This is a genomic window from Enterococcus malodoratus ATCC 43197 (assembly GCF_000407185.1).
Classification (GTDB): Bacteria; Bacillota; Bacilli; order Lactobacillales; family Enterococcaceae; genus Enterococcus_A; species Enterococcus_A malodoratus.
The window spans coordinates 980,414-1,038,084 of the sequence record NZ_KE136482.1 but is presented as its reverse complement, the minus strand read 5'-3'; the positions used below and the strand labels follow the sequence as shown (position 1 = coordinate 1,038,084).

Below are 57,671 nucleotides of genomic sequence, written 5' to 3'. Positions count from 1 at the left end.
GTGACCGCTCATGATGAAGAAGATGGTGATTTAACGTCAAAAATTAATATTAAATCGAACAATGTAAATACCAATATTCCTGGTAAATATTTTATCACTTATTCAGTAGAAGACAGCCACAAAGGAATCACTACGAAGGATATCGAAGTTGAAGTCAAAGAGAGCGTTAATGGAATCGTACCTAGCGACTATACAGTCGGACAAGGTCTGATTACCGGTACGTACGAAGGAAAAGTTTCTTACCTTGAATTTTACGTTGACGGACATTTAGTATCTAGCGGCGGAACTCTGAAGGACGGCAAATTCACGTATGAAGTAAGCACTGGACTAATTAAGAAAAACTCTAAAGTAGTACTAGTTGCTTATGATAAAGACAAGAATAAATTAGACGAGAAAACTGTCAAAGTTATTTCAAATTACAGTGGAACGATGTCTGCTTATGACTACACAGTCGGTGATGAATACATCCGCGGAACATACACCGGCGATGTGAAGAAGGCCAAAGTTATTGTTAACGGCAAAGTTCTTGCACTTGGCGGAACCTTCAAAGATGGCGAATTCAGCTACTGGGTTGGCAAAAACGCTATTAAAAAAGGTGACAGTGTTTTAATCAATGGTTACGACGTAGATGGTGATGTGTTAAGCCAAAATAATAAAGTCAATATCGTTGCCGCACCAGAGGAAAAAGGAACGATCACACCGAATAAATTCACTGTTGGAAATGTCGAAATTACTGGAACCTATACGGGTGATGTGAAGAAAGCTAAGTTGTATGTTAATAACAACTTGATTTCACAAGGCGGAACCTTTAAAAATGGCACATTCACTTACTACGTGGGGCAAAATGTGATTGCAAAAGGCTCTAATGTTCGTTTAGTTGCTTTTGGTTCAGAAGACAATGAGTTGGACAGCAAAACGGTTCAAGTAGAATCAACTACCTCTGGAAGTATGTTAGCAGACAGCTACACTGTAGGTGATGAATACATTACTGGAACGTACACGGGCGATGTGAAAAAAGCCAAAGTTATCGTTAACGGAACTGTTTTATCTCTAGGCGGAACCTTTAGCGGCGGACGCTTCACTTACTGGGTAGGACCATCAAGAATCAAAGCTGGCGACAGCGTATTTATCAACGGTTATGACCAAAATAATGCATTAGTTTCTCAAAACAATGCTGTTACTATCAAGCAAGCTCCTGCACAAAAAGGAACAATCACACCAAGCCAGTACACAGTCGGCAACGGAGAAATCACAGGAACCTATACCGGTGATGTGAAGAAAGCGCGCCTATCTGTAAACGGCAATGTTATTTCTTGGGGCGGAACCTTTAAAAACGGCCAATTCACTTACTATGTTGGCAGCAGTATCAAAGAAGGCGACGTTGTTATCATGAATGCTTATGGAACAGATGATGTGTTGCTGCAAGAAAATGTGAAGGTTGCTTTCACAAGCTCTTCTTACAAAGGGACCATTTCACCAAATACTTACACTGTTGGTGCTATTGAGGTTACTGGTATTTATGTAGGCGATGTGAAACAAGCGCGTCTTTATGTAAATAATGGGTTAGTTTCAGTAGGTGGAACCTTCAAGAATGGGACTTTCAGCTACTATGTTGGAAATGCTATTAAAAAAGGCGACAATGCTTATCTAGTGGCCTATGGACCAGATGGAATTGAATTAGATAGAAAAACAGTTCAAGTGAACTAGCGAACGGAGATTTTGAATGAAAAAATTATTATTGAGTATCATTGCAGTTTGTTTTATCTTAACTGGATGCAGTTCAGCTGGCGACAAGGAAACGAAGGACAGCGGAGCAACATCGGTCTCGGTTGCCAAGGTCGCAGTAAAAGATGGCTTAAACACACCTTTCACAGCGGATGGGATTGAAATGAAAATCACTGAAGTATCTAGCAGTGAATCTGTCAACGAAGCTAAAAAACCAAAGCAGCTGATTACCTTTACCGTGGAGTATAAAAATATTGGTACCGAAGATAGAGGTATCGGGGCGATTGATTTTCGCTTAGTGACAGATAAAAAGGATAAAACATACAACGTAACTGAGGAAATGGAAGCTTTCGGCGGTGTAGTAGAGCCGGAAAAAGCTTCTAAGGGCAAATTGTATTATTTGATTGAGCCAGGAGAAAAACCAACAAAATTGGAATATGCTCCAGCAGACAAAGCTCTTAAAACATGGGACCTAAAATAATAGCTTTTTTCATTGACCGTTATTACGCAAAACACAATCGATCTTTTATTATTTAGATCCTCAATTCGCTTGATTGATGTACCAAATTTGAAGATCTTGAAGAAGAGTGTTCAAACTCTTCTTCAAGATTCTTTGTTGTAACGGACAAATTCTTGGATAAAAGGGAGATACATATGCCAATAAAAGTACTGTCGATTTTTGGTACGAGACCAGAAGCAATCAAGATGGCACCAATAATCAAGACCTTAGAAAATGACCCGCGTTTTCAATCAAAGGTCGTTGTGTCTGGGCAGCATCGAGATATGCTGGCTCCGGTACTGAATTTTTTTGAGATAACACCAGACGATGACTTGAAGATCATGAAGGAAAATCAGAGCTTAAGTGATGTGACGGTGTGGATCATTGATAGACTGACACCGATCCTGCAAGCAGATGTTCCAGATATTGTGTTGGTTCATGGCGATACCACTACCACTTTGGCGGCCGCTTTAGCCGCTTATTATCAACAAATCACCATCGGACACGTTGAAGCCGGTCTGCGTACTTGGAAGAAATACTCCCCCTTTCCAGAAGAGATGAACCGTCAATTGGTAGATGCCTTGTCAGATCTTTGTTTTGCGCCCACAGAAGAAAGTGCGGTAAATTTGCTGAAGGAAAATCATCAAGAAGATCAGATTTTCATCACGGGGAATACTGCGATCGATGCGATGAAATATACGATAGATACAGATTATTCACATCCCTGTTTACCTAATAATGGCAAGTTTCGCATTCTGGTAACGATGCATCGTCGAGAAAACCTTGGCGAACCAATGACCGAAGTTTTTCAAGCCTTGGCGCAGTTAGCAAAAGAGAAAAAAGAAGTCGAGATCATTTTTCCGATGCACAAAAACCCGCAAGTTCGAAATCTGGCGAAAAAGGAACTCGGCAATTTAGCGAACGTTCAACTGATCGAGCCGTTGGATATTTTCGATTTTCATAATTTTGCTCAACGCTGTGAATTGATTCTGACTGATTCTGGTGGTGTTCAGGAAGAAGCGCCATCACTTGGAATTCCGGTGTTGGTATTGCGAGATACAACCGAACGCCCCGAAGGAATCCGAGCGGGTACGTTAAAGCTTATTGGTACAAAAAAAGCGACGGTCTATCGGGAAACGTTAGCATTGCTGGAAGATCCGGCTGCTTACAAAAAAATGGCTCAAGCAGCGAATCCATACGGCGATGGACATGCAAGTGAGCGGATTGCCGATATACTGGCACAGGCTTTTCAATGAGGTGCAGATACTGGATAACTATGGAGAGAATGAATGGGAAAAAAGCAAAACAGAAAAGGTCCTAATCAAAAACAGCGACTGAGAAAGATTCTGCTCATGTTGGTTAGTATGCTGCTGGTAGTGGTTCTATTGATCACAGCGATTGGCGCGAAGGTGCTTTATGATGTGAAGGAAACAACCGATGAAGCCTATGAGCCAGTCAAGCGAGCACAAAACCTTACGCAGGTTGATCTAAAGCAAAAGGAACCTTTCAGTATTTTACTTTTAGGAGTAGATACGGGCGCTTTAGATCGGACGGATCAGGGGCGCTCCGATACGATTATGGTGGCGACAGTTAACCCGGCAACAGAAAAAACGGTGCTGGTTAGTTTGCCACGAGATACCTATGTTGAAATCGTCGGCCATCAATCAATGGATAAGATCAATCACGCCTATGCCTTCGGAGGAACCGCTATGACGATCGCGACGGTAGAAAAATTATTAGACATACCGATCCATTACTATGTATCGATCAATATGGCGGGAATTGAGGCGCTGGTTGATGCAGTGGGAGACATCAATGTTTCTAATCCTTTTGCGTTCTCCTATGAAGGAACTGATTTTCCGAAAGGGCCGCAGCGACTTGACGGAAGCAGAGCTTTAAAATATGTCCGCATGCGGTACGATGATCCAGAAGGCGATTATGGTCGGCAAGCCCGCCAACGACAAGTGATTACGGGGATCATGAGGCAGACGGTCAGTATCAAAGGACTAGGCAGCTATCAAGAGATATTGGCAAGTCTGGGCAGCAATGTTAAGACCGATGTCAGCTTCAAGGATGCCGAACTATTAGCAAGAAAATATCGCCCGGCCTTCAGTAAAGTAGAATCTGAACAAGCCAAAGGCGAAGGCTTCATGCAGGATGACGTTTCCTATCAACGCCTTTCACCAGAAGAATTGACCAGAATCCAAACACTGTTGAAGGAACAGTTGGCGACCAAATAGATGAACGAATAAAAAACCTGTGGGCAATCCCCACAGGTCTATTTGTTATTATCTGTGTCTAACTTAAACATTCCTTTGCTGCAACCAACCGATGTATAAGGACCACTGTGTCCAATCGGGGTAAAAGCCAAGACAATATTTCCAGTACCATTCAAATAAGCATAGATTTTTGTATCATTTCCGTTGAAGTTGGTGAAGAACTCACTGCTTGGTTTACTAACATCATTAACTGAAAGTTTGAGTTCAGTGGTTACTTTTACATCTGTGACAGACCCATCCGCACTCACTTGAATCGTTGTTGGAGGACTAGTAATTGAAATAAAAGATGCTACTTCGTTTATGTGTGCATCCGATGGATAAAAGCCTTAAGGACTATGTATTCACAGGAGAAAACCGGTCCTGTTGCTTTTAGTTTGGAATAGAGATATTGACAAGCCTATTTCTGCAACATACAATTTCATTGATATACAGTGAATTCGTTTTCACTAATAGGTTTTGGAAAGGGGTATAAAATGAATTTGAAGGACAAAGTAGTCTACCGGAAACCTGTCTTGGAAGACGCGGAGGAGATCGTCGCTTTTTATAATCGTGTCGGCGGTGAGACGACCTATTTGAGTTTTACGGAGGATGAGTATCCGTTAGATGTGGAAGCGCAAAAAGCGAACATCATAAGTACCGAACAGCAGCCAAATTCGGTCATGCTTTTAGCGGTGGCAGATGATCAGATTATCGGTATCGGAACGATTACTTCTGGAAACAAAATCAAGGCAAGACATTGTGGAGAGCTTGGTATTGTGGTTACTGAAAACTATCAAGGTCAAGGTATCGGCAGTGAATTGATCCGCCAGCTGTTAGAGTGGTCTAAATCGAACGGCGTGACGACCAAAGTTCAGCTGGATACTCGAACAGATAATCAAATGGCAGTCGAACTGTATAAGAAATTTGGTTTTCAAATTGAAGGAGAATTGAAGAATACTACGCTGATTGATGGTGAATACTATCATTTATATGTGATGGGTTTGATGCTGTAGGATTTTCAAAATAAATACAGGAAAGCTCCATTTCATCGTGAACGAGGGGAGGCTTTCCTGTTTGTTTTGGCTAAATTGCTGTAGATTCACCTTCGCCTAAATCTTCGTCCTTTGGTACAAGATCATCCGGGATAGAATCTAAGATATCTTGTACACTGGGAATCTCGTAGCCTTCGGGTTTTTCTTCCGACCAAGTTTTTCCTCCATCGGTAGAGTAAAGGGTTTTTCCGTCATCGGATTGCTTGGTGATCACGGATTGTATTTTATCATTAAAGCCTTCAGGAGCCTCTTCGCTCCAGGTTTTTCCTCCGTCAGTCGAATACTGGATTTTTCCATCTTTGATTTTCATCGAAACACCGTCTTCAACGGGAACAGTAAAACCGTTCTCGAGCCAATCTTCTATCTCTTTTAACGGATCTGACCAAGTCTTTCCGCCATCCTCTGAATATTTCCACTGATTTTCTTTTGGATCAAATTCAGAAACTTTTTTTCCATCCGTACTTTTCCAAGTTAATTTCCCATTTTTATCGATTTCCACACCTTCAGGCTTTTCTTCTGACCAAGTTTTTCCGCCGTCAGAAGAGAATTTCCATTTATCTTCTTCTCGTTTCATGATCATGCTATTTCCCTTTTTGTCACTGAACGGGAATTTGAAAGTATCTTCACTAGAGGTATTATTGATCCTTTCTGATTTTGAGTTTTTGTAGCGTAAGCGACCATCGGCGTCTTCGTAAATACCATCAGGTGGTGTCGTTGACCACGAGATTCCTTCATCAGAAGAAAATTCCCAACGATCATTGTTCCGCCGGATTTTTACATCGTCTACTGTTGTTTTTTTGGTTCGCTTGCTTGGAAAGGTTACTTCTGTTTGACTAGTAGCTTTTGCTTCAGTTACTGCCTTGCCGATATTGTAGGATACAACGGAAAGCCCAATCACTATTGTGAGCACGATGACTCTAATTGTGAACGGAATATCTCTTAGAACAGTGGACCAAGGGGAGTGTGATTTGTAGGAGCTGCTGGTTGGTTTTCTGTTTTTCATACGAACGACCTCATTTCAATTTTATGCGCTCACTATAATAGGTGAACCTATAATGAAGCTGTAGTTTGGGGAGATAAATGGTATTCGCTGTAAATGAACACAAGTTTTCTATCAGATAGTTAAAAAAATATTTTATTATGCGGGTTATTTTTGTAATTCAAGATTCATTAGAGGTTCATTCGTTATAATTAAAAAGAGTCTCAGTTTTAAGGAGGACGATGGATGAAACTTTTACTAGTTGAGGATGAGGCGATGCTGGCCGAAGCAACGGCTCAAATTTTAAAAAAACAAGGATACTTAGTTGATATAGCAGAAGATGGCGAGTATGGATTCGATTGCTTACTTTCAGGAGTTTATGATTTGGCAATCTTAGATATTATGCTCCCGAAAAAGGATGGTTTGACGATTTTAACAGAAGCGCGGGAAGCTGGGATCGAAATTCCGATCCTTATGTTGACCGCAAAGGGAGAACTGGATGATCGCGTGGACGGTTTAAACAGTGGCGCAGACGATTATCTCTGCAAACCGTTCCAATATCAAGAGCTGCTGGCTCGGCTGAAGGCTTTGAGCAGACGAAAAGGCGAATTCAAAATCGATGGGATTCTTTCCTTTGGTGATTTTGAACTGAATCCCTACAATCTGAGCTTAAAAACTCAAACTGGCGAACTAGCCTTAACTAGAAAAGAGGCGAATATTTTAGAAATCTTAGTTGCTAATTATCCGCAGCTATCTTCTAAGGATCGAATCCTAGAGAAGGTTTGGGGTTATGATTCGGATGCTGAATACAATCATGTGGAGATGCAAGTCTCTCTTTTAAGAAAGAAATTGAAGCAAGTCGAGAGTATGACTCAGATCAAAGTGGTGCGGAATCTAGGTTATCGTTTGGATTTTTCTAAGGGTGACGCCGATGATTAATCAGTTTAGGAAACGATTGATCGCGATGACGACAGGGCTTGTGGCGATTATTTTGATTGCGGCTTTCACAGCTATTTTTGTCACGACCTATCTGAATCAAAAGTCGGATAACTACGAAAAATTGAATCAGGCGGAGCAGCTGCGGATCACTGGCGGCAAGGTGACCTTCGATGAAAAGAGCGAGGATGCCATGGAAATCAACCGCATCGTGACGGGGGCCGGGGTTTATTTCAATATGCTGGTGAACAAATCCGGCAAGCCAATCATGATCGATTCTGCCCTGAAGCTGACAAAGGATCAATACAACAAGGCAGCAAAATATGCTTGGAAGAATCAGGACGGCGGCGTTATAAAAATGAACGGACGGGAATGGCAATACGTTGTCGCTCCAGCTATTGCAAATTTTGATTATGGCAGTAGTGATCAGACTAACGGCGAGAATGATGAGACGTATCTTATGCGTTTTTTAGATATCACGGACTCGAAAAAGAATTTGTCTTCTCTGGCGATGACTCTAATTATCGTAGGGATCGGATTACTGCTTTTCTTCTTTTTAGTCATTATTTTCTTTACGAATCGTGCGCTTCATCCAGTCGAAGAGGCTTGGAAAAAGCAAAAGCAGTTTATAACGGATGCTTCTCATGAGTTAAAGACACCGCTAAGCATCATTTCAACGAATGTCGATGTGCTTTATTCTAGTCAAGAAGAGACGATCAGTGAGCAGATAAAATGGCTGAACAATATTTCCAGCGGAACCAAACGAATGAATGGACTGGTGAACAAATTGCTTACAGTCGCCAAAGCCGATAACAGCTTTGATCAATTGACTATTACCAATGTACAAATCGATCAGCTGCTTACGAACGCCTTGTCCAATTATGAAACGAAATTCGCAGAAAAAAAGATTTTAATTAATAAAAACATGGCAAAAGTAATAGTAAAAACTGATGAGGTCTTATTGCAGCAGCTTTTCGATATTTTCATTGATAATGCCAGCAAATACACGAATGAAAATGGGGCGTTCGATGTTTCAGTTGAAGCAAAAGGACGTGAGGGGATAATCACTTTTCGAAATACCGGTGATGGGATTACCGATGAGGATCTGCCGAAGATTTTTGATCGATTTTACCGTACGAATGAGGTTCGGCAAAAATATGAAGGCAGCTATGGCTTAGGATTATCCATTGCGCAAGGTATCGCTGATCAACTAGGTGGAAAAATTGACGTCGAAAGTACAGTGAATGAGACAACGGTATTTACAATTCGTTTGCCGCTAAAGAAGCAGTTTTCAAAAAAATAAAAATTATTCGCTAGAACGCTCGCCATTTTGATTGGCGGGTGTTTTTTATTTTGGAGAAGTTCGCTAACTATAAATTGTCTCTTGAATTATAGGTTCATTATAGTTAGCCGAGGTATAGTGACAGTCATATCAAGGGCAATATCGAAAAGGAGGTGAAAGAGATGTTTATACGATCCATCGTACTGTCATTGATTCTCACCATCATCATTAACGTGATTTTTTCAGAAGGACGCAACGGTACTAAATAAGTGATTGGAGGCGGTCAGAATATATTAGGCGTAAATAAGGCTATCTTTCCTCTAAAAAAAGAGAAAACGGACTATAAAAATTTAAAAAATCTATTCGTTGAAACAAATGAATAGATTTTTTTGCGTCAAAATAAAATGACGATTCAAGGTTCATTATAGGTTGAATCGCTATAGTAAGACCACCACATTTCAAAGGTGTGCAAACAGAAGGGGAGTCATCAAATGAGGGAACCGATTTTAAAAACGAACAATTTAATAAAAAAATATTCCGGAGGCGCAGGTGTAAAAAATATAAATATGACGTTGAATCAGGGAGATATTTACGGATTTATCGGACAAAATGGAGCCGGCAAAACCACCCTCTTACGTTTGATCACTTCACTGATCCACCCAACAAGCGGAAATCTGGAACTTTTTGGAAGCAGTGACGAGCGGGAGTTAATTTTAGCAAGGAAAAGAATTGGCGCAATGATCGAAACGCCTGCTTTCTTTCCTAAAATGACGGCACGGGAAAATCTGGAATATTACCGCATCCAACGAGAGATCACAGCCGAAAATGAAATCGAGCGTGTTCTAAAATTAGTCAATCTGGATGCGACTGGAAGTAAAAAGTTCAACCAGTTTTCTCTTGGAATGAAGCAGCGTTTGGGTCTTGCGTTAGCAATCATGGGCGAGCCTGAATTATTGATCCTAGATGAGCCGATCAATGGATTAGATCCGACGGGAATGATCGAATTTCGTGAAATTATCAGTAAGCTAAATCGCGAGAAAAAAATCACCATTCTCATCTCCAGCCATATTCTTTCAGAGCTTACTCAAATAGCCACGAGATACGGCATTATTCATCACGGTGAGCTGTTGAAGGAATTTACCAAAGAAGAGCTAGAGAAAAATACGCAGGGCTATATCACTATGAAGGTGAGCAGCGCCGTGAAGGCTGAAGAAATCATTCACTCGGCGATGAATACGAAAAAAATCGAGGTTCATTCTACAGAGGAAATCCGGCTTTTTGACTTCCATAAGGACACGTCAAAAGTGATCGAACTTTTGAGTTCGAACGGCATAAAGATCTATTCATCAAACGAAACAAAAATAAATTTGGAAGACTATTTCATCAGCGTAATAGATGAAATAGCATGAGGGAGAATAACCAATGACCAACATCATTCAATCAGATATTTTTCGCATAAAAAAAGGGGCCGCAGTTCGCAATGTCTTTCTGGCGGGAATGATCATCATCGTGATTACAGGCGTCAACATGCTCGGCTCCAGCAGCGGTTTTGGAGGTGTGGGTGTTCAATCTACTGCCAGTGCTGCAAGATCATTATCTGGAAATGGCGCGGAGTTTGTTCAGCAGATGCGGGATGATGGCCTATTCCCATTCTTTATTCTGGCCTTTGCTGTAGCCGTGCTGGGTGCAGAATATTCTACCGGGACCATTCGCAACAGCTTGTCCTATTTTGTTGATCGCAAGAAGGTATATTTCGCAAAATGTATTACTGGACTTCTATGTTGCCTAACTTATACGCTGTTATGTTTAGTAGTAAGTTTCGTCGCAGGAACGATTTTATTTGGATTTGGCGGTTTCAATCTAACTCAAGTCATGAGAATTTTAGTTCAGATAATCTTATCTGTTCCGTTGTATATCGGGATGATTGCTATCGCCAATGGGCTGATTGTTTTTACCAAGAAAACAAGTATCACCATTGCGATTTATTTAATCGGCTTGATCGCCTTTCCATCCTTCACTTATCAAATTTATCAGCTATTTCCGAAAGCTGAGTGGCTGACACTTTGTGACCCGCTGTCCGCATTTTCTATGCTGTCTAGATTTTGGGAGTTTCCTCTAATGTATGTGGGTATGGTTCTCCTATTTTGGATTAGCTTGGATGCACTTCTGCTGTTTATTGGATCACGACTGTATTCAAACGCAGACGTCACATAAAAAAGAAATGAAAATCGTGGGCTTTTAACAAATAAAAATTTCAACTTTCGAAAGGAGACTTTTATGAAAACTACCAAAAAATCAGTGATCGCATATCTGATTATCTGCTTTGCATTAAGCTCAATCTTCTATGTCCTTATTATCAACTATCAACTAATGAATATGGCAAATCTATTAATGTGGTGTCCAGGAGTAGCTGCGATAATCGTTAAGCGGCTTTATTATCGCGAGGATAAGATTTTTAACCTGAAAGCTTTTAAACTGAACTACGTGTTATTAGGCATAGGGATTCCACTTTTATATAGTCTTTTGTCTTATGGAATCTATCTGATTATGCGGGGAAGTGATGTCATTACAGGCAATACACTCGGGACTCTTTTAAGTCAGCCATTGATCCTGATCCTGTATGTATCGATCTTTTTTATTACGGCTTTAGGCGAAGAAATCGGCTGGCGCGGTTTCTTGAATCGTGAAATGTTCAAACTTTTTGGTTATCACAAAGGAGCATTTCTCACGGGCTGTATTTGGGCTATCTGGCATCTGCCGCTGATAATTACAGGCTATGTGTCTAGTATTCCGATTTGGTATCAAGTCCCAATCTATGTTATCCAATGTATCGCCATGTCTTATCCGATGTCCTATTTAAGTCTCAAATCAAAAAGCGTCTGGCCAGCAGCATTTTTCCATTTTACACATAATTTCGTCATTCAAGTTTTACTGGACCAATCTATTAGCGGTCAAAACAAACCGTATCTAGTAGGCGAGACAGGAATACTAACGATCTCAATTCTTTTGATTGTCTGTTACTTCTATGCAAAGAAATCTCTTGGTTTGCTGGAAGAAAACCGGACGTTTGAAAATAGCGAAATATAAGCTTTAAAAAATGGCTGTGCAGGGTTATTGATAAACTGTGTCAAGGGCCATAATAAAATGTTGGTTTTGGGCCATTGAAATTGTAGGTAGTTTTCTCTTTATCGTTTCGTTTCTTTTCCTTTCGTTTCACTATAACTTTTCATTCGATAGGAAGGTCCTGTAATTTGAATAATTTTAGAATGATGGACCAATCGGTCCAATAAAGCATTAGTCAATTTCTTATTACCAAAAATTTCGGACCATTGAGACAGAGGAATATTCGTTGTAATAATCGTTGATTTTCTTTCGTATCGCATATTAATTAGTTGAAACAGTAAGTTAGATCCTTCTTTTGAGAAGGGGAGATACCCGACTTCATCAATAATTAATACAGAATAGCTCGCATATTTTTTGAGCATGGTATCACTTGTCCCACGTTTATGTGCCCGGATAAGTCGATTAACCAGTTCTGTACTAGTGATAAATAAACAGCTCTGCCCTCTATCAATACACTCTAAACCAATTGAAACGGCTAAATGAGTTTTTCCAACACCGCTATTTCCAATGAATAAAAGGTTGTCATACGTGTCTAAAAAGCGTAATGTCACTAAATCTTGAATTTCACTTTTTTTGATTTTGGGTTGAAAATCAAAGTTAAAATCATGAAGGCGTTTATGATAGGGAAACATTGCCCGTTTTAAAATTTTTCTTTGGGTCTCCTTTCTACGATAGCTAATTTCTTGATGTGTTAATTCAAATAAAGAATCAACTAGAGATTGTTCATTTTTAGCTACTTCATCTAAATGGGCAGGTAAAATTTCTTTGATACAGGTAAGATTTAAATCTGATAATTGATTTAATAACTGATGGTAATTTGACATATGAGCCTCCTTATAATTCATCGTAAGCATCTAAATTTTCTTCTACAAAGCGCTCCAACTCTTCGTCTTCTAAGTATTTGAAGACATCAGATCGAAGAATCTCAAGAGAGTCATCACGTTGATAATTTAAGGTTTTTTTGCTTAATGGGTGCGAGCGAATACATTGATGGCCATACCAAATGAATAGACTGTCCTTACGGACATCTAAAGTTACCTCTTTACCAATATATTTCACGGGAACAGAATACTTTGAGTTTTGATATTGGACCATGGATTCAATGGAAACTTTTCTAATTACGTGTTGGGTTCTAGAAACATATCTGACTAATTCTAAACGATTGAAAGGACGCAACACCGATTGTTCATCTATAAGAAGCTTAGAGGGATGATTATTCACTGCTTGAGAACGTTCATTATTTAAGTCATTCATAAACTCATAGACGATTCGTTTTAGCTCCTGCTCATTTTCAAACTCGTAGTTAAAGACCATTAAGCGGTTAACAGTACGAGCTAAAGCTTCAACTTTGCCTTTGGTTTGTGGACGAAAAGGGCGACAAGCAATCGGATTGAATCCAGCATCTTTAGCAAATTGACGAAATTTTTCGTTAAAAACGGTTTGACCAAATTGGCTTTTACTTCTATCAACAACTGTTTTCATATTGTCAAACCAAATTTCTTGAGGAACACCATTCCCGCAGTACTCAAACGCATTGACCAAACAATTGAAGACATTCGCTTGGGTTCGATCAAAGGTTACCTCTAAGTATTTCATGCGAGAATAGCCTAGAATATATAGAAAAAGATTGAAGTAAAAGACTTCACCATGTTTACTCACCATCTTAATATTTTCTTTCCAATCGACTTGAGCAGAAAGACCTGGCGTCGTTTCAATTCGAATGGTTGCCTTTTTTACACGCTTTTCTCGATAGTTCCGACAATATCGTTTGACGGTGGTATAGCCACCTTGATATCCTTTTTTCTTAATAAAATAATAAATTGAAGAAGCGGAACAGCTTAACTCCATTTTATCTTTAATAATTTCTTCAAAACCGCTTAATAAAAGAGGAGCAGAAGATTGTCTCTTTTTGATCTGTTCTACTTCCCCTTTAGTTCCAGCTTCATAGTAACGCTTGACTGTTCGGTAATCACAATTATATTGCTTGGCCATGGCTGCATAGTTAGGTTGAATATCGTTCATAATGTGTCGTAAGACTCCTTCTAAGACATCTTTTCGCATGAGTCACTCTCCTTGAATGGTTTCATGAAAAAGAATATCAGATTTTAAATCTAACCTACATTTTCGATGGCCCTTTTCCTACATTTTATCGTGGCCCTTTACAAAAAGCGGCTTATGTCGTTTTAGGAGTAACGATTGAAGGCTACAAGGATGTTCTAGGTATATGGATTGGTGAAAACGAGTCGTCAAAATTCTGGCTGCTTGTGTTAAATGAATTGAAAAATCGCGGAGTACAGGACATTTTGATTGCCTGTACGGATAATCTAGTAGGGTTTAGTGACGCGATTCAAGCAACTTTTCCGAAAACAGAAGTTCAAAAATGTATCGTGCATCAAATCCGCAACAGTATTCGATTTGTCGGCTATAAGGACTTGAAAGCGGTAACGACTGATTTAAAGCCTATCTATAAAGCTTCCACAGAAGAATTAGCGTTGGAGGCGCTCAGTACATTTGATGAAAAATGGGGTAAAAAATATCCAATTATCACAAAAAGCTGGATGGACAATTGGACGGAATTAGCGACCTTTTTCAAGTATCCTGCAGAATTACGCCGCATCATTTACACAACGAATGTGATTGAAGGATTTCACCGGCAGCTTCGCAAGCCAACAAAGTCAAAAAGTGTCTTTCCATCGGATGAGTCACTGCTAAAAATGCTGTATCTCATTACGATGGATGTTACAAAAAAATGGACCATGAAGGTCCAAAATTGGGGTCAGATTTTGTCACAATTTGTCATCTTTTTTGAAAATCGCGTGACTGATTATATTTAAAGGAAAAAGAACTTACACAAAACTCTTTACAGACCCTCGTAAACACCTCTGACAAAAACATTCTTTTTTCCTAGCCCCTTACTTGAATGAATAGTCATAAGACAAACAGCATTGAGTCGACCACTATCATATTCATCTAAACGTTTTTTTATGTTGTCATTTTGCGTCACAGTTTGTTGATGGTAATTTGAAAGACCTTTCCAATTCTCTTTATCGTATAGTTCGTTCTTCAACCATAATAATTCCTCTTCGTCCAAGTCAGCTTTGAATTTTCGCGTATTTATGAGTGAATCAGCAATTTTTTTCAAATCTAAATCATTATGATTTAGCAGGGATTCTACTTGTTCAAAGAAAATCATAGAAGAAAACTTTTCTTTACTTGATAATCGTCTCTCTTTACCAAGAAAATGAACAATTTCCTTACTGATATTCTCGTCGGGATATTGCTCATTAGCAAAGAATCTATTTGCAAACGAAGCACTAGTAGCATATTTGATATAGAAGCATGAGGCATACTGTTGAATCAATTCTTTAAGAACTTCTTCTTTTTCCTGTCTGTTTTTAGCACTTCTTGCTTTTTTAAGTAAATCAAACTGCACTTTGAACAAATTTATTGAAAAGATGCCTAAGAGGTTGTCTTCAACTTTTGTTACGAAAGGAATGTCTTTCATTGTTAAGTACTTCATGAGTGATCTAAGTTGTAATTTTGTTGGATATAGAACTAATATATCGGAATAGTTTGGATGAGAATTGTCGAAAGCAAAGGGTTCTTCTTTTTCGGCCAGTTTAAAGATATTGTCAGTTATCCAGTTGGCTTCGGAATTTTCGTCTTCAAACCCAGCAATAAAACAATCGTTAGAAATATCCTTATTATTCGCTACCATAGACTTTGAAATTCGATCGTGTTCATTGTTTTGAATAAGGACGTTACCGGCTTGAACAATCGGAAGGTTTGATCGGTAATTTGTCATTAAACTTAATGAGGTTTGTTCATATTCTTGATCAAACTCCTTAATGTACTTAGGTTCAGCTCCACGAAAATAGTAAATGCTCTGGTCGTCATCACCTACAATAATCAATTTCGTCTTTGATTTAGTACCATTTTCTTTATCGGGTGGACAAATCAGTTCAATGATTCGTTTTTGTAGAGAATTGATATCCTGGAATTCATCGATGAAAATATAACGATATTTATCGCGTATATACTTTAAAGCAATTTCATCAGTTTCCAAAATGAGTTTCAAATTGTTCATCATATCATCAAAAGAAATGATTCCATCACTACGTTTTATTGTTTCGAATTCATCTAGAAAAAGTTTAAAAACAGTGCTTAGTTTTGTGTCTTCAAAAAAATTCTCTTTATCAAAATGTTCCTCAATAAAATGTATGATGTCTGTGTCAGTAAACCCCATATTTATCCAATAACTCAAACGCTTTACGATGCTCGTGTCTTCAAATTTATCAAAATTGTATAGATTGTACTTCTTAATCAAGTTTCTGATGACTTTGTCAATTTTCTCTTTTTTTATTTCCCCTGGTATTCCTACGTTTGATAGATGAGGAAATGTTTCTTTCAAAATCTGAACTTCATGGTTGAACCAGCTATGAAATGTTTTTACCTTGATTTTGTTATTACCGTTCATATATTTTACGACTCGTTCATTCATTTCTTGAGCAGCTTTGTTTGAAAAAGTACACATTACGATCGATTCTTCTTTGATCTGTTGGTATTGAACTAAATAGGCTGCTTTTGCACAAATAGTTTGAGTTTTTCCACTTCCCGCTCCCGCTATTATTCTCAAATGAGTTTTCATGTCGAAACGAATAGCTGCTAATTGATCCGAACTAAATTTATTACCGCCATTAAATTTTATCAGATGATATAGTACATTGGCATCAGGATCAGTAGGAGAGAATAAATCAGAAGTAGGATTTGGTATTGTTTCAATTATTCCAAATCTATCTTCATAGACCTTCAATTTATTTGAAAGCAAAAGGTTGTCGCTAATTTTTACTTCATTTTCTTTCCTTAAAGTTTCTGTCAGCGTATTAAGTTCATCCATTCGTTTTTCTTTGTTTTCGATTTTCGAGGTCAATTTATCAATATTCTCTTTTTGCTCTTTTAATTGTTGTTTTAATATTTTTAATTCTGCAGTCAATTTAGATTTTTCGTCACTCATACTAAAAAAGTAATCAGAAATTTTATTAAGTAAAGGCTTTGAATTCATTCGTTCCTCCTTCAGATGAGTTTTCTCGATTAATAAATAGTCTTGCTGAACTATTTGCTATATCCATCACAAAAAAATAATAACTATTTCTATAGAAATGTAGTAACATTAATTGTGTGCGTAATTAAACTACATTACAAGTATTTTTATTGGTTATCGAATTAACGAATATTGTAACCTTTAAAGAGTGGAAGCTCAAGTCTAACAGAAAAAATCAGAATACTGTCTTTTGATGATCAAATAGTATGTTTGATTGAGTCTCAATAAAAAGGAGATTATATCGATTGAAAGTTTGCTGGGGGATCTGGTGAGAACTTGCTGAGAATAAAGAAGAGTTTTTAACAACAATGTTGTCTTGATGATTGATAGGAAGGGTTTGGAGCATATCCTGATCAGCAGAGGGCCGACTTTCGGAGCTGAGCTTGATTGAATGTTTGATGGCAATACCTATGTCGAGGTGGTGGATCACATTAATAATGCGGTAAATCGATTCAAAATGCATTGTTATTGGAAATCAAGAAGTACTTGATTCTCCACATCCATCGACTAATTAAATAATCGAGAGTCTAACTAATCAAGCAGGCGACGTTTAAAACAAAGGATGTAGAGTCTCTTGTTTTAAGTGTTGCCTTTTCTATATGCTCCAAAAATGAAACCTACCTGGAAAAGTATCAGGCACTCGCTTAATTTATTTTTGAAAAATTTGGAGAAGAAAATGTTTTAAGCATCACCTAATGTAGGATAAGTCTGTGTTTTACATCGAAGGATGATCTATTAATGCAATGAGATGAATTTGTAAATCATGAGTGCTCAGTTTTCCAACAGACGGGTTTAAATGATAGTCGTTACAATCAGGGGGCAAATTAAGATAGAATACACGGGTACGAAGGCATTTAAAACTGATCATTCATAAATATACAAATCTATATGTATTTAAATAATCCTGCCTAAAAATTCATCACTTAAATATCTAAAAAATATTGTCAAACCCAAAAATAAACAAATAAAGTAACTAATGTTCTTGAAAGGGCTTTTATTAATGAGCGGTTCATGGTTTAATAATAATGATAATCATTATTTTTTAGGAGGGTAAAGATGGAAAAGAAGAGATTCAGGATGTACAAGAGGAAAAAAACGTGGGTTGTTGCACCGATTATCTTTTTGGGATTGTTGGGTGCTTCTGCATTTGCGACGGATGAACATGTTGCGTATGCGGATGAGGTTGGTAAAGAGCAGGTTGTTCAGGTAGTCGAGCCGGAGTCGGCAGCAGTGGTAGAGGCTGCTCCTTCGAATGAGAATCAAGTTAATGATGTGGAAGGGGAAGTCGCGGAAACGCCGCCGTCAACAGAAACAACGGAACCGGTTGAACCGAGTACACCTACTGAGACGGATGGGCCTGGCGGCACTACTGAACAAGAGATCCCAATAGAGGAGCCGAAAGAGACTGATGAGACCAAACCAACGGATGAGGAGGAAGTAACTGATCCGAAAGAGGTTGACGAGAACAAGACAGGGGATTCAACGGTTCCTGATGCTCCGGAAGTGGTTGAAAAGCCGGTTGTAGATAGCAGTGCTAAACAGGAAGTGACAACTAATAAGAATACAGTTGCTTCAACGCCGCCAAAGGCTGCCACGGCTGCACCAAAAGCAGCGGTTGCGTCTGCTCCAAAAGCGGAAACGAAAGCTGCCGCAGCTCCGACAATTGCGATTTATCGTGTGTATAATCCGAATTCTGGGGAACATCTGCACACCATGAATTTGAATGAGAAAAATTATTTGGTGAAGCTTGGCTGGCGTTATGAAGGAATCAGTATGCGGGTGCCTTTGTCTGGCAGACAATTATTTAGAATTTATAATCCGAATTCGGGCGAGCATTTCTTTACGCTTGATGGGAAAGAAAGAGATAATTTGAAACGCTCTGGCTGGCGCTATGAAGGGATTGCTTGGCACACGCCTTGGGCTGGGATGCCGATGTATCGTGTGTTTAACCCGAATTCGCGAGGAGCAGGTTCTCATCATTACACGATGCTTTTAAGTGAACGAAATGCGTTGATAAAGGTTGGTTGGAGAAATGAAGGGATTTCTTGGTACACGTTAGGCGGGGCACAGCCGATTGCGCCAGTACAACGAACGTTGAATGTGCCGTATGTGAGTCAATATGTGCCTGTCTTTAGTCCTTGGGGCTGTGCAGGGGCTTCGATGACGATGTTGTTGAGATATAAGGGGAAAAATGTCGATCTGAAATATGTGCAAGATCATTTACCGATGTATCCGAATGATAAGGGCGGACAGAAGGGGAATGTTTATACGGGGGCTGGTTTCGGCTGGGTCATCACTCCGGATTCTCTAGCGAATTATGCGAAGAAATGGTATAAGAATGTGTCGAATATCAGCAATATCAGCACGCAGAATATTGTTGACCGGATCATTAATGGCAATCCTGTTTTGTATTATGGCTATTCTTCGTATCAAGCGAACACGATCCGCAATCATTGCAAGGTCATCGCTGGATACAAGGACAATAAATTCTTAGTGTATGATCCGTTGTACTATAGCTCAAGCGCGAAAGCTGGATCGGGTGGTCCGAATAAGACTTATGATCGTGGTGCGATGGCCTGGGTGTCGATTACCGACTTTGCTAAAGAGTGGGATGGTCGCGCGATTGGAATTAGTTAAGGTAGTTTGACTAATCTGCCAAACTATAGGGCACGATTACTTCGTTAAGAGAAGTGTAATCCGAATAAATAAACTGTCAAAATTAGCGGGAATCATCTGCTCGTTGTGACAGTTTTTTTGTTGGTCAGTTATTTAATTTATCTTCCAAGCGGATGTTCTTTTCGTGATAAACGTTCACCGGTTTTTTCTCGTTCTTTCTGGTTGCGATTGACGATCAGAATGCCTGCCGAAACAAGCAGTAGTGAAAGCAGATTACGCATGGAGAAAAGTACTTCATTTAGCAGCAATGCGGATAGGGCGACACCGAATACTGGAATGGTGAAGCCGAAGATGGCAACCTTTTCGACTGGATTGTATTTTAATAGCAGCGTCCAGATGCCGAAGCCTGCGGCGGATAAAAAGACTAGATAGGCGAATAGTATGAGACCTTTTGTGTCAAAGCTACCAACCGAGCCCTTCATTAACCAGCCGATCACGATCAGAGTGCCGCCGCCAAAAAGCAATTGATAGGCGGTGATTGCTACGGGCGGTTCGCGATCGGTCAGAATTTTTGAAGTGACGGTACTTAGTCCATAAGCGATTGCGGTGATGCACAGCAGACCTTCGCCTTTGAATTGAAAGCTGTTTTCCCACGAGCCGGGGGTCAGATTAATGACGATCACGCCAAGAAAGCCCAGAGTACAGCCAATCGTTTTTGTCCAAGTCATTCGTTCTGATTTGATCCAAAAATGTGTCGCGATAATCGAGATGAAGGAGCTGGAGGCATCAATGACGGAGCTTTTCGTCCCAGTGGTGTGAGCCAGCCCGATATAGAAAAAAGCGTATTGGATCGTCGTTTGCAGCAGACCTTGGCCAAAGACGGCGGGAATCGATGTACGTTTGATGGTCAGCAATCGTTTTTCTATTAAGCAGCCAATGATGAAGGTCAGCACGCCGGAAAGGAAAAAGCGATAGCCGGCAAACAGGATTTGACTGGGAATTCCTTGAATATGGAACCATTCATAGCTGACTTTAACGAAGGGAAAAGCGCTCCCCCATAGGCCACAGCAAATGAGGGCCAAGATTGTAACTGTACTGGTTTTTTGTAATGTTTTGTTCATTTTGCACCTCTTAAATCCGAATGTCCTTGCAAGAACATTCCCTTTCCTATAAACTATCACTAATAAAAGGTTTTGAATATTCGAATCTTTAGAAATGATGATTCGACAATGCCGAATAAAGGGTGAAGAAAATGGATTTGAAATATTTGCAGACGTTTAAAACGATTTTACGGACAGGGAGTTTTCAAGGGGCTTCGCGTGAACTGAACTATGCGCCTTCAACTGTTACTTTTCACATTCAACAGCTAGAGGAAGAGCTGCAGCTTCAATTATTTGAAAAGGTTGGACGAAAGATGGTGCTGACGCAGGCGGGGGAAAGTGTATTGCCGCATGTCGATGCGATCTTGCATGCCATGGATTCACTGTACAATTGCGAGAAGGAAATGAATGAATTGAAGGGCACATTGGTGGTTGCTATGCCTGAAACGCTATTGATTTATAAGATGCAGCCGGTCTTGAAGCGGTTCAAGGAAGCGGCGCCACAGGTAAAATTGTCTATTTTGATCCAGGATTGTGACAGTGTGCGGGCAGGTGTGCTGGATGGCAGCGTAGATATTGGTATTCACTATGATGTCAGCGGGGAGGACAGCTCGATCGTGAGCACGGTTTTATCTCGTTTTAAGGCGCTGTTGATTGCCTCCCCTGAAGAAGATCCTGAGGTGCTTGATTTCACGACACCGGGGCAGAAAAAGACGATCGATCTGATCAGCTATTATCCCGACAGTGTTTTTCAAGAAGCGATCGATCATTATTTAAAGGAACGCGATATCGTGTTGAATTGTTCGATGCAATTGTGGAGCGCGGAGGCCATCAAAAAGAACGTCATGAGCCGCATGGGTGTCGCTTATTTGCCAGAATTTGCGTTAACCGAAGAATTGGCGCAGGGAACGTTGATTCCAGTAGCCACCGAACTCGACGAGGAAATCATCGCTCTGTACGCCTATCATAAAAACAAGTATGTTACCAAGCAAATGCGGCTGTTTTTGTCGCTGATTGAAGAGGTTATTGGGTAAAAATTAGTGAATAATCAGTAGTAACTGGGCCAATTTAATTATTGGTCCTTTTTTTATTTGGGAAGGACGGCTACATCAAAAAAAAGTCCCTTCACAAGAGGAAGGAACGTAAGTAAACGCTAATTATAAATTTTTATTCCGCGATCTCATACTTGATCACGCCGTTATTTTCGTAGCCTTCCAGTTTTGCATCGGACATGCGGCGTTCAAAGAAAGAACGTTGATTGCCGTCAGCGTCGAATTTATCAGGTAAAACCAATGTTGGTTCACTGTCAGGAACTGGTTGTGATAATTGATCCTTCAAGGCATCGATGTGGCGGTCGTAAACATGAGCGTCATCGATCGACCAGTGCATCGTACCTAATTCAAAGCCTAGTTGATCAGCGATTAGGCGGTGTAAGACGGCATACTGATAAACGTTAAATGGATTGCCTAGGGCCATGTCGGCAGAGCGTTGTTTGACATGCAGATCAAGGATGCCCTTGTTGGCTTTCCAGTTGGTAGCCCAGACACAAGGTTCTAGCGTCATTTCGTCTAAATCGTCAACATCCCACAAGCTGGTCATGATGCGGCGTGAGCCGGGATTGTTTTCTAATTGATGCAGAACGTATTCGACTTGGTTCAGTTTTTCAGCGTGGTCAGGCAGCTTGCGGCATTTTTTTGCTAACTGGTAGCCGTATGCTTTACCAATCGTATTGTTTTCGTCGGTCCATTCGTTCCAGACCTTACATTTGTGGTCTTGCAGCCACGTCACGTCGTTGGATAATTCTTGCCAGATCCATTCCAATTCGATTAAGGGAGTCTTTTGGAATACGCGTTTTGATTTTAAAATCGGAATACCGTCTTCTGGAGTAATTTTAAAATTCACGCCTTGGATAAAACGAGTTGGGGCAGGGCTGCCATCGGCGTATTTTGCCCGCACCAAAGCAGGGTCTTGATCGGTGCCATTTTCAATGATATCCATGACGATGTCGCGATAAATTTTGTCGAAGCCAGTATATTCAGTCACAAGAATTCTCCTCTTTTTTTGCTTTTGTCTGAGTTTAACACATTCCGGCCGATTCGTGGATTAAAAATTCTTTAGGAATCATCTGGTTACAGTAAAGCCTGATTTTTATAGAAGAAAAAAGTTTCTAAGTCTGGATTGGTCTAGCCATTTTTGATAAAAATCTTTTTTGATCAGAGTCCAGTAATCGTTTAACGATAGAAAGAGAGTTGATCATTATTATGAAATTATTTGCGGATGAATAGAGTGATTATTCATAATAATGAAAAAAGTCTTGAAAAAAACTTTTTTTATGACTATAATTGCAAATGACAAGAGGAGTACCGAATAAAGCGGTGAGATTTCGGGAAATAGGCACAAATTCTTTTTATTTTCTCGTTAAATGTGAATTTCGTAACAAATGTTTATCGAAATTTTGATTATTTGCTTGATAGTAACTTATCGACAGTTGAATCGAGTTTAAGCAGTGCTTAGTGAATGTTTTTTGGATGTTAGTAATAGTATTTGTTTTCATAGTCGTATGTCGTCGTAGTTTGGAAGTATCAATGAAGCTTCGATTGCGATTTAAAGTTCGATGGTTCACATTTTTTATTTATCAGATTTTTGAGAATTCGGATTCAATTATTGAAAAAATTAGCGTCGTTAATTTGGATGGATTCGTCAATAACCGATAATATTTCGATATTAATAATTTCATTTAAATGAAATTAGTGGTGTTTTAATCGGAAAAGGTGATCAGATGTGTTTAGTTGGGTGATTTAAATCGATAAAGTGAAAAGAAGAGACGCTGTGAAGTGAGAGCTGTACTTATAGGAACGCACAAGGCTGGGTCAAGTACAGGATAGCGGCTCTTTTTAATAAATTTTCAAAAGGAGTTAAAAGATGAAAACAGTTTTACTAGTTGTATTGGTCGGATTCATTGGTCTACATGTAAGTGTCTTCGGCAGGGACATTTTCAAGCACAGAAAAAATCTGGGAAATGAAAGTATGCCGATTTCCATCGGGATCGGCTTTATTACCGATTTTTTTGATACGTTAGGTATCGGTGCTTTTGCTCCGACGACGCTTTTAGTGAAGGTTACAAGACAGTTAGATGACGATCGAAAGCTGCCGGGAACCTTGAATGTCAGCCACGCATTGTCTTGTTTGTTGGAAGCGCTTATTTTTATCACCGTGGTAAAGGTTGAGCCATTGACATTATTTTTATTGGTTGCTGCGGCTACTGTTGGTTCATGGATCGGTTCGAGATATGTTACGGGTCTTCCAGAGCAAAAGGTTCAATTTGTGATGGGACTGGCGTTGATTTTGACGGCGATTTTAATGACGTTAAAACAAACCGGCATGATCAATATTCTTGGAGAAGGAAATGTAGCTACGGGGTTAACGGGAGTCAAATTGATTATTGGTATTATTGGGAACTTTATTTTAGGAGCACTTATGACGATGGGTGTTGGGTTATACGCACCTTGTATGGCGATGGTTTATATGTTGGGTTTGAGTCCGTTGGTGGCTTTTCCAATCATGTCGGCCTCTTGTGCCGCATTAATGCCGGTTGCCAGTATCAATTTTATTAAAACCAATGAGTATGCTAGAAAACTGAGTTTTGGTATTACTATTGGCGGAATTATTGGGGTTATTATCGCTGCGAAATTCGTGACGGGGCTCGATATCACGGCTCTTACATGGATTGTGATCGTAGTTATTATCTTTACAGGTCTGACTTATCTGCAAAAGAGCTATAAAACAAAAGTTGCACGGAATGCCTAAAATTTTATAAAAAGGGGAAAGAGTATGTTTGAGAATGCAAAAGTAGAAGCAAAAGCAAATATTTATTTTGACGGGAAGGTTACCAGCCGAACGCTTCATTTGGAAAACGGCGAGGCTGTTACGCTGGGCTTTATGTTGGAAGGAAGTTATACGTTTAATACTCAAAAAAAAGAAATTATGAAGGTCACACAGGGTGCGATGACTGTTTTGCTGCCTAATGAGGAATCATGGAAAACAGTTAGCGAAAACGAAGAGTTCATTGTTCCAGCAAACAGTGCCTTTCAAGTGAAGATCGAAAAATATGCTGATTACACATGTTACTATGTCACTGAGGATTAGGCGGTTTTAACTGAAAAGAGAAATGGGTATCGGGAAGCACGAATTGTTTTCCGGTATCTTTTTTTGTGAATCAATCAGATTTACTGTAAGTTTTGGGCATTGAATGATGGTGAAGGATCTTTCGAATCAGTTTTTCGGTTTACTGGGTGTGATACAATAAGTGAAAAATGTGATGAGGTTGAAGGGGTGGATAAAGAGTGGATAAGAAACTTTTTTTCTTTGATATTGATGGGACGTTGACGGATCGAAGGACTGGTCAGGTCGTTCCTAGTGCAAAACGCACATTGGAGCTTTTAGAAGAGAATGGACATTTTGTGTCGATCGCGACCGGGCGTGCGCATTATAAATGCCGCAATTTATTGAGCGAGCTTGGATTAGAAAATATGGTTTGTTCTGGCGGGATGGGTGTAGTCATCAAAAATAAATTGGTGAAAAATACGCCATTGGATAGAGCAGAGGCATTAGCTGTTATTCATCAGGCTGCGGAAAAAGGCATCGGTGTGTTGGTTGCGACGGATGACTCGGAGAAAGTGTATGCTCAGAATGATCTTTTTAGAGAACAGGTTGGGCCAAGACAGGAGCCGACAGAATATTTCATTGATCCGGCCTTCAACGTGGATGAAGTGGCAGATATCTTCAAATTCTATTTGGCCTTGCCGAAGGAAAAGGACCATTTGATTCCCGAACCGACGAAATTCGCGAAGCTGCGCTTTGTTCCTGAATATACGATGTGCCAGCATGATAATAAAAAGCAAGGGATTCTCGATGTATTGGATTATTTTGCTAGACCGCAAAAGGACGTGGTGGTCTTTGGCGATGACGTGAATGATCTGGTGATGTTTGATAAAAATTGGACCAGTATCGCGATGGGAAATGCGGTAGCTGATTTGAAGGAACAGGCCGATTATGTGACGGATCGCAATGTTGATGATGGAATCTATAACGCCTGTCTGAAATTTGGCTGGATCTAGTTTTTATTCCGTTCATCTGAGTAAAAAGGAGGGTGGATTATGAAAAGTGAAGAGTTCTATCAGCAGATCGAACAGCGCTTTATTGAATGGGGTCGGGAACAAACGGATGTGCATGTTGCGTATGTCGCCGGTTCGCGGGCGCGGCTGGATCATGCGGCGGATGAGTATTCAGACTTGGATATCTTGCTTTATGTGGATGATCCGAAGCAATACCTCAACGAAAATAATTGGATCAGAAACTTCGGCAACCTGAATACCGCGATCCCATTTCAAAATGGCGGAGGAGGGTTAGAGTGGCTGTCGTTATTCGAAGGCGGCTATCAAGTTGATTTTGTGATTGATTCGCTGACGGTTTTCCAAGAACAAGCGGCTAAGGGTGTGCCGTTGGACTGGTTCCGACGCGGTTCGCGCATTCTTTTGGATAAAACAGGGACAGCTCAGCGATTGATTCCTGAGCAATTTGAGAAGACGGACTCCTCTCCAATCACTGCGGAAGGTTTCGCGTTCACCGTGAATACGTTTTGGTTTCTGGCGATTTATTTAGCGAAACAAATCGTACGAAATGAGCTATGGACGGCTAAGCTGCGAGATGCGGAATGCAAACAGGTTCTGCTGCAAACGATCGAATGGTATGAAAAAATGGTTCATGGAGAGAGTTACGATACGTGGCATGCCGGCCGCTTTATTTCCGAATGGGTGGATCAGGATGTTTTTCAGCAGTTGAACGGTGTGTTCGGAAGGTTTGACGCAGCGGATAGCTGGCGTGCGTTGCAAGAAACGATCACGCTCTATGAAGACTTATCACGTAAATTGGCTGCGCATTATGATTATTCATATCCCGAGGAATTAGTGTCAGAAGTGAAGCAGTGGATTCAGGCGCATAAATAGTAAAACGATCGAACCAGTTGAATGGCTCGATCGTTTTTTATTTCAGCGGCAATCGAATTTGGAACACGACGCCCTTTGGCTGCCAATCACGAACGGTCAGCTTGCCTTTATGCTGGTTGATGATTTGTTTGGCGATGGCCAGGCCTAAGCCGTAGCCGCCGGTTTCTTTAGAGCGGGAGCGATCTTCCCGATAAAAGCGTTCGAAGATGTGTTTCTTGTCTTCGTCGCTGATGGATGGCCCGTTGTTTTTGACTTCAATCAGCCAATTATCATTAGAAATCGCAGATTGCAGGACGATTTTTTCTTTCGCCTCGGTATATTTCAAAGCGTTGTCCAGCAAGATCACGAGGACCTGATGGATGCGTTTCTCATCGACCGCTATCGACTGATCCGCAAAGTTTTCCAGAATGAATTGTTTGTCGTTCATTTCAGCGATTTCTTGGAAGGGCTGGGCTAATTGCTGGATGAAGGCCTTTGGATCGACGTCTTCTTTTTGCAAAAGCAGCTGATTAGAATCACTGCGGGCCAAAATCAGCAGGTCTTCGGTCAAGCTATTCATCCGCCGCGTCTCATTCAACGCTTGGGCGATCGGTTCGGATTCTTCCAGAATAGTGTGATCCGGTCTAGTGAACAATTGCTGCAGGCTGTTTTGAATGATCGCCAGCGGCGTGCGCAATTCGTGGGAAGCATTCTCGACAAATTCCTGCTGCTTGCGCCAAGAATTCATGATCGGCTGCATGTTCATTTTTGAAATATAGAAGCTTATCCCGATAGAAATCAGCCAAAAGGCGATCATACAGAGAATCAAAATTGTTTCGAAGGTCTTCATCGAATCCGCGATTTGGTTGGTGTTGGCCAAAAATTGAATATAGGCGATCCCGTTGTTTTGCTCGGCCTTGATCGTATAGGAACGGAAGGACAATTTTTGCGCTGAATCTGACGAATTCTTCAGATTCAGGGCTTGGATGGAATCGAGCTGCTTCGTATTCAAGCTTAACTTTTCTAATTCAGTGAAGCGCCCGCCGATCACTTCCTTATTCAAAATTTTGCCATCCTTTGACCACAGGATGATTTGAGTATTGAACCGATTTTTTCCGTCGGGAATCTGGTCCATGTCCTGTTCATTCGGCGGCTGCTGAGACAAAAACGGATTGCCTTGCTGGTAGCGATTGATCTCCATTTGGATCAAATGCTCACTTTCCGCCATCTTCTTTAAGGAAAGGTCCGTTTGCCGATAGGCGGAGCTTTGCAGCAGCTGCAGGGTTATGAACCCGAGCAGGAGGAAAATCACGGCAAAGGCCGCGACATTGATGAAGAAAAATTTTAGGCGTTGTTTTCTCGAAATTTCTGTGTTCATAGCGTCAATCCTTTTGTAAGATGTAGCCGACGTTCCGCAATGTTTTAAACAATTGATCGGCGCCGGTCAGTTTTAGATGTTTACGTAAATGACTCATGTAGACTTCCACGACGGTGATGGTCGTATCAGAATCGAAGCCCCAAATGCGATCAAAAATTTGTTCCTTGGTTAAGATCACGCCCTTATTTTGGATGAAATAAACCAAGAGATCAAATTCCTTTCCTTGAATCGGCAGCACGTTATCGTCGACCGTTACTTCTTTTGTTGCGAGGTTGCAGCTGATATTTTTATAGACGATTTGATTCTCGTCAAACAATCCCAGCGAGCGTTTCAATAGGGCTTTGACCCGCATGATCAATTCTTCGCGATAAAAAGGTTTCGTTAAATAATCATCGGCGCCTTTTTGAAATCCTGTGATTTTATCCTCTAGACTATCTTTTGCGGTCAAGATCAAGACCGGTGTCTGGATATTCTTTTTCCGTAATTCCGCTAAGACTTCGTAGCCGTTTTTCCCCGGCAGCATCAAATCCAACAAAATCAGATCGTAAACACCGCTTTCTGCTTCAAACAAGCCTTCTTCACCATCATAGACCTGCTTGATTTCTCCTAGGTCACTAATTATCTCCTTGATATTATCTGAAAGCGTCGCTTCATCTTCTATTATTAATAGGTTTATCATCGAACGTTTGCACTCCTTTTTCGTGTTAGGGAAAGTATTTTCCGCTTGCACACAAATTTATAAAGCTCTAAATCTAATGAGCGTTCTTTCTTCATTAATACTCACTCAGTTTACCATGCTTTCCTAAATCAACCTTAAAACTTTTTGCGTTGTGCTTAAGCTTCGGTTAAGCCAGCTTAACTATTCTACAAACAGTCACATGAAGAATGACGAAGCGATTAGAGGAGGAAGCAGTATGAACTATATCAAACGGGCCACTCAAAGCCTTTGGGCAAAGAAAGGACGCAGCATCATTATGATCGCCGTCTTTTCAGCAATCTTAATTTTTGTCTTAGCGGGCTTAACGATCCGCAGCGGCGCCGAACTGGCGACGACGAATGCGAAAAAAAGTGTCGGAGCGACAGTAACGCTATCGACCAATCGGGAGGCGATGTTCAATCAGCAGTCGGAAACAGATTCTGATGAAGAAACGACGCGGCCTGATCCGGGCAGCTTTGAACGGACACCCGTTAATTTGAGTGACGCAGAAAAAATTGCCAAGCTTTCAAATGTAAAATCTTACTCATTTGAAGCTAGCACCTCAGCGGACAAAAGCACAGGGATCACACCGATCTCGAGTGATAGCGATAGTGAAGAGGCATCATCTGATGAGCAGGCCAGCGGATTTGGCGGACAAGGTGCCCCTGACGGCATGAGCCAAGGAGATTTTCAGATCAAAGGGGTATCCCAAAGCAGTGCGTATAGTGAATTTTCATCCGGAACCGCCAGTCTGGTAAAAGGTGAGGCGATTACTTCAAAAGATGAAGGCAGCAATAATGTGCTGATCGAACAAAGCTTAGCCGAAGCCAATGATTTAAGCGTCGGCGACACGTTCAAAATTAAAGACAGCAACGATAAGGACGTCGAAGCGACGGTCAAAGGGATCTATAAAACGAGTAACTCTGGCGATAGTATGAGTGCACGTTTCAACTTTATGAACCCGGCTAATACGATCTTTTCTTCTTATACAATGGTCAATACGTTGGCTGGTTCTGATGGAAAAACGATCGATTCGGCTGTTTACAACTTAACCGATCCGAAAGATATGGACAGTTTCGTTAAGCAAGCCAACAAATTAATCGATACAGATACCTTTAGTTTAGAAACCAATGATCAAATGTACCAACAAATGCTGCAGCCATTGAACAACGTTTCGAGCTTTGCGAAAAATATCGTGATCTTAGTCGCGGCAGCTGGAGTGATTATTTTAACGCTGATCATCATGCTGTCAATCCGCGAACGAAAATATGAGATTGGTGTACTGCTTTCATTAGGCGAATCACGGGTCAAAGTCATTTCACAATTCTTCGTGGAAATCTTTGTCTGCATGATCTTTGCCTTAGGTATCGCGGCGGCTAGCGGCAACGTTGTGGGCAATGCGGTGGGCAATCAATTGTTGAGCCAGCAAACGACTTCTCAAAATACCGATGGACAAGCCGATGCAGCAGGAAACGGCGGACCTGGTCAAGGTCAAGCGCCTGGCGGCGGCAATGGCGGTCCGCGCGGCGGCGGTCAAATGGGCAGCAATCCATTTACCCAATCAGAAGAAATCCAAGAACTGAATATCTCAATGCAGCCGACAGAAATTTTAAGTCTTGCAGGGATCGGATTAGGCATCAGTTTATTCTCGATCGTCTTATCATCAGCTGGGATTCTGCGATTAAATCCGAAGAAAATCTTGATTTCTTAGACAAAGGAGGAATTTTTTTATGACATTATCAACGAAGGATTTAGGTTACTGGTATGAAAACAACGGACCATTATTTGAAAAGGTCAATCTAACTTTTGAAAAAGGCAAAATGTACGCCATTCTTGGTACCAGCGGGTCAGGGAAAACGACTTTTTTATCCCTGATCGCAGGGCTAGATACACCGAAAAGCGGCGAGATTCTATACAACGATACCTCGCTGAAAAAGATCGGCTTACGGGAATATCGCCGCAAGGATGTGTCGATTGTTTTCCAAGCGTATAACTTACTGCCGTATTTATCCGCGGTGGACAACGTAGTGACCGCGATGGAGATTGCGCAAAGCCAGCAGGCAGATAAAAAAGCGTATGCTCTGGCTAATTTAGAAAAGGTCGGCATCACTAAAGAGCTGGCTGAGAAAAAAGTCACCCTTTTATCTGGTGGTCAGCAACAGCGGGTCGCAATCACGCGTGCCTTATGTTGTGAACATGAGTTGATTGTTGCCGATGAGCCAACCGGAAACTTGGATGAGGCAACTTCTGGCGAAATCGTCAGACTGTTTCAGGAAATCGCTCATGAACAGCAGAAATGTATTATTTTAGTCACCCACGAACAGGAAGTCGCCAAAGCGTGCGATGTGGTGTATGAGCTGAAAAATCAAGCGTTTAGTCAAGTTTCTTAGAAGCAAATCGATGAAGGAGGAAGTGAATGAAGGCAACCTTAAAGAAGATGAGCTGCTTTATTGGTTTGACAGTTTCCTTAGCAGGATGCGGTGTGAGCGGCACGGTGTCAAATGAAACGGCAATAGATCAGCTTTCCGTTTCCTTGAATGAAGAGTGGCAGGAAGATCAGACGGAAAAGGAAAAAAGGTACCAGTCACTGTTGAATAGCGGCGAGTACGATGAAGACAATATGTATGTAAAGCTTGATCCTTACGGTGCCAGCCCACTTTCGGCGCTTCTGCTTTTTCAAACGGATGAAGCGATGAAGGTCGAGATTTCTGTCGCAGGCAAAGACGAGAACACGACGATCAAGAATAATTCTGAAGACTATACAACAGAGCATAGTCTTCCGGTTTTGGGACTATATGCGGATACAGAAAATGAAGTAACGGTGACTTTGACCGATGAGGTTGGAAACAGCGTGGAAAAAACGGTGGCGATTAAAACAGGAACGCTGCCGGATTCCATCGCGAATATCGATGTCAAAGAAGCCGATACATCCAAAATGGACTTGGGCGATAGCGAGTTGACCTTTGTCGTTCCGAGTACGAAGCGCGCATATGCCTTTGATGCAAATGGCGATGTGCGCTGGTATTCAACTCGCTATAATAGTCATATTTTTAAGGAATTAAGCAACGGTAATTTACTCTATCTTACGAAGGAAAGCAACGATGCCGATACCTACAATGTGCTGTTGGAAACGGACTATGTGGGGAAAATCTACAAGCGTTATGATTTTTCCAGCTCCAGCGCCGCAAATGATACAGGTAAAAGTGAAGGAGAGATGACGGTCATCCATCACGACGGCATCGAGCTGCCAAACGGTAATTTACTGCTGACGGTCAATGACGGCAGTAATTACATTGAAGATACGATGATCGAATTGAATCGTGAAACTGGCGAGATCGAGAAAACAATCGATTTGAAGGATGTTTTGCCGGAGGCTTTTTACGAAGACTACGATTCAACGAGCCGTGAGGATGGCAAAATTGACTGGTTCCACCAAAATTCGGTGGAGTATGACGAAGCAGACAACAGCATAATTATTTCGGGGAGGCATCAAGATACGATTATGAAAATTGACTATGATACTTCCGAGATCAAATGGATCATGGGGGACAGTGACGGATGGCCGCAAAGCTATCAGAAGTATTTTTTAGCTGGCGATGTCAAAGCCAGCGGCGGACAACATGCGGCGATCGTCCTGCCTGATCAGGATGATAATGCGGATACAACGGATATTCTGTATTACGACAACAATATTTCGGTCACTCGCGGAGATGAAGCGACCTCAGAAAAATACTCGGAAGCTCGCCAAGTCCGCATCGACGAAAAAGAAATGACGATCGAAGAAGTCTGGACTTTCGGTGAAGAACTAGGTAAAGCCTATTACACCAAAATCATCGGCAGTGCCCGCTATTTAAACAGCACCGGCAACCGTTTAGTCAATTTTGGCTATCGAGACGAAGGCCAGACAAGTTCGATTCTGGAAGTTACCGAAGAAGGCGAGACCGTCTTCGATGCTGACCTCACTGATTTTCCAACTAGCGCTTGGGCTTATCGCGCGGAGCGGCTTTCGCTTTATAATGGGAAGTGGACGTATCAGTTGGATTAGGAATAGGGAAAGGCCGCGGAGGTTCCGCGGCTTTTTTCAATTTGAAAATCACTCTAGCGAAAAAGAGGCTGATAGTTCCTCTATTTTAGCTATAAGCTTCTTTGAAAATCAGAATTGTGGATTGTATGACTTAGATAAAGAAGTGGATATATGATTAGAATAAGCGCGTTGGCGGGTTACCAATTCTGACCCAGAAATTGAGTAGAAATTTTTCCCATATTACTATAAAGTAATTAGTAGTAATGCTTTATAGATGATGGGGGCTGAAGGAATGGTTAATACAGATTGGTACCAAAAAAGAGAAGGGCAAGCGGAGCATTTGGTCTATTTGGATAACGAAGGAAAGGAACTTGAAAAATTGATCAATGGTGAAAAATCAATGATCATTCGCGGCGCGGCTGGCAAAAAGAGTCCGCTGGGTGGACGAGCAAAAGAGAACGATATCCTATACTTTGTTGAAAAGGGTGGAAAAATGGAAATCACTCATCGCGGTGTTTTAACCAAGGTGAGTGAGAAATACAAAATGACTCCGGAAGAATCGACGGAATTCATTAAAGGTTTTGGTCAGGAGCTCAATTTATCTGAAAAACAAAAAACTAGATGGTATGGGAAAAAATGCATAGGAATCTATGAAGTTAGCCATTTAGAGAAGATTGAACCGTTTTACTATAATCGAGAAAAAAATATGGATGACTGGATTATTACAGACAACATTGAGGATATTAAAGTGAAATAGGACCATTTGTTAAAGGAACACAAAAAATTACAAAGATAATCAAACACCCAATGGCTATGTTGAACGGTCATTGGGTGTTATTTTGCGGATTTTTTCTTTTGCTAACAGGATAGTTCTTTTCCTTTGGGAAACAAATCAGCTGCCCCTTTTAAAATGAGTTAGCAGATTTGTTCTTGACGAGGAAATGTTCATATGAAATAATAAACATATGAATATACAATCATGTGAGTTTGAGTAAAGGAGGAAACGAAATGATGGTTAGGATTGCTGCATTTTTAGGTGTATCAGCTTTTTATCTGATCTATCTGGGAAAGGCATTGATGCTGAAACGGCAAGGAATTACGGTAAATCTGTTGGGAGAGAAAGCAAATTCAAGCGAGAAGTATTTTGAAATCGTTTTGCGGATCATGACAGGAATCGGTGGCGTGATTCAATTTCTCGCACCTTTTCTATTTGAAGTGAATGGAACAGGGGGGCGTTGTTTTGGGTTAGGGCTGATCTTCTTAAGTGTAATGGTATTTTTTATCGCTGTCAGAGCGATGGGATTGAATTGGCGTGCAGGATTTAATGACGCTCAGCGGACCGAACTGGTGACTACTGGGATCTATCGTTTCAGCCGCAATCCGGCGTTTGTTGCTTTTGATTTATTGTATTTGGGATTGGCGATCGTTTTCCCGAATATATTGATGATTTTAACGGCGCTGCTGGCGATTATTTTGTTTGATCAGCAAATTCGGGGTGAGGAGAAGTATTTAGTGACGACTTTTGGGGAAGGCTATCGGCGTTATCGCTTGAAGGTTCGAAGGTATTTTTAAATGAAAAACTTCTCTCCATTGTATATGTCTTAATTGAGGCGGAGATCATTATGACGCTAATCCCGAATGTTCAATCGTTCGTTAGCTGAATATTATCAAAAAAAACGTTACGAGGAGCACAGACGATAATGTGTAAAAAAAGGAATCGAAGAACTCGATTCCTTTTTTCTGTGTTTAGTTAAGCAGGCCTTTCTTTTTTCCCACTAGAATGGCGTCTTTTCGATTGGTTACGCCAAGCTTGCGATAAGCAGCACTTAAGTGGAACTTTATTGTATGGACTGTCAAACCGGTCATTTCAGCGATCTCAGAGTTTTTGTAACCCTGTGATAGGAGCTTCAGCATTGTGTGTTGCTGCTTAGACAGTTTGACTCGCGGTGTTTGAATATGGCAGGCAATCCCTTTTTGTGTTGCTGCATACTGTTCTGCTAATGTGATGGACTTCGTTAAGAAACCAAGGTCAACGAGTGATGTTTTTTTACCGCTGATAATTAGTAATCGAAGCTTATTTAGGATAGGCAAAATAGCGGCTCCTTCAGCAGCGACAACACGCAGATAATCGGATTCCTGCAAGATAATCAACGCAGATTCTAGATAAGAAACAGCTTTCCGCTGATGATTGATATTCCAGGCCAAAATTGCTTGTAAAATGGTGGCTTCGGCGGCATCTGTAGGGCGATGAAAGCCTTCAGCAAGCTCTCTTAGTCGCTCTAAAAAGGCTGCTGCTTCGACGGTCTTGTTAGAAATGAGTAGAGCACGAGCCGTTATAAAATGCTGATAAATTCGGTAAAGCGCCAAATTTTCTATATCATCTGAGAAATTTGCCTGCAACCAATCGTTCGCGGCAGTCTGATTGCCGTTATGCAGAGCTAAATCCGTCTCAAAGGCCTGATTGTTTTCTTGGAAGGTCTGATTGGCGTTTTGGGAGAACTTTCGAGCCAACGTAAGAGCGTCCGAGAAATGATTTGCTGAATCAGGCAGCGCAGCATAGATCGCCGCCTGCAGCATCAAACAGCAGAAGGTCGTTTCCTCATCATTTTTCTGCTTTTGAAGTAAGCGTCCTGCTTCTGTAACAACCCCCAACGCTTTATCTAATTGATTCTTCTCATACAAAATTCCTGCTTTAGTTAAAAGTAATAAGATGGTTCCACGGTCGCCAAAGATCGACTGGACAAGAAACGTTGGAAATTGGATAGCAGACAACTGCTTCAAATCGGCGAAATCCCGACAGGAACGATGAAAAAAGGGCAATTGCATGGTCAGTGTACTCCACTTTAAACGACTCTCAAATTTTTTTATCACCGGATATTTGAGCAGTTTCTTAACGATCTGTCCAAGTTTTTTTCGGGAATCAATAAGGGTGATCAATAATGAATCCGGTAAAAATTCTGGATACTTCTCAGCAATCATCGGCAGATTTACTTCAATCTGATCGAAACAGTACTCAGCCATCAAAGCGTCACCTACCAGAAAATAATAGCCGGCAAACTGTGAATACAGATAGGGATAAGGGAACTCCTTTTGCGAAAATAAAGTATTGACTGAATGCGTACAAAAAACATTGATGAACTCTTTGACGGAAATAGTTGTTTGTGTATGGCCGCCGCCTTCGATCAGATAATTCACCTGTTGAATGGTTGATTGATCTCCGCTTTTCAGTGCGAATCCCCGGGCCATGAAAATTTCATTTTGTGCCAAATAGTAGTTTGAAGCAGTTTTGTACAGCTGCGCGACGTTTGCACGCTCTTGCTTCATGAGCTGCTCCTGTAAAAAATCGATGAAAAGCTGATGATAGCGGTAATGGTCTTTGCTATAGCGAATAATAAAAAAATTCCTCGTGCATAAATCCTCTAAAATGTCTTGACTGTCGGTTCGGCCGGTCAATTGATCTGCCAGTTTGGGTGTGATTCTTTTTGCAATAGAGGTTTTAAGTAAAAATTCTTGCTGCTCCACATTGAACGTACGCCAAATATCGTTACTGAAATACTCGTGGAAGAACCCTTTGGTTGAAAAGCTTGGCTCTATTGATCCTGTAGCAGCTAGTGCATTGATTCCCATTGGCCAACCGTTTGTTTTTTGTTGAATCCTGTTGATGTCTGTTTTACTGAGGGCCCGTTTTCTTAATTGGAAGTACTGCTTGGTCTCTGCATAAGAGAAGGCAAGTTGTTCAATGGTAATTTGTTCGCAACAGGTGTCTCCTCCAGCAGTGCGATACTCAAATGGATCAATATCATCACGTGTCAGAATGAGCGTAGTAAATGAATGCGGCAGTCGCTTTTGAACAGCGAAAAAAGCTTTTCGAATTTGTTTATCCGTAATTAGATGTGCATCGTCCAGAACGAGTACGTGCTGATTTGGATCAGGGATAAAGTGATTGATCAATTGAATCGCGGACTCTAAGGGATGAATACTAAAAGCTGGATCATTGAAAATCGTGAGCATCGCCTGATTATTTGGCTGCAGAGACAGCAGAGATTTACATAGTAGACTGAAGAAAACCGCCGGCGCATTATCATACTCATCCAAGCTGATCCAAAGAACCTCACGTACTGCTTTATCTAGCCAAAGTTTGGTAGAAACGGTTTTTCAAAAACCAGCCGGGGCAGTCACGTAGACTATTCTTTTCCTAGCCGCTGCTTCAAAGTGATGTATAAGTTCTTCCCGCGGAGCCAAGATAGTCGGCAATTCTGGAGCCAAAAATTTATCAATCATTAAATAGGAAACCACTAGTATGAGAACCTCCTTTTGCAGCAAATAGTTCATAACGGATTGTTTCCGCTCTCATTCATTTTAAGTGATTTCAAATGAAACAGCAAAAGAATATGCAACGTAGTGAAGCTCCAGATAGTATTCGTATTATATTACAATTATATTACAAAAAACCTATTCCGAGTGAAAGAGGGTCCGTTATTTTGTTGAAAACAACCCTATCCTCTGTAATGAAATGGCGATTATTTTAAATTAAAATTAATAAAGAGAGTATTTGATTAATTTTATATTTGTGACTCTATGCTGCTTTTTAAAGAGTAAGAAGCTCTTCTATAAAGCAATCGTTTGGCTATCTCTTGCCGTTTTCGGAGTATCTCATTTTAGTTGTATGAAGAAAAATTATATTGAGGAGGTGGAGGATTGAAAGTACCTATATTTTTTTGAAATAAATTTTTGAAAAGAAAGGGAGCGAGAACGTTGAAGAAAAGATTTAGTTTTGGCCTTAGTGTTTTGTTGATCGGTTTATTATTTAGTTTATTTCTAAGTACAAAGGCAGAAGCTGCTACAAACGATATGTATCGATTGTATAATCCAAACAGCGGCGAACACTTTTACACAGCAAACACACATGAACGAGATTTGTTAAAACGAGTTGGCTGGAGTGATGAGGGGATCGGCTGGTATGCCCCAACTAGTGGTGACCCGGTATATCGGGTTTATAATCCGAATGCGGGAGATCATCACTACACACCGCATAAATCTGAACGAGATCACTTAGTAAAAGTTGGCTGGAGAAATGAAGGGGTCGGCTGGTATTCTGATAAAAATAAAACGATCCCACTGTATCGTGCATATAATCCGAACGCTAGAGCCGGAAGTCATAATTACACGATTAGTAAGGCTGAACAGAATCATTTAATCAAAGTTGGTTGGAAAAACGAAAATATTGCTTGGTATGGCGCAAAAAAATCAAGCGTACCTAAAGTGAATAAAACGGAATTACAAGCACTTTATAATAAAGTTAAGGGTACCGGTAAGGAAAATTATACCGACACAACATGGAATGTATTTCAAAATGCCTTAAGCCATGCAAAAAGTGTGTTAGTCAATGGGAAAGTAACGCAAGCACAAGTAACTAGTGCTAAGGATGCACTTCAAAAGGCGTTTGATGGATTGAAGAAAGAACCTGAAGTCAAAAGTTTTAGCGCTGTAGCAGGAGATAATGGTTCAATAACCGGTACAGCAAATGGAACTTATGCGGATGGAACGCAGATATCTGTTACAGCGACCCCAGACCCGGGATATAAGTTTAAGACATGGACAACGACAACTGGATTGCCAGCAGGCACCAATACAGACAGCGCCACGGTCAGCTTCAACATGCCAGCAAATGCAGTAACGCTGGTGGCTGAGTTTGAAGAAATCCATACTTTCAGTGCCACAGCGGGAGATAATGGCTCAATAACCGGTACAGAAAACGGGGATTATTCAGAAGGGACCAAAATCTCAGTTACAGCAACTCCAGACCCGGGATATAAGTTTAAGACATGGACAACGACAACTGGATTGCCAGCAGGAACTGATACAGACAGCGCCACGGTCAGCTTCAACATGCCAGCAAATGCAGTGACGCTGGTGGCTGAGTTTGAAGTTGCAGTGGTTTATCAAATAGGTGACTATTATCCCGATCCTAGCGATTCCACGACAGCTATAGGTAAGGTGTTTGAAGTTAGTAAGGGCGGTATTGAAGGAAAAATAGTGAATACCGAGGCTTCTCCTGGATTATCATGGGGTCCTAGTAATGCTGGCACAGAGGCGACCAATGAGACGGACGGGCTTTCGAACATGGCAGTTATAACGTCACAACTCGATTGGAAAAACACTTATCCATTGTTCGCATGGGTGGATGGAAAAAATCCGGAAGGAACTACCTATTCTTCGGGACGGACTGGAATATGGTATGTGCCGGCAAAACAAGAACTCCAAGCAATTAGAGATAGTGGAATCTGGTTTTCTAAAAATACATGGTCATCCACAGATAATGTTTCAAACATTACTCAAGCGTGGTCGTACGAACCCTTTACCGCAAGAATGGTGGGAAATGATAAAGGGTGGCAATACCCAACATATGCGGTTTCAGCGTTTAATTAACGTAATTGTGATAGCAGACAAAGAATTTTGTTGTCAAGTTTTTTATAACATAAAAGAAAAGAGTGAATAGAATGACGAATCTGTTTTAATGCCAGATGATAGCGAACTTAGAAAATTTATAGTTCCTCAAGAGTTTGCTACTATAGTTGATGGAAACCCGTCAAAAAAAATTGTCTTATTAAACAGCAATGAGTCTGAATTAACATTAGGCGCTGATGAGGCACAGAATGTTCAAATTGCGACTGCCTATTTATCGTTGAAACAAATAACAGAGTCGTGTACTGCGATACAAAACTCCATCTTTAATCCAGTGACTCCTAAACCAAAATGGTATGAGGAGTTACAGGATGTATACAAAGGAGTGCAGACAGTATCAAATAAATGGAATACAGATTTAGCAGCAGAAATTACGAATTCAATACCCCGTTCTGTTTTAGCCTTTGTACCGCTATTTTCAAATGTTACTAGTGAAATCAATGAAATCCTAAAAAAATATGCTCCGTTTGAAGACATTAAGTCTGAGAAGGATAGGAAGAACATAGCGAGCGGTTTATCAATGCTAATCAAAAAAACAGATGATATTGTTAAAAATGTAACGTTGTGCGAGGGAAAGTTGAAGGCATGGATCAATGAGTTTTCGAAAGCCAACGGAAATCTAAAGAAAAAATCAGATATAATAATTACTGAGAAAGGAATTATTGATTCTGACAAGAAGACAGCTGATGATTTGAAAAAGAAATGTAGTGATGAGATAGAAAAATATAAAACATATGTTGGAACCGGACAAGTATTGGTCGGAGTTGGATCAGGTATAGTAATTGCTGGCTTGGGGCTGTTAGTAATTCCTGAACCTACATTTGTGACAAAACTTGCTGGAGGGATATTAGTAGGTGTGGGAGTCCTTTTAACTGCTGGCGGCGCAATATCTTGGGGAGTATATGAGGCGAAAGTTAAAGAAGCACGTAGAGAAATTGCAAAACAAGAGGACAAGATTCGCCAACTCGATGGTACATTAGCAGCGCTAACAGCTTTAAGTTTATCGGTAAGTGATGTACAAAAAAGTGCTGATAAAGCTATAGCCGAAACTATCACATTTTTAACTTCTTGGAATTTGTTCAATGGAGAATTAAAAAATCTTAAGGAGAGGCTAGAGGATTCTACTGATAAAATTAATTCATCTGAGATTCGCGCTAATATAAATACGGCTAAAGAGCATTGGAAGAATTCATATGAATTTTCTAAAGGTCTTTTAGGTCTAACTGTCAAACCTATAGAAGATCCTGTAGCCAAAACAGAAGGTCTTGCTTAAATAAACATATCAAATAGGAAAACGACCGTATCGTCTTAGGAATCGAGTTATTCGATTCCTTTTTTTCGTCCTGCACAGGTACAACTAGGTGATATAAGTCTACTGCACACTTGGCAGAAGAAAGTGAACAGAGAAGTAGAAGGGAAAGCTTGTCATTTAGGAACAGAAACTTGTTATATTTAAAAAAAATTTGAAAAAGGCTATCGGCGTTATCGCTTGAAAGTTCGAAGGTATTTTTAAGCTAGATATACACACCTGTTTTCTGAATTCGTAGAATCGGATTATTTTTCTTTCTATACTTTTTTCGCTATCCTTGATAAGTATGTACTAAACACTAGTAATGTTATTAATCTGAGGGGATGAAGAAAGTGGAATTTATTGGTGTTTTATGTTTGATCTTGATCAGCACCACGATTGCCAGTCATTTTTCACGACGATTTGGCATACCTGCGGTGATCGGGCAATTGCTTGTCGGAATTTTATTAGGAAGTGCCGGCCTAAAATTGGTTCATCCAGATATTTTAGTGGAGGATTTTTCTGAGATCGGTGTGATTTTACTAATGTTTTTAGCCGGAATTGAGAGTGATCTCTCGCTGCTGCGAAAATACTTCCGACCGGGAATGTATGTGGCGGTCTTAGGAATCGTGTTTCCTGTTTTATTAGGAACTTTAGGCGGAAATGTGTTTCATATCGCTTGGAACGAATCCTTTTTCTTAGGTTTGATTTTGGCGGCGACCTCCGTTTCGATCTCGGTCGAAGTGTTGAAAGAGCTGAATGTGATCAATACCAAGGAAGGTTCAACGATTCTCGGGGCTTCTGTGGTGGATGATATTTTAGTCGTATTGATTGTAAGTTTAAGTATGTCTTTCTTAGGCGCGAAAAGCGGTAATGACAATCCGCTTGGAATCATGCTGATCGAACAGGTTCTGTTCTTTGCGGCGATCTTTTTCTTGATTCGGTGGGGTGCGCCTTATTTGATGAGACTTAGTAAAAAATTGCTGGCGGAGTCTTCAGTGATCATTGTTTCGCTGATTCTATGTTTGAGTATGTCTTACTTGGCTGATTTTATCGGATTGAGTTCGGTAATTGGGGCCTTCTTTACAGGTGTCGCGATTGGTCAGACGAACGTTTGGAAAGATGTTCAGCACAATGTCGAAGCGATCGGATATGCGGTATTTATTCCCGTCTTTTTTGTCAGTATCGGCTTGGAAATATCCTTTAATGGGATTAGTAATCAATTGCTGCTGATTGTAATAGTGACGATTCTTGCGATTATCTCAAAACTTCTTGGCGGATTTATCGGCAGTAAGCTTGCGGGATTTAGTAATCACAGCAGTTTGATGGTGGGATCAGGGATGATCTCAAGAGGAGAAATGGCTTTGATCATCGTGCAGCTAGGCTATCAGGCCCAGCTCGTCACTAAGGAATATTACTCCGCCTTTATTCTCGTAATCTTGTTTACGACCCTATCATCACCGTTTTTATTGAAATATTTTACGAAGAAGATCTATTCTTAAAGTGAACGAAAAAAGCAGGAAAAACCAGCCATACTCGGCGGTTTTTCCTGCTTTTATTTGTTTAGCAGTTCGTACAATACTTGTGCGTTGTTTTGAATCTCATTTTTTGCGCCGTAGATCAAAGTCACTATTTCGTGTTCTTTGATAGTGGATTTTAGTTTAATCAAAGCCTCTTTTTGCGTACCTGATTGCAGTTCTTCACGATACTTAGTCGCGAAGACAGGATATTTTTCCGCTTCATGATTGAACCATTTTCTTAACTCGGAACTTGGAGCGATCTCCTTTAACCACAAATCAATGCTCTCGGTCTCTTTGGATTTTCCCCGCGGCCATAAGCGATCAACCAGTACACGAAAACCATCTGAATCACTCGCTGGAAGATAAGCTCTTTTTATTTGCAACATCTCGAACACTTCCTTTACGTCTTTATTTTAGCAGGCAAGAGAACAAAGTAGTAGCAAAGAAACTTATATAGCGGATGATCTAGTGATTTAGCTCCAAAATGATTTCTATTGAAGAATAGTCAAAAAACATTTTTTTCTGATCGGAATTATAGAAATATTACCAAAAACCCAATTTGATTAAAATAAGTAATAATTTTGGGTATAATAAGCTTATCTTAGTGAACGAAATTCGCTTCATACAAATTAAAATAAAGATAAGAGAAAATTAATTTCTTTATTAATAGGATTTTTATTTGAAAAAGAACGATTTAGAGGAGGAACTTCAATGAAAAAAAGGAAGTGGGCGGTCATTGGGACGTTAACGATTCTGCTGCATCATAGTTTCTTACCGGCGCAAACTATTTATGCGGGGACCCAAACGGAACCGACCGAAACCCAGATCAGTCAAAGTATAAACACGGTAAAGCAATCATCGAATTCGTTAACAGAAGCCGCAAAGTCTTCGGAAAACACGGAAATATCATCATCGAGTGAAACATCAGCCGTTGATCGGAATTCTACTTCCGCCTCATCAGATGAGGCGAGTATACAAGCAGAAAATGATCGGCAAACCGTTAATACAAGGGCAGTTCCAGAGGCTTCTCCTAAGAATGGGACGGGTGATTCGGCGGATAATCCAATAATTGTTTCTAATTATTTGAATGCAACAACATCAGGAAAATTCTATAAATTGGTTGCTGGCGGATCGATTGGAGATCATGTATCAAATGCAACGATCACAGAGATGACTGGCGGAACCATTGCGGAAGTGGTTGGCGGAACAGTCACTGCGATGAGTGGTGGCGAAATCCAGTCAGTCATTTTTAACAGTAAAATAGGTAGAGTAACTGGAGGTGTTATTAATAAATTTCAAGATAGCACGATTGATATTATAGAAAATGGCGGACAAATGGGAACCGTCAAAAATGGGATCATTAAAAATTTGAATGGCGGCAGTATCACGATTGTGACTTTCGGAACACTGATCACCGCGATGAACTCAGGCAGTCTAGGAACATTTGCTGGTGGGACGATTGAGTCAATGAACGGCGGCTCCATCGTAAATCTCACTGGCGGAAAAATCAGGAATTTAAATGGCGGACTCGTAGAAGCTATGATTTCTCCTAGTGAAATCGACTCAATGACCGGGGGCATCTTGGGTATTTTTAATAGCGGAACAATCAATACGATGTCCGGAGGATCAATTGTTTCGATGAATAGCGGCCTGGTAAAAGATTTATCGAATGGCTTCATTTACCAAAATGGCGGTATGATTCCCTCATCAGTGGGATCGGCGACAGTAATCAAAAATTCTCAGATAGAGGACCTATTGGCAGCTGCAGGTCAAACAGCGCCCGTGACTTACGATGGGAATCCGCAGACACCCTTTTCAGCTATTCCTGATGCCTGGAAGGACTATGTGGACTTCTATTATCAAAGAGGGGTCGAAGCAGCAAGTGTGCAACAACCGCGAAACGCTGGTGTATACAATCTTTCCGTGAAGTATCACTATCCTGAAACTACGGAATTCCCTGGTTATGAAGAAGACATCGCGAATGGCGAGACGTTTACGATTACCCCGAAACAGGTCAGCAAGATTAATTGGGAACCCGCCAGTAAAGAATATGATGGTACTGAGTTAACCTTTATCGGAAGACCGGCCAACTTGATTTCTGGCGATCAGGTGACAGTTAATCACAAATCTGCTGACAAGGATACAGGCAGCTACACAGAAGAAATTTTAGCGGCCGAGACTCGTTTATCGGGCGCTGATAGTGAGAATTATCAGGTCGTTCCTTCGTACACCCATGAAGCTGCAGGAACGATCACACCGCGATCGATCACGGTCAACGGCTTGCAGACAGCAAATAAAACGTACAACGGAAAGACAGATGCGGAGCTTCTGCAACCGACTAATCTGACATTCGATCGGCAGTTAAGTTCAGAACCGTTAGCGTTAGCTATCGATAAAGCTAAGGCGGCATTTACGGATAAAAAAGTTGGAACAAACAAGCCGGTGAGGGTCGAAGGAGCCGTTCTGGACTCAACTGCACCAAGCTTTAAAACCAAAAATTACAAGCTTACAATCGGTGCGGTTCAAGGGACTATCAACCAAAAGAAAGTTTCGATTACTGGTGTCAAAGCGATTAATCGTCCGGTCAACGACTCATTAGTTGTACAATTGGACGATACAAACGCTAAACTCACAGGTGTGATTGAGGCCGATAAAGCTGACGTCAGCTACGCACTTGGAGAAGGAGTTATAGCTGATAAGGCGATCGGTCAAAACAAAGCCGTTACGACTACTATCCAGCTCGCTGGAAAGGAAGCCGAGAACTACCAAATGGTGCAACCAACGGATATTACGGTGGATATTCTTAAACAGCAGCTCACGATTACGATCCATTATCCAGATGGGACAACAAAAATCGTCAGAATAAACGAGGGCGAACAATTAACGGAGCTAAAAGATCCTACACGCGAAGGCTATAAATTCGCCGGTTGGTTCCTTGATGAAAAGCTGACCGAACCCTTTGACAGCAAACAACCGATCATGCAATCCTTGAACCTGTATCCAAAATGGCAGGCAGTGATGGTACCGACTCAAGAAACGGGAACACCTACGAGTCCTGAAGCGATAAAACAAGTGAAGACCTATCCCAAATACGCAAAAACGTATCCAAAACAAGTCAAAGCGTACCCGAGAGCGGGAGAAGAATCCACTGTTTTACCAATCATTGCTGGCATGGGTATTGTTGGAATTGTTTTGATTTATTTGAAGAAACGCAAAAATAAAATCAATGGATAGAAATAGTTAGTAGGCAGTGATCAGTAATGATTGCTGCTTTTTTGATGCCATAAAACGGATAAAAGGTAAACTTTAAAAAAGAAAAAATAAAGTTTACTTTAATTTCAAATCGCGTTGGTTCAGTATTTATGGTGGTAAAGGGTAGCTTATAACTCAAGCAAGTCAATGAATGTGGTCATTAATAGTTGGTTGAGATATTCAGGTTATGTGCATTATCTGCTAAAATATTAATGAAGTGGTCAAAATAGGAAATAAGAAAGCCAAAACGCACGAGCATGATCAGAAAGGCGGTTCTCATGGTTGCATTCGCACTATTATTTAGAAGTTTATGGCATATTTTAAAAATTCTCTTTCGCCAAGAGGAGCAAAAGGCGATTATGCTGGCGGTCCTGTTCATCCTCATGATTGGGACGGTTTTCTACCATAATATTGAAGGGATGACGTATTTAGACGCGTTGTATTTTTCAGTCATGACTTTGGCGACTGTCGGTTATGGAGACTTGTCGCCCCATACCGCTTTAGGCAAACTTTTTTCAATCGTGTATGTGCTGGTAGGTGTTGGGATTATTACGGCATTGATCGCCAATTTTAACCGCGCGTTAGTCGAGTACCATCAAAGAAAAAAGCATAGTGACGAAAAAATGAAAGATTCAAGTATGTGATACGGTCTTCTGACAGGTTTATCGATTTTGCAAATTCAAATCAATAGAACAAGTAACTGTGCATACATAAAGCAGAAACTATCATCAATAGGATAGTTTCTGCTTTTTTGTATCACCAACTATTCAAAAAAATCGTCAGGTACAAACCAAAAATTGATAAAAAGGTTAAATGATTGGATAATTATTTCGTTACTCTTTTTGAACTTTTTATCTCCTTAACAACTATTTTAGGTTGTTTGGCGTTGTTTTATTCAATTTTATGCGTATGTTATTTGAAACTGTATTTATTTCAGACTGTTTATACTAATGGGAGCTTTGAAGGAAGTCATACAGTAGTCAAATCGTTAATTTTTTTGAATAATTTAGGGTACGGGAAACAGTTATTTATCGGTTATCATAGAATTAAGTAAGCGCATGCACAAAACGAAAGGAAGCGATAAAGTATGGAAATCAAGCAACTCACAAGACGTCAATTATTCACAATGCGAAGAGAAAATTTGGAGAAAAAAGTGATCACTTATTATAATGAAACACGCGATATTGATTCCGTGATTGAATACGGAGTTGCGATTATGATTCGTCACGCACTTGTTCTTGGGGATTTCAGGTTCTTATTTCAGGACGTGGTTCGTGAAATTTTCCTTTACGCGGAGCCGAGTGAAACAATGAGGCGCTTTTGCCCATACTATAAAAATTATTTTGAAGCTTCAGAATGGAACGTAGTCACCAAGCGCCTATTTACTAGTGAAAAGAAATATCTGAAAGCGACGAAAAAGGCTCGTTTATTTGAAAGCCATTTGAGAAATAGGGGCAACTTGGTAGTCAAAGAGAAGTACGAAAGCCATTCGCTTGTGTCGATTTTTGAGGATACCAATGGGAAAAGACATACGTGGCGATTAAGGGATGCCGACCCAAGCAACACGATCGAGGAAACGAAACGGATTCTAGAAATCTTGACAACTTTAACGATTTTCCATAAGAACAACGTGCGCCAATTTGCTAAATTCGTTAATTATGACTGTTCAGGATCATCGCTTATTTCCAGTTCGCGCCAACTAAAAAAACAATCACAGGAGGAGTCTGCCCAAAATACCGCGTCAGAATTAACAGCTACCACAGATTCTTCAGTGGATCAGGACACTTTCCTAGAAGGCTTCGACCTGTCTGTGCTGAGTAAAAGAGAGCTGATTGTAATTATCAAAGAGATTGTTAAAGAAGCCGCGGCAGAAGAGGCTGAATTGGGAGAAGAAATTCTCAAACCGAGCGAAGAATTTATGAGCAATGACTGGTCTGCTGGTCGTGAAACCAGCCTAGCTTCTAGGATTGTTCCAGAGAAAAAGTCCGATACTCCTGTTGAATCAGTGCAAAATAAGCCAGCAGACTTAGTAGCAGTAGGGGCTGCAGCCAGTGCTAGCGAGGCAATACCACCTGAAAAAAGCAAGGGACAAAACATTAAAAAAAGACCAAGTAAAAGAGAAAGAAAACTTTTGGAGGATTACAAGCAGAGGCGGAAATAAAGGCTAGTTTTAAAAGGAGTTTCGATTATTGAATAAAGGTTGAAAGGTCAGATTGAGCGCTTGGAAAAATTTGGGACTGAGAAAATCGGTACCTTTATTTAACTATGTTCATTTTTTCAAGAAGGGCTTGACCGCGGATGCTTTTACGATCGCAGCAATGAGTGAATGACCTTTAGACTTCGGATTTAGGCAAGATTTTTGTTAAAAATGAAGTGATCAAGGCCTAAAAATTAGCATCACAAAAAAAGACAACGACCGGAGTAGGGCCGACTGTCTTCTTTGTTGTGTCTATTTTTGCGGATCATGACTCTGGTGTTCATTAGCCGATTATTGGACGGCTATCAAAATAGCGATTTCTCCAGAAGGATTATATCGCTCAAAGTCAAAATCATATACGCGATCGATGACTTGAGCATCCTCATCAGCCCATACTTGCTTCCAAGCATTTAAGACGCCCAGACTATCCGAACGATCAACGCTATATTCTTTCCATTGATACTTAGACGTATCGAACGCATCATCAGAGTCGCTTTCTTTTGCTATCGAAACAGAATAATCCCCTTTGTAATCACTCTCGTAATCATGGTATATCGCTGCGACTGTTTGCTTTTTTTCATTAGCCTGCTGAATAAACGCCGCATTTTCTTTCCATAGGTTCATTAATTTTGTTTGAATATCAGGATCAGTAAAATTATTTGTTCTAATTGTATTAGAAATTGAAAACTTCATTTCAAAACCTCCTAACTAGTATGTTTCAATAATACTATGCAAACTATGACATCCTGTGTCATAGTTTATAAAAAAAGTTTGTAAGGAGCAAAATAGTGAATAATGGACGTTTATTTGGAATTATTTATCACCTTTTGAACACGAAGAAAACTACTTCTACTGAATTATCCAATCTATTTGAAGTTTCTACTAGAACGATTTATAGAGATCTAGACGTGCTTAGCGCTCTCGGAATTCCCATTTGCACAGAACCAGGCAGAAATGGCGGTATTTATTTACTGGATAATTTTATACTGGATAAAGTATTGCTTTCAAAGAAGGAGCAAGAGCATCTATTACTAGCTCTTAAAGGAATCGAAAGTGTAACTCCAGAGATCAGTGAACAATCTTATTCAAAATTGCAGTCAGTATTCAACCTCTCATTTGATAATTGGCTAGAAGTTGATTTTTCGCCGTGGTATCAGGAAAGAGACAATCTTCAATTCGAGCTGCTGAAATCAGGGATTTTAGCTAAGAAGCAAGTTGAATTTGATTATATAAGTTCCAAAAGTCAATCCGAAAAAAGGGTATGCAACCCGGTGAAATTAGTGTTTAAATCACAAACATGGTATTTGCAGGCGTTTTGCTTAAATAGAAACGAATTTAGATTTTTCAAAATCAGTCGGATGAGTTCACTCAGAATGACCGATGAGACGTTTGCATCAATGACGGTTCCGAAAGTATCTAAACCCGTAATGGAGGGGGAGCTGTTATCTCTAAAGCTGTCTTTTTCGAAAGAAATTTTATACCGGGTATTTGATGAATTTAAGCATGATGAAATAGCCATTCAACCGGACGGAACGGCCATCGTATCGACACAAATGCCTGATCAAAAATGGCTGATTAGACACTTATTGTCATATGGAAAACACATGAAGATTTTGAGTCCCGATAGTCTTAAGTGCAGGATGAAGCAAGAAATAGCTGAAGTTTTATCAAATTATGCGGCTGATGATTAACTGAAGTATCGCATCTATCATCAATAACTTGCTCAAAAAAGCTTTAACAGTACAGCAAGCTTCAATATGTTCGCAGGTCGATAAAACCAACTATGGGAAAAAGTCGTTGGTCATTTGAAATTTCCCTCACCATTTTTAAAAGTCATCTGTTTTTTTATTGTATGCACTTGCTTAAAGCCATCTCTAGGATTTTTGGAATAGGGTGGAGAGCACAAAAAAGCAGAATCAAGGCTTTGTAATTCAAAATGTTTAAATGGTTTATATTCATTAAAAAGATCGGGTATTTGCAGTCAAAGCCGCGTGGTATACTGGTCTTGTGATGCAGACTATGCCATGACTGTATCTATCGAGTTCCTGTTTGCAGGAATGAATTCGCTGTCGCTCCGTTTGGGGCGACGAAAAATAATTAATCTGCTCTCTATCATCTGGTCGTTCGGAGTTTATTTGAACGACTGGATGTTTTTTTTAGCAGCGAGAGATTACAAATGGAATAAAAAATATTTTTCCCTCCTTTTAAAACGGTCTGCCGACTGGTATGAAGGAGTGTTTTTTTATTTGCCTATCAGGCTTAAACTATTGGAGCGTTTACTTTTGATCGGTTTTCCGTCAAAATGAAGCGAGAGGTGAACGTGATGGCGATTTATTTGGAAATGCCTGAATTAGATAAAGATTTTCCTTTTCGGATTTTGGTGAATGACGGTGATATTTTGACGACGCCTCATTGGCATCGCGAAGTCGAATTGATCTACGTGACCAAGGGAACGATCTCATTGGGAATCGATGACGTGCCCTATAAGTTAAGTGAAGGGGAGATCGCTTTTATCGGCGGTGGATTGATTCATTATGTCTTGGCCTCGCCAGGCAGTGAACGATTTGTTTATCAATTTGATCTATCCTATTTTACCGCGGTGAATAAAGAGAATCTTGATTTGCAAAAGCTGTTTGCGGAAGTTCTGCCGATCAGTCCTCAGTGGGAACGTGAAGACGAAGCCACTGTTCGGCGATTACTTGAGGCCATGAATTTGGAATCCGAAAAACAGGAAACAGGCTACCAATTCGCCTTAAGAGCCGAGCTTTTTCAGCTGATTACTTTACTATTACGCAACGTTCCAAAACAGGCGAAGCAATCAAAAAAGATCAAAAAGCTGGCGACTCAGGATGTGTTGGAAAAGCTGGACGTGATTTTCAGCTATGTCGAGGCCCATTATCAGGAAGAACTGACGCTGCAGAATATTGCAGAGGTTTCGGGCTATAGTTCGTTTTATTTTACTAAATTTTTTAAGAAGAACACGGGGAAAACCTTTCTAACCTTTTTGAATGAGTATCGGATTGATAAGGCGAAATGGCTGTTGATCAATAGCGATCTGCCAGTATCAGAGATCATTACGCAAACCGGTTTTGAAAGTGATAAAACCTTCTATCGTCTATTTAAGAGTTCCATGGCGATGGCACCGTTGGAATATCGCAATGCGATGAAAATAGAATAAGTAGGAGAAAGGCAATTACTGATTCGGTAATTGCCTTTCGACAATATTTGAGAATAATACAACAAAAATGGGGGAATGAAAAAAAGATTTCCTCGCTATAATAAAAGTATCAACACGAATGAAAACGGATACGATTTAAGAGGGAGAAAAATAGATGACTAAAGAAAGACAGTTTTTATGGGGCGGGGCGGTCTCTGCCGCGCAGTGTGAAGGAAATTATCTCGCGGATGGGCGCCAGCCGTCAAATTTTGACTATTTACCATTGGATGATCGCCGGCTGAAGGCAGTATATAAGAATCAAGCCGCTTCTATTTTAGAATCAACCGGGGATGAAATTTATCCTGGCCGAAACGGCAATGATTTTTATCATCATTATCAAGCGGATATTGCCTTATTAAAGGAATTAGGCGTGAATAGTTTTCGCTTTTCGATCTCGTGGTCGCGGATATTTCCGACTGGCGAAGAAGCAGAGCCGAATGAAGCAGGAATTCAATTTTATGAAAAACTTTTAACGGAGTTAGAAAAGCATCAAATAGAACCGATTGTGACGCTGTCGCATTTTGAGATTCCGATCCAGCTGGTGAAAAAGTACAACGGGTGGGAAAATCGCAGGGTTGTTGATCTATTCGGTCATTATGCGGAAACCGTGATGCGACGTTTTAAAGGGCGGATCAAGTATTGGATTCCCTTTAATGAGATGAACATGGTCTTGCACATTCCTTTTATTGGCGGCGGCATTTTGTTTGAAGAAGGGAAAGATAATTTATCGATCCAATATCAAGCAGGTCATCATCAATTAGTAGCGAATGCCTTAGCTATCAAGGCTGGAAAGCAAATCGATCCAGAAAATCAATTTGGTGCGATGCTGGCAGCGGGGAAAACGTATGCTTATACCTGTGATCCGAAAGATGTCTTTGCGGCATTGCAGCAGGAAAAGGAAAACTTGCTCTTTTCCGATGTTCAAGTGTTCGGCGACTATCCGAAATTCTTTGCTCACTTTGCAGCCGAAAAAGGATTGAAATTAGTGATTCAGCCGGAAGATCGAGCGATTTTAAAAGATAATACAGTCGACTTTGTTTCCTTTAGTTATTATTCTAGTGCCTGTACCGCGGCTGAAGAAAATGGGATCGATCGTGTAGCTACGAATGGCTATACGACTCTGCGAAATCCTTATTTGCCAAAAGGCAAGAGCGTGTGGCAGGATGATCCGTTAGGTTTAAGAATCACGTTGAATCAATTGCAGGATCGCTACCACAAACCATTATTCATTGTAGAAAATGGGATCGGAACGCAGGATGTATTCACTGAAGGACAGGTGCATGACGATTATCGCATCCATTATCTTCACGGACATGTTAAAAACATGCTGCTGGCTGTGGAAGAGGACGGGATTGATTTAATGGGGTATCTCATGTGGGGCATTATCGATTTGCCGAGTGTCAGCGAAGGAAAAATAAGTAAGCGCTACGGTGTGATCTACGTGGATCAAGACGATGAAAACAATGGATCGCATCAGCGATATAAAAAGGATAGTTTTGCATTTTATCAAAAGGTTATTTCGTCAAATGGTGCCGTCGTATTTGAATAGATGAAAGGAGTATCAAACAATGAGAAAGTATCAGCAATTATCGAAAGAAATTATTCAAGGTCTTGGGGGAATGGACAACGTAAATTCAGCCGTCCATTGTGCGACTCGTTTAAGGTTTGATTTGAAAGATCCAGCAGCGGCAAAGCTGGATCAGTTGAAAGAAATCGATGGGGTAGTAGGGGTGAATCCGACACCGACGCAGCTGCAGGTAATTATTGGCAGCCATGTTGGGGAGGTCTTTGAAGAAGTTATTCATCAAGGCGTAACCAATGGGGATGCAGAAGTAAAAAAATTGTCTTCTGATGGAACCAGCGCAACACCAAACAGACCAGCGAAGGAAACCAGCATTTTCAATAAAGTCGTGGATACGATCACTGGCTGTATGACGCCAATGATTCCAGCCTTGACCGCTGCTGGGATGATCAAGGTGATTTTATCGCTGTCGACTACATTCAATTGGATGTCGACCGACTCAAGTACTTATCGCGTATTGGATTTTATCGGCGATGGCGCATTTTACTTTATGCCGATCTTGTTAGCTGTTTTTGCGGCGAACAAATTTAAAGTCAACACATCGATCGCTATTATTGTCGTTGGAGTTTTTCTGCACCCGAATTTCAGTCAATGGGTCGCTTCAGGAGACCCGATCTCTTTTCTAGGAATGCCGATTCAGGGCGTGATCTATGCAGCCTCCGTTATCCCGGCTTTGTTAACGATTTGGGTGATGTCATATATTGAGCGGGGCGTTGATAGAATCACGCCGCAATCCTTAAAAATCCTTTTGAATCCTACGTTGACTTTATTGATCACAGCGCCATTAGCATTAATCGTGATTGGTCCTTTAGGAAATTACGCCGGTCAAGGCTTGGCTTGGGTAATCAACCTGATGCAAGGACAATTAGGCTTTATTATGGTGGCTTTACTAGCCGCAGCGATGCCATTTATCGTAATGACTGGGATGCATCATGCCTTGACACCGATTTTTGTTGCATCCTTTGCGGCAACTGGGACAGAATCACTGATTTTAGTTGCCCAAATCTGTGCGAATTTAGCACAAGGCGGTGCGACGTTAGCGGTAGCGTTTAAATCGAAAGAGAAAAACGTGAAATCTATCGCGGCCGCAGCGGGAATCTCCGCAATCATGGGAATCACCGAACCTGCTTTATACGGGATTACGATGAAATACAAAAAACCATTAGTCGCGGCTTGTATTAGTGCCGGAATATCTGGCTGCTTTGCCGGCTTGATGCACGTTACGTTATATGTGCCGCAAAACAGTTTGATGGCGATCTTAGGTTTTTCAGGAGACAAGGGCACCAGCAACGTGATCGCTGGATTGATCATGATGCTAATGTCTGTCGTTCTATCCTTTGTATTGACACTTGTTCTGCAAAAGGATGAAAAAAACGAAGTCGCAGCACCCGCTGAAAAAGCGGCTGAAGGTTTAGCTGTTCATTCATAAAAAAATCAAAGTAGGATAGAAGCGGAGTCTTCTATTCTACTTTTTTAAAGGAGTATCTGATGAAAATCCATTTAAATGATTACGAAACCGAAACACTGGAAAAAGCCGAGAGCCTGTTCTTTAACGGAAATGGCTTTATCGGGTTGCGGGGAAATTTAGAAGAAGCCTATTACGATCATTTTTCTACTAATCGAGAAACCTACATCAATGGTTTTTACGAAACTAAAGACATTCACTACCCTGAAAAAATGTATGGCTTCACTCCAACAGGCGAGACGATGATCAGCGTGATCGATGGGCAAACCACCTTGATCACGATTGGCGGTGAACAGTTTTCGATCACCGCGGGAGAAATCAGCGACAGTGAGCGCTATTTGGATATGGAAAAAGGGATTACGGTGCGTCGTTTAGTCTGGACTTCTCCGCAGGGATGCCAAACAAAAATTACGATTTCACGCTTGGCCTCATTCCACTCCAAAAATCTTTTTTCTATGAAAATTGATTTCGAACGCTTGAATCATGACGAAACGATTGAGTTAACGACTCACCTGAATTTTTATCCGGTACGTACGATCGATAAAAATGATCCGCGAATGAGTCACGATCTGCAAAAGATTACGATTCAGGCGATTGATCTGGCGAATCAACGCTGCAGATTTGGTACAAAGGCTTCACATTTGGAAGCGGAGTTGGCTTGGTCGATCGACAACCAAACAGTGAGCCAAACGATTGAAGAAGAACGAATCGTGATCCACACCAAATTAGAAGGAACGAGCTATCAGAAAAACTTAAGCTACGCGTTTCAGCAACAAGGACATGCTGGGATCGAAAGTAGTTTTGCGGAATTGGTTCAGCAGCAAACTGATTATTTAACTGAATTTTGGCAAAGTGCCCAAGTGAAAATCAAAAGCACGGAAATGCTGGAAGAAAGTGTCAATTATAGTACGTTTGCGTTGCTGCAATCGCTTGGAACCAACGGGACGACCAGTATCGCCGCTAAGGGATTGAGTGGCAGCGGATATGAGGGGCACTATTTTTGGGATGCCGAGATGTACGTTTTCCCCGTTTTCTTGCATTTGAATCCGAATTTGGCGAAGCAGCTGTTGATGTATCGCTACAGTATTTTGGGCAAGGCGCGGGAAAACCGCCAGCTTTTCGGCTATCAAACCGGCGCACTTTATCCGTGGCGCACGATTTCTGGGACAGAGTCCTCGCCATTTTTTGAAGGCGGTTCGGCGCAGCATCACATCAATGCGGATATTGCTTATGCGTTTATTCAATATTATCGCTATACGGGTGATCTCGATTTTATAGCGGAATGCGGATTTGAGGTATTGTTAGAGACCGCGCGCGTATTCAGTGAGATCGGCTACATGAAAAATGGGATCTTCCATATCGACAAAATCACTGGACCGGATGAGTATACCGTTCTCGTGACTGACAACTACTACACCAATCAACTAGTGGCTTATCAATTTGAATGGATCAATCGCTTAGCACAAGAGCTCAAAAGCACTCGTTCAGAAACGTGGACCGCCTTAACGGAAAAACTTCAGCTGCAAGAGGAAGAGCTGCAGGATTTGGCCAAGTTTGCGTCCGCGATGGCACTTCCATTTGACCAAGAACGGGGAATCATTGCGCAAGACCGCGATTTCTTGAATAAGGGACCGTGGCCGTATTCGAAGGAAGAAACCAAGTATCCGTTATTATTGAATTACCATCCGTTGACGATTTATCGTTATCAAATTTCTAAACAGGCGGATGCCGTTTTGGCGTTAATGCTGTTTCCCGATTCTTTCGCGAAAGCTACGATCGAAAAAAGTATCAATTATTATGATGAGGTGACGACGCATGATTCTTCGCTATCCTACTCGACCTTTTCAACGGTCTATAGTCGTTTAGGGCAGGTCGAAAAAGGCTACGAATACTTTACTAAAAACGCGCGAACTGACTTGGACAATAGCCATAAAAATACCAAAGACGGCATTCATACGGCATCGATGGGCGGAACCTTTATGACGATCGTTTATGGTTTCTGCAATCTTCAAGTGGTCGATAATCAATTGACGATTGATCCACATCTGCCGAAAGAGATCGAAGAAATTGAGTTTTATACCTATTTCAAAAACCAAAAATATCGTATTTATGCTAGCCACAAAGAGTATCGAATCGAAAAGCAAGGGGAAGAGAACTAGTTATGAAGGGATTTGTTTTTGACTTAGATGGCGTCCTTGCCGATACCGCGAAGTATCATTATATTGCTTGGAAAAGGTTAGCTGATGAGATCGGTATTCAGATTGATGAAGCGTTCAATGAACAGTTGAAGGGCATCAGCCGCCAAGAATCATTGGAGCGGATCTTGGAATACGGGAACAAAGCGGCGTTTTTTTCAAAACAGGAAACGGCTGCGATGGCGGAAAAGAAGAATCAGCAGTATGTTGAATTATTAGACGAGCTATCACCTGAAGACGCGTTGCCGGGAGTCAGAGAGTTTTTGGCAAGTGCCCAGCAATACAATATTCCTTGCACCGTGGCCTCAGCGTCAAAGAGCGCGCCTTTTATCCTTGATAAATTAGGCATTCGAGAGTATTTCGCAGGAATTGTCGATCCAGCAGACTTGACTAAAGGCAAACCAGATCCGGAAATTTTCATCAAAGCCGCCCAATTAATGAAGCTTAAGCCGAATGAAGCGATCGGCTTTGAAGATGCACAAGCCGGCATCGATGGCATCAAAGGCTGCGGAATGTATGCGATCGGCCTAGGGACCTCGGAACAATTAATCGGTGCCGATCGAGTGATCCGAGATTTATCTGAAGTGACAGTTGAAGAATTGATTTGTTTATAAATGAATGGAGACTGACAGGAAACTGTCGGTCTTTTTTTGATTTAATCATAAAACCATCGGATGATAGGGAATGAGTAAATCAAAATAAATAACTTCTCTATTATTTATTTTTTTGGCGCCGAAAAATAAAAAAATCAACAAATATTCAACAGAACTTTTTTCTATACTCGTTTATGTAGAAAAGAGGTGATAAGAAATGACCCATTTACCTATTGATACAGGTGATACGGCATTTATGATCTTATGCACGGCAATGGTTTGTTTAATGACTCCGGGATTGGCCTTCTTTTATGGCGGGCTTGCTCGGAAAAACAATATTTTGACCATCATGGGGCAATCTTTCTTGTCTGTTGGGATCACAACGATCATGTGGATATTCGGCGGTTTTGGTTTAGCCTTCGGGCATGACATTGGAGGCATCATTGGCAATCCGGCCGATTTCTTTTTAATGAGACATGTGACAAGTTTTCCCAATCTGTTTCATGGAGCGACGATCCCATTTTTAATGTTCTTTTTATATCAATTGATGTTTGTGGTGATTACGGTTCCTTTGATGACTGGGGCTTTTGCGGGCAGATTAAACTTAAAGGGCTACGTGCTGCTTGTGATTCTGTGGAATCTACTGATCTACTTCCCCGTTTGTCATTGGATCTGGGGCGGCGGTTTCTTGGAGCAGCTGGGATTCAGAGATTTTGCGGGCGGCGCAGTAATTCATACAACGGCGGGCTTTGGTTCGTTGGCCTGCATTCTGACTCTTGGACAAAGGACGATTCCGTTAGCTGAAAGAGAGAAGCATAGCAATTTAATGGCGGCGGCTATCGGAACAGGTCTGCTGTGGTTCGGCTGGTTCGGGTTTAATTCTGGCGGTGCGCTGCGGGCGGATTATCAAGCAGTCAATGCATTTGGTTCGACCTTCACGGCACTTGCGTTTGCGATGATCACTTGGTTGATCGTTGCCAAAGTTAAGGGCAAGGGCTTTGATTTTGTAGATGTGCTGACCGGTTCAGTTGCCGGATTGGCGACGATTACACCTTGCGCGGGCTATGTTGAGCCTAAGTTCGCGATAGTGATTGGAATCATCGCAGGGATTGTTTGCCATGCGGCGGTTGACTATCGGAAGAA

The 57,671-nt window shown here is 40.9% G+C and carries 48 protein-coding genes and 1 pseudogene (2 of these 49 running past the window's edge); 36 read left to right on the top strand and 13 right to left on the bottom strand.

Going from position 1 to position 57,671, the window contains the following annotated elements:
* From I585_RS14765 to I585_RS14750, 4 genes are all read left to right on the top strand, one after another.
* Window positions 1-1,707 carry the 3' portion of an immunoglobulin-like domain-containing protein gene (locus tag I585_RS14765; protein WP_010741463.1) on the top strand. It extends 1,170 nt beyond the left edge of the window, so only the last 1,707 of its 2,877 coding nucleotides appear in the window; its start codon lies off the left edge, out of view; the stop codon is at window positions 1,705-1,707.
* 16 nt (window positions 1,708-1,723) lie between these two features.
* Window positions 1,724-2,206 (top strand): DUF4352 domain-containing protein, encoded by a 483-nt coding sequence (locus tag I585_RS14760; RefSeq protein WP_010741462.1) that lies wholly within the window; start codon window positions 1,724-1,726, stop codon window positions 2,204-2,206.
* Between the two features lie 173 nt (window positions 2,207-2,379).
* A complete protein-coding gene (gene wecB, locus I585_RS14755) occupies window positions 2,380-3,480 on the top strand; it encodes a non-hydrolyzing UDP-N-acetylglucosamine 2-epimerase (protein WP_010741461.1) in 1,101 nt (366 codons plus the stop codon).
* 33 nt (window positions 3,481-3,513) lie between these two features.
* Window positions 3,514-4,464, top strand: coding sequence for an LCP family glycopolymer transferase (locus tag I585_RS14750; protein ID WP_010741460.1), 951 nt, complete (start codon window positions 3,514-3,516; stop codon window positions 4,462-4,464).
* 38 nt (window positions 4,465-4,502) lie between these two features.
* On the opposite strand, the gene I585_RS23260 is transcribed toward I585_RS14750, so the two are convergent.
* A complete protein-coding gene (locus I585_RS23260) occupies window positions 4,503-4,751 on the bottom strand; it encodes a hypothetical protein (RefSeq protein WP_034710192.1) in 249 nt (82 codons plus the stop codon).
* 225 nt (window positions 4,752-4,976) lie between these two features.
* Between I585_RS23260 and I585_RS14745 the strand changes: the two genes are divergently transcribed.
* Entirely contained in the window at window positions 4,977-5,495 is a 519-nt protein-coding gene (locus I585_RS14745; RefSeq protein WP_010741459.1) for a GNAT family N-acetyltransferase, read from the top strand.
* 70 nt (window positions 5,496-5,565) lie between these two features.
* Here the strand turns inward: I585_RS14745 and I585_RS14740 are convergent, their stop codons facing one another.
* Window positions 5,566-6,537, bottom strand: a complete 972-nt coding sequence (locus tag I585_RS14740; protein WP_010741458.1) for a sialidase family protein — start codon at window positions 6,535-6,537, stop codon at window positions 5,566-5,568.
* A gap of 222 nt (window positions 6,538-6,759) precedes the next feature.
* Here I585_RS14740 and I585_RS14735 point away from each other — a divergent pair, with 222 nt between their 5' ends.
* The 5 genes from I585_RS14735 to I585_RS14715 all read left to right on the top strand — a co-directional run bounded on the left by I585_RS14735 (window position 6,760) and on the right by I585_RS14715 (window position 11,818).
* Window positions 6,760-7,452, top strand: a complete 693-nt coding sequence (locus I585_RS14735) for a response regulator transcription factor (RefSeq protein WP_010741457.1) — start codon at window positions 6,760-6,762, stop codon at window positions 7,450-7,452.
* Window positions 7,445-8,752: a sensor histidine kinase gene (locus I585_RS14730; RefSeq protein ID WP_034709055.1), complete on the top strand. Its 1,308-nt coding sequence runs from the start codon at window positions 7,445-7,447 to the stop codon at window positions 8,750-8,752. Before I585_RS14735 ends, I585_RS14730 begins: the two co-directional genes overlap by 8 nt.
* A 470-nt stretch (window positions 8,753-9,222) precedes the next feature.
* The gene (locus I585_RS14725) at window positions 9,223-10,140 is read left to right on the top strand and encodes an ATP-binding cassette domain-containing protein (protein ID WP_010741455.1); all 918 of its coding nucleotides are present in this window, start codon (window positions 9,223-9,225) and stop codon (window positions 10,138-10,140) included.
* Between the two features lie 13 nt (window positions 10,141-10,153).
* The gene (locus tag I585_RS14720) at window positions 10,154-10,945 is read left to right on the top strand and encodes an ABC transporter permease (protein ID WP_010741454.1); all 792 of its coding nucleotides are present in this window, start codon (window positions 10,154-10,156) and stop codon (window positions 10,943-10,945) included.
* A gap of 63 nt (window positions 10,946-11,008) precedes the next feature.
* Window positions 11,009-11,818 carry a CPBP family intramembrane glutamic endopeptidase gene (locus I585_RS14715; RefSeq protein ID WP_010741453.1) on the top strand — a complete coding sequence of 270 codons (810 nt, stop codon included), beginning with the start codon at window positions 11,009-11,011 and terminating at the stop codon, window positions 11,816-11,818.
* Window positions 11,819-11,916: 98 nt separating this feature from the next.
* On the opposite strand, the gene istB is transcribed toward I585_RS14715, so the two are convergent.
* Together istB and istA are read right to left on the bottom strand one after the other, a co-directional pair.
* A complete protein-coding gene (gene istB / locus I585_RS14710) occupies window positions 11,917-12,678 on the bottom strand; it encodes an IS21-like element helper ATPase IstB (protein WP_003129321.1) in 762 nt (253 codons plus the stop codon).
* Window positions 12,679-12,688: 10 nt separating this feature from the next.
* A complete protein-coding gene (istA, locus tag I585_RS14705; RefSeq protein WP_010741239.1) occupies window positions 12,689-13,915 on the bottom strand; it encodes an IS21 family transposase in 1,227 nt (408 codons plus the stop codon).
* A gap of 98 nt (window positions 13,916-14,013) precedes the next feature.
* Between istA and I585_RS14700 the strand changes: the two are divergent.
* A pseudogene (locus tag I585_RS14700) lies at window positions 14,014-14,688 on the top strand (IS256 family transposase); the annotation flags it as partial.
* 26 nt (window positions 14,689-14,714) lie between these two features.
* Here the strand turns inward: I585_RS14700 and I585_RS14695 are convergent.
* Window positions 14,715-16,916 (bottom strand): ATP-dependent helicase, encoded by a 2,202-nt coding sequence (locus I585_RS14695; RefSeq protein WP_010741450.1) that lies wholly within the window; start codon window positions 16,914-16,916, stop codon window positions 14,715-14,717.
* A 358-nt stretch (window positions 16,917-17,274) separates the two neighbouring features.
* Between I585_RS14695 and I585_RS23975 the strand changes: the two genes are divergently transcribed.
* Window positions 17,275-17,346, top strand: a complete 72-nt coding sequence (locus I585_RS23975; protein WP_244912261.1) for a hypothetical protein — start codon at window positions 17,275-17,277, stop codon at window positions 17,344-17,346.
* Window positions 17,347-18,011: 665 nt separating this feature from the next.
* The gene (locus tag I585_RS14690) at window positions 18,012-19,592 is read left to right on the top strand and encodes a C39 family peptidase (protein ID WP_010741449.1); all 1,581 of its coding nucleotides are present in this window, start codon (window positions 18,012-18,014) and stop codon (window positions 19,590-19,592) included.
* A gap of 137 nt (window positions 19,593-19,729) precedes the next feature.
* On the opposite strand, the gene I585_RS14685 is transcribed toward I585_RS14690, so the two are convergent.
* Complete coding sequence (locus I585_RS14685) at window positions 19,730-20,692, bottom strand: DMT family transporter (RefSeq protein WP_010741448.1); 963 nt, start codon at window positions 20,690-20,692, stop codon at window positions 19,730-19,732.
* A gap of 131 nt (window positions 20,693-20,823) precedes the next feature.
* On the opposite strand from I585_RS14685, the gene I585_RS14680 reads away from it, so the two are divergent.
* A complete protein-coding gene (locus I585_RS14680) occupies window positions 20,824-21,705 on the top strand; it encodes a LysR family transcriptional regulator (RefSeq protein ID WP_010741447.1) in 882 nt (293 codons plus the stop codon).
* Between the two features lie 133 nt (window positions 21,706-21,838).
* Here the strand turns inward: I585_RS14680 and thyA are convergent, their stop codons facing one another.
* Window positions 21,839-22,714, bottom strand: a complete 876-nt coding sequence (thyA, locus tag I585_RS14675; RefSeq protein ID WP_010741446.1) for a thymidylate synthase — start codon at window positions 22,712-22,714, stop codon at window positions 21,839-21,841.
* An 879-nt stretch (window positions 22,715-23,593) separates the two neighbouring features.
* Here thyA and I585_RS14670 point away from each other — a divergent pair.
* From I585_RS14670 to I585_RS14655, 4 genes are all read left to right on the top strand, one after another.
* Complete coding sequence (locus tag I585_RS14670; RefSeq protein ID WP_010741445.1) at window positions 23,594-24,478, top strand: sulfite exporter TauE/SafE family protein; 885 nt, start codon at window positions 23,594-23,596, stop codon at window positions 24,476-24,478.
* Between the two features lie 24 nt (window positions 24,479-24,502).
* A complete protein-coding gene (gene ppnP / locus I585_RS14665; protein ID WP_010741444.1) occupies window positions 24,503-24,817 on the top strand; it encodes a pyrimidine/purine nucleoside phosphorylase in 315 nt (104 codons plus the stop codon).
* A gap of 197 nt (window positions 24,818-25,014) precedes the next feature.
* A complete protein-coding gene (locus I585_RS14660; protein WP_010741443.1) occupies window positions 25,015-25,788 on the top strand; it encodes an HAD hydrolase family protein in 774 nt (257 codons plus the stop codon).
* 39 nt (window positions 25,789-25,827) lie between these two features.
* Complete coding sequence (locus I585_RS14655; protein ID WP_010741442.1) at window positions 25,828-26,676, top strand: aminoglycoside 6-adenylyltransferase; 849 nt, start codon at window positions 25,828-25,830, stop codon at window positions 26,674-26,676.
* Window positions 26,677-26,713: 37 nt separating this feature from the next.
* Here the strand turns inward: I585_RS14655 and I585_RS14650 are convergent, their stop codons facing one another.
* On the bottom strand, window positions 26,714-28,033 hold the full coding sequence (locus tag I585_RS14650; protein WP_010741441.1) for a sensor histidine kinase: 1,320 nt from the start codon (window positions 28,031-28,033) through the stop codon (window positions 26,714-26,716).
* Window positions 28,034-28,037: 4 nt separating this feature from the next.
* Window positions 28,038-28,712 carry a response regulator transcription factor gene (locus tag I585_RS14645; protein WP_010741440.1) on the bottom strand — a complete coding sequence of 225 codons (675 nt, stop codon included), beginning with the start codon at window positions 28,710-28,712 and terminating at the stop codon, window positions 28,038-28,040.
* Window positions 28,713-28,947: 235 nt separating this feature from the next.
* Here I585_RS14645 and I585_RS14640 point away from each other — a divergent pair, with 235 nt between their 5' ends.
* The 5 genes from I585_RS14640 (at window position 28,948) to I585_RS14620 (ending at window position 34,326) form a co-directional block, all read left to right on the top strand.
* Window positions 28,948-30,441, top strand: a complete 1,494-nt coding sequence (locus I585_RS14640) for an ABC transporter permease (protein ID WP_010741439.1) — start codon at window positions 28,948-28,950, stop codon at window positions 30,439-30,441.
* 19 nt (window positions 30,442-30,460) lie between these two features.
* A complete protein-coding gene (locus I585_RS14635; protein WP_010741438.1) occupies window positions 30,461-31,120 on the top strand; it encodes an ABC transporter ATP-binding protein in 660 nt (219 codons plus the stop codon).
* Between the two features lie 26 nt (window positions 31,121-31,146).
* Window positions 31,147-32,775: an aryl-sulfate sulfotransferase gene (locus I585_RS14630; RefSeq protein WP_010741437.1), complete on the top strand. Its 1,629-nt coding sequence runs from the start codon at window positions 31,147-31,149 to the stop codon at window positions 32,773-32,775.
* Window positions 32,776-33,046: 271 nt separating this feature from the next.
* On the top strand, window positions 33,047-33,511 hold the full coding sequence (locus I585_RS14625; protein ID WP_010741436.1) for a hypothetical protein: 465 nt from the start codon (window positions 33,047-33,049) through the stop codon (window positions 33,509-33,511).
* 251 nt (window positions 33,512-33,762) lie between these two features.
* Window positions 33,763-34,326: a methyltransferase family protein gene (locus I585_RS14620; RefSeq protein ID WP_010741435.1), complete on the top strand. Its 564-nt coding sequence runs from the start codon at window positions 33,763-33,765 to the stop codon at window positions 34,324-34,326.
* Window positions 34,327-34,500: 174 nt separating this feature from the next.
* On the opposite strand, the gene I585_RS14615 is transcribed toward I585_RS14620, so the two are convergent.
* Window positions 34,501-36,849, bottom strand: a complete 2,349-nt coding sequence (locus I585_RS14615) for a winged helix-turn-helix domain-containing protein (protein ID WP_010741434.1) — start codon at window positions 36,847-36,849, stop codon at window positions 34,501-34,503.
* A 60-nt stretch (window positions 36,850-36,909) separates the two neighbouring features.
* On the bottom strand, window positions 36,910-37,050 hold the full coding sequence (locus I585_RS23250) for a hypothetical protein (RefSeq protein ID WP_155856982.1): 141 nt from the start codon (window positions 37,048-37,050) through the stop codon (window positions 36,910-36,912).
* A gap of 459 nt (window positions 37,051-37,509) precedes the next feature.
* Here I585_RS23250 and I585_RS22955 point away from each other — a divergent pair, with 459 nt between their 5' ends.
* The 3 genes from I585_RS22955 (at window position 37,510) to I585_RS14600 (ending at window position 42,009) form a co-directional block, all read left to right on the top strand.
* Entirely contained in the window at window positions 37,510-39,183 is a 1,674-nt protein-coding gene (locus I585_RS22955; RefSeq protein WP_010741432.1) for an InlB B-repeat-containing protein, read from the top strand.
* Window positions 39,184-39,271: 88 nt separating this feature from the next.
* Window positions 39,272-40,492 (top strand): hypothetical protein, encoded by a 1,221-nt coding sequence (locus I585_RS14605; protein ID WP_010741431.1) that lies wholly within the window; start codon window positions 39,272-39,274, stop codon window positions 40,490-40,492.
* Between the two features lie 368 nt (window positions 40,493-40,860).
* Entirely contained in the window at window positions 40,861-42,009 is a 1,149-nt protein-coding gene (locus tag I585_RS14600) for a cation:proton antiporter (protein WP_010741430.1), read from the top strand.
* A 53-nt stretch (window positions 42,010-42,062) separates the two neighbouring features.
* Here I585_RS14600 and I585_RS14595 read toward each other — a convergent pair whose 3' ends face one another.
* Window positions 42,063-42,413 (bottom strand): DUF488 domain-containing protein, encoded by a 351-nt coding sequence (locus I585_RS14595; RefSeq protein WP_010741429.1) that lies wholly within the window; start codon window positions 42,411-42,413, stop codon window positions 42,063-42,065.
* Between the two features lie 325 nt (window positions 42,414-42,738).
* On the opposite strand from I585_RS14595, the gene I585_RS14590 reads away from it, so the two are divergent.
* The 3 genes from I585_RS14590 to I585_RS14580 all read left to right on the top strand — a co-directional run bounded on the left by I585_RS14590 (window position 42,739) and on the right by I585_RS14580 (window position 47,440).
* Window positions 42,739-45,261: a YDG domain-containing protein gene (locus I585_RS14590; RefSeq protein ID WP_010741428.1), complete on the top strand. Its 2,523-nt coding sequence runs from the start codon at window positions 42,739-42,741 to the stop codon at window positions 45,259-45,261.
* Window positions 45,262-45,557: 296 nt separating this feature from the next.
* Window positions 45,558-45,923: a potassium channel family protein gene (locus I585_RS14585; protein WP_010741427.1), complete on the top strand. Its 366-nt coding sequence runs from the start codon at window positions 45,558-45,560 to the stop codon at window positions 45,921-45,923.
* A 443-nt stretch (window positions 45,924-46,366) separates the two neighbouring features.
* Entirely contained in the window at window positions 46,367-47,440 is a 1,074-nt protein-coding gene (locus tag I585_RS14580) for a hypothetical protein (protein WP_010741426.1), read from the top strand.
* Between the two features lie 327 nt (window positions 47,441-47,767).
* Here I585_RS14580 and I585_RS14575 read toward each other — a convergent pair whose 3' ends face one another.
* Window positions 47,768-48,169: a hypothetical protein gene (locus I585_RS14575; RefSeq protein ID WP_010741425.1), complete on the bottom strand. Its 402-nt coding sequence runs from the start codon at window positions 48,167-48,169 to the stop codon at window positions 47,768-47,770.
* A 95-nt stretch (window positions 48,170-48,264) separates the two neighbouring features.
* On the opposite strand from I585_RS14575, the gene I585_RS14570 reads away from it, so the two are divergent.
* From I585_RS14570 to I585_RS14540, 7 genes are all read left to right on the top strand, one after another.
* Entirely contained in the window at window positions 48,265-49,167 is a 903-nt protein-coding gene (locus I585_RS14570) for a helix-turn-helix transcriptional regulator (protein WP_010741424.1), read from the top strand.
* Window positions 49,168-49,799: 632 nt separating this feature from the next.
* A complete protein-coding gene (locus tag I585_RS14565; RefSeq protein ID WP_010741423.1) occupies window positions 49,800-50,654 on the top strand; it encodes a helix-turn-helix transcriptional regulator in 855 nt (284 codons plus the stop codon).
* Window positions 50,655-50,808: 154 nt separating this feature from the next.
* Window positions 50,809-52,242 carry a family 1 glycosylhydrolase gene (locus I585_RS14560; RefSeq protein ID WP_010741422.1) on the top strand — a complete coding sequence of 478 codons (1,434 nt, stop codon included), beginning with the start codon at window positions 50,809-50,811 and terminating at the stop codon, window positions 52,240-52,242.
* Window positions 52,243-52,261: 19 nt separating this feature from the next.
* Window positions 52,262-53,704: a PTS transporter subunit EIIC gene (locus I585_RS14555; protein ID WP_010741421.1), complete on the top strand. Its 1,443-nt coding sequence runs from the start codon at window positions 52,262-52,264 to the stop codon at window positions 53,702-53,704.
* 59 nt (window positions 53,705-53,763) lie between these two features.
* The gene (locus I585_RS14550; protein ID WP_010741420.1) at window positions 53,764-55,899 is read left to right on the top strand and encodes a glycoside hydrolase family 65 protein; all 2,136 of its coding nucleotides are present in this window, start codon (window positions 53,764-53,766) and stop codon (window positions 55,897-55,899) included.
* 2 nt (window positions 55,900-55,901) lie between these two features.
* Window positions 55,902-56,549 (top strand): beta-phosphoglucomutase, encoded by a 648-nt coding sequence (gene pgmB, locus I585_RS14545; RefSeq protein ID WP_010741419.1) that lies wholly within the window; start codon window positions 55,902-55,904, stop codon window positions 56,547-56,549.
* Window positions 56,550-56,745: 196 nt separating this feature from the next.
* A protein-coding gene (locus I585_RS14540) for an ammonium transporter (RefSeq protein WP_010741418.1) crosses the window boundary here: on the top strand, window positions 56,746-57,671 show its 5' portion. The gene runs 283 nt beyond the window's last position; the window shows 926 of its 1,209 coding nt (coding positions 1-926); it begins with the start codon at window positions 56,746-56,748; its stop codon lies beyond the right edge, outside the window.

Coding starts and splice junctions, on each gene's coding strand:
- I585_RS14575 (WP_010741425.1), bottom strand. CDS start 48,169: ATGAAGTTTTCAATTTCTAATACAATTAGAACAAATAATTTTACTGAT.
- I585_RS14750 (WP_010741460.1), top strand. CDS start 3,514: ATGGGAAAAAAGCAAAACAGAAAAGGTCCTAATCAAAAACAGCGACTG.
- I585_RS14650 (WP_010741441.1), bottom strand. CDS start 28,033: ATGAACACAGAAATTTCGAGAAAACAACGCCTAAAATTTTTCTTCATC.
- I585_RS14595 (WP_010741429.1), bottom strand. CDS start 42,413: ATGTTGCAAATAAAAAGAGCTTATCTTCCAGCGAGTGATTCAGATGGT.
- I585_RS14725 (WP_010741455.1), top strand. CDS start 9,223: ATGAGGGAACCGATTTTAAAAACGAACAATTTAATAAAAAAATATTCC.
- I585_RS14695 (WP_010741450.1), bottom strand. CDS start 16,916: ATGAATTCAAAGCCTTTACTTAATAAAATTTCTGATTACTTTTTTAGT.
- I585_RS14735 (WP_010741457.1), top strand. CDS start 6,760: ATGAAACTTTTACTAGTTGAGGATGAGGCGATGCTGGCCGAAGCAACG.
- I585_RS14580 (WP_010741426.1), top strand. CDS start 46,367: ATGGAAATCAAGCAACTCACAAGACGTCAATTATTCACAATGCGAAGA.
- I585_RS14560 (WP_010741422.1), top strand. CDS start 50,809: ATGACTAAAGAAAGACAGTTTTTATGGGGCGGGGCGGTCTCTGCCGCG.
- I585_RS14715 (WP_010741453.1), top strand. CDS start 11,009: ATGAAAACTACCAAAAAATCAGTGATCGCATATCTGATTATCTGCTTT.
- I585_RS14730 (WP_034709055.1), top strand. CDS start 7,445: ATGATTAATCAGTTTAGGAAACGATTGATCGCGATGACGACAGGGCTT.
- I585_RS14685 (WP_010741448.1), bottom strand. CDS start 20,692: ATGAACAAAACATTACAAAAAACCAGTACAGTTACAATCTTGGCCCTC.
- ppnP (WP_010741444.1), top strand. CDS start 24,503: ATGTTTGAGAATGCAAAAGTAGAAGCAAAAGCAAATATTTATTTTGAC.
- I585_RS14690 (WP_010741449.1), top strand. CDS start 18,012: ATGGAAAAGAAGAGATTCAGGATGTACAAGAGGAAAAAAACGTGGGTT.
- I585_RS14565 (WP_010741423.1), top strand. CDS start 49,800: ATGGCGATTTATTTGGAAATGCCTGAATTAGATAAAGATTTTCCTTTT.
- I585_RS14630 (WP_010741437.1), top strand. CDS start 31,147: ATGAAGGCAACCTTAAAGAAGATGAGCTGCTTTATTGGTTTGACAGTT.
- wecB (WP_010741461.1), top strand. CDS start 2,380: ATGCCAATAAAAGTACTGTCGATTTTTGGTACGAGACCAGAAGCAATC.
- I585_RS14645 (WP_010741440.1), bottom strand. CDS start 28,712: ATGATAAACCTATTAATAATAGAAGATGAAGCGACGCTTTCAGATAAT.
- I585_RS14605 (WP_010741431.1), top strand. CDS start 39,272: ATGCCAGATGATAGCGAACTTAGAAAATTTATAGTTCCTCAAGAGTTT.
- I585_RS14635 (WP_010741438.1), top strand. CDS start 30,461: ATGACATTATCAACGAAGGATTTAGGTTACTGGTATGAAAACAACGGA.
- I585_RS14625 (WP_010741436.1), top strand. CDS start 33,047: ATGGTTAATACAGATTGGTACCAAAAAAGAGAAGGGCAAGCGGAGCAT.
- I585_RS14760 (WP_010741462.1), top strand. CDS start 1,724: ATGAAAAAATTATTATTGAGTATCATTGCAGTTTGTTTTATCTTAACT.
- istA (WP_010741239.1), bottom strand. CDS start 13,915: ATGCGAAAAGATGTCTTAGAAGGAGTCTTACGACACATTATGAACGAT.
- I585_RS14680 (WP_010741447.1), top strand. CDS start 20,824: ATGGATTTGAAATATTTGCAGACGTTTAAAACGATTTTACGGACAGGG.
- I585_RS14670 (WP_010741445.1), top strand. CDS start 23,594: ATGAAAACAGTTTTACTAGTTGTATTGGTCGGATTCATTGGTCTACAT.
- I585_RS14550 (WP_010741420.1), top strand. CDS start 53,764: ATGAAAATCCATTTAAATGATTACGAAACCGAAACACTGGAAAAAGCC.
- I585_RS14720 (WP_010741454.1), top strand. CDS start 10,154: ATGACCAACATCATTCAATCAGATATTTTTCGCATAAAAAAAGGGGCC.
- istB (WP_003129321.1), bottom strand. CDS start 12,678: ATGTCAAATTACCATCAGTTATTAAATCAATTATCAGATTTAAATCTT.
- I585_RS14655 (WP_010741442.1), top strand. CDS start 25,828: ATGAAAAGTGAAGAGTTCTATCAGCAGATCGAACAGCGCTTTATTGAA.
- I585_RS14745 (WP_010741459.1), top strand. CDS start 4,977: ATGAATTTGAAGGACAAAGTAGTCTACCGGAAACCTGTCTTGGAAGAC.
- I585_RS14585 (WP_010741427.1), top strand. CDS start 45,558: ATGGTTGCATTCGCACTATTATTTAGAAGTTTATGGCATATTTTAAAA.
- I585_RS14740 (WP_010741458.1), bottom strand. CDS start 6,537: ATGAAAAACAGAAAACCAACCAGCAGCTCCTACAAATCACACTCCCCT.
- I585_RS14620 (WP_010741435.1), top strand. CDS start 33,763: ATGATGGTTAGGATTGCTGCATTTTTAGGTGTATCAGCTTTTTATCTG.
- I585_RS14555 (WP_010741421.1), top strand. CDS start 52,262: ATGAGAAAGTATCAGCAATTATCGAAAGAAATTATTCAAGGTCTTGGG.
- pgmB (WP_010741419.1), top strand. CDS start 55,902: ATGAAGGGATTTGTTTTTGACTTAGATGGCGTCCTTGCCGATACCGCG.
- I585_RS14590 (WP_010741428.1), top strand. CDS start 42,739: ATGAAAAAAAGGAAGTGGGCGGTCATTGGGACGTTAACGATTCTGCTG.
- I585_RS14640 (WP_010741439.1), top strand. CDS start 28,948: ATGAACTATATCAAACGGGCCACTCAAAGCCTTTGGGCAAAGAAAGGA.